Here is a 44,435-nt window from a genome sequence, read left to right on the forward strand (position 1 = left end):
GAAGACCCGCAGCTCCTCGTCCCGCTCGGCGGTGACCTTGTCGGTGAGCGCGGCCTCGATGCGGGTGTCGTAGCCCCGTACGACCCGGACCGGACCCGTGGCCTCCGCCAACGCGTCCGCCAGCCCGCGCACGTCCGCGGCCGGGATGCCGTACAGCTTCTCCGCCTCGCTCAACGAGTGCCGGCGGCCGACCCACAGCTCGCCCTGGCCGGAGAGCCAGAACTCGCCGTTCTCGCGGTCGGAGCGCGGCAGGAGGTAGAGCGTCGCCTTGTGGCCGTCACCGACCGGCTCCAGGACGAGCACACCGTCCTCGGTCTGGTTACCGGTGAGATACGCGTACTCCACCGACGCGCGGAAGGGGTACTCCGTGTCGTTCGAGCGGGTCTTCAGGTTGCCCGCGGGGATCACCAGCCGCTCGCCCCGGAAACGCGCCGACAGCGCGGCACGCCGCGCGGCGGTCTCGGCGGCCTGGGCGATCGGCTCCAGGTCGCGCAGCTCCGTGTCGGCCCAGCCGGACTTCATGTTCTCGGCCAGCTCGTCGGACACGCCCGGGTACAGGCCGTTCTTCCGCTTCTTGATCGGCTTCTCGGTCTCGTCCGGGGTCTCCGGTGTGAGCTCGTCGGCCACGGTCATCCTCCTAGATACGGCACTGGACCCCCACCATCGTACGGTCGCGAGGAAGGGGGCCCAGGGCCGGAAGACCTGTTACCGGCTGCTACTCGAAACGAGCGGCCAGTAGTACGACGTCCTCCGCGGAGTCCGTTTCGTCCCGCCCGTCCGGCAGTACGGTCCGCAGGATGTGGTCGGCGATCGCGGCCGGATCCCGGCGCAAGCTCCGGGGTACGCCGGCCGCCGCGGCGTGCAGCCGGGCGAAGGCGCGGTCGGTGGGGTCGCCGGTGCGGTGCAGCAGCCCGTCGGTGTACAGCAGCACCGTCTCCCCGGCTCCCACCTCCAGTTCCACGCTGGGCGCCTCCCAGCAGGCGAGCATCCCCAGCGGCGCGGACACGGACGTCTCCACGAACTCCGTGCGCCGCTCACCGATCAGCAGCGGCGGGGTGTGTCCCGCGCCGGCCAGCGTGATCTTGCGCAGCGCCGGCTCGCAGTAGGCGAACAGGGCGGTGGCGGACCGGGCCGGTTCGGTCAGCCGCAGGAGCAGCTCCAGGTCGGACAGGACGGCGACGGGGTCCTCGCCCTCCATCACGGCGTACGCCCGCAGGGAAGCCCGCAGCCGGCCCATCGCGGCGACGGCGCTGGGTCCTGAGCCGGTCACCGAGCCCACGGCCAGGCCGAGCGCGGCGTCCGGCAGCGGCAGCGCGTCGTACCAGTCGCCGCCCCCGCGCGGGCCGGTGCGGTGCCGGACGGCGAGCTGCATGCCGGCCACCCGCGGCAGCCGTGAGGGGAGCAGTTCCTCGGCCATCGTCGCCATGCACGCGCGCGTGCGCTCGACTTCGAGCAGCCGGGCCAGGTGCTCGGTGGCGTAGCGGACGTACAGACCGACGAGGTGGCGCTGCCGCTCTACCGGCTCGGCGGGCTCGTCGTAGAGCCATACGGCGGCACCGAGGCGGCCGGCGGCGGACGTGGACAGGGGGAGCGTGTAGCTGGCGGCGTAGCCGAGGCGCGCGGCGACCTCGCGGTGCCGGGGGTCGAGGCCGTCCTCGGCGAACAGATCGGGCTGGACGATGCCGTCCTCGGTGCCGGGCAGACCGTCGAGAATCCGGCCGAAGGGCATCGCGCCGCGCGGCACGGTCTCGATGTGGCCGAGATCGGCTCGCGCCAGGCCGAGGCCGATGGTCGTGTCCGGTCCCAGCCCGTCGCCGGGCTCCAACGCGACGAGACCGCGCCGGGCGCCCACGAGGGCGGCTCCGGCGCGCAGCACTTCCTGGAGGGCGTCCGCCAGTGCGGCTGTGCGGGCCAGACGTTCGGTGAGTTCGTGGAGAGTCGTGAGGTCGGAGACCCAGCCGGCCAGGCGGTCCTGGAGCAGTGCGCCGGGCGCGTTCGGGGCGGGGACGGCTGGGCCGGCCGCGTTTTCGGAGGCCGCGGGCGCGGGCGCGACAGTGTGTGCGGGCGACGGAACCGTTGTATCGATTCCAGCCACTTTCGGAGCGTGAGGGGCGTTCATGGTGTCCGGCTTTCCGACCGGTGCGTATTGCTCGATAGCATCGCAAACCCCCATGTCATTCTGCGCCGCTAGCAGTGTCTCCACATGTACACGCACTCGTGAGGGGATGTCCAGCATTGTCCTGCTGGGATTCCTGGTGTCCGTGGGATTTCAGTAGACCTCTTGCGTAAAAGCGAAGTTGGCTCAAAACTGCCTCGGGTAACAGCCTATTGCGGTCGACTGGCCTTGCTCCACGGAGCGTCACAGCGGTCGTGATGGGTACGTACTCGGTGAAGGCCAGGGGTGGTTGGGAATCACCCGGAACCTGGCGACGGACCCGGGCGTCTTAACCACCGACGACCGTGCCCCATCCTCCCGTGGCGGAGGCGAAGAGAAACACGCGCGACAGCAAAACGCCAGACTTCGCCACCCCACGCCACGCCCGTGCTTTTGATAGACGCAGTATGGACGAGGCTGCCGCGGAAGCTGCAACGCTCGGCCCATAGGGGTTCCCCATGCCTGGGGCTGGGGTGTGATGCGCCAATAGGTACGCACAGTGAAGTGATCGACACATGGTGTGAGTGGTCCACGGTGTTGCCAGCGGTGCAACGGAAAGGAACGAGCGCTCATGCGCGAGATCCTCGGAAGGCGACGCAGGCTCCTGTCCCAGCGCAGTGACGGGGGGCCTGACATGATCAGCGCGGCCCTGACCTTCGCGACGGAATGGCAGTGGCCCGTACTCCCGGGCGCGGCGGCAGACCCTCAGGGGCGCTCCCGCTGCGCCTGCCCGGACCCGGACTGCACGGTTCCCGGCGCACACCCCTTCGACCCCGGCCTCCTCACGGCCACCACCGACGCCCGCATGGTGCGCTGGTGGTGGACCAACCGGCCCGCCGCGCCGATCGTCCTGGCCACCGGCGGCAAGGCTCCGTGCGCGGTCTCGCTGCCCGCCCTGCCGGCCGCCCGCGCGCTGGGCGCCCTCGACCGCATGGGCATGCGCCTCGGCCCGGTCGTGGCCTCGCCCACCCGGTGGGCGCTGCTGGTGAAGCCGTACTCCCTGGAGCAGCTGGGCGAACTGCTGTACGCCCAGGACTTCGTCCCGGGCTCGCTCCGCTTCCACGGCGAGGGCGGCTATCTGGCGCTGCCGCCGTCCGAGACCGGCCAGGGGCAGACCCGCTGGGAGCGCGCGCCGCTGCCCGGCTCGGCCTCCCCGTGGGTGCCCGACGTCGAGGCCGTGGTGGACGCCGTGGTCGAGGCGCTCACTCGTACGGGTGTGAGCGCGCCCGAGTTGTAGGGGTGTCGGGCGCGCACCGGGCCGCGTGCCCCAATCCGGTCGATATCGTCCCCTTCATGAATATTCGCCTGATCGCCCTCGCGGGCGTGGTGGCATGCGCGATCGCGCTGCCACTGGCTGTTGCGTCCGCGGGGCCCGTGGGCGACCAGGACCCCGAGGCCGTACGACCGTCCCGTCAGCCGGACGCCAAAGCGCCCTCCCCCGAACCCGTCGACGCCCCTGGGCTGCTCGGCCTCGGCCTGGCCACCGCCGCCCGCTGCGGCCCCGAACTCACCTCGCCCGACGGCATCGAGGCACAGACCTGTGTGATGACCCAGGGTGAGGACACCTGGGCGCGCACCTACTACCGCAATGCGAGCGGGGACGCACTGGACTCGGTGCTGAGCCTCATGGGGCCCGGTGGCCGCACCCTGCAGATCCGCTGCGCGATCGGCGCCGACGACGAGCCGGCCACCTGTGAGACGCCGCGGGAGCGGACGCGGGGCGACGTGGGTGCCTACACGGCGGTCGCGGAGTTCGCGTCCCGGGCCGGCGAGGGGCCGCTGCTGCTGCGGTCGGGGAGCAACTCCGGGGCGCCTGCGGGCGGTTGACGCGCCACGGGTCTTCACCCTCGCGCGCTTCTTCGCACCCCCGGCGAGGCGGCCACATGAAAAGACCCGGTTGCTGGCGACGGGGGATGCACCAGCAACCGGGCTATTGGAACGGTAACAAGAGATCGGCTGTTCGCAAATTCGATCTCTCGTTTTGCTCGGCTATTCGGACACCGACTCGCCTGCCGGAACGGGGAGTTGTGGACGGAGCCGGCCGTTCCGGCAAGGCTCGCTCCGGCTGACCGACCGGTCAGCCGGAGCTGTCGGTCAGCTGAGCGTGACCTGCCGGTTGGTGAGGCCGCCGCGCGCGCGGCGCTCGTCGGCGGTGAGCGGAGCCTCCGTGGCCAGCGCGGTGGCGAGGCGCTCGGCGAACTCGGCGGCCGGCTTCTCGATGTCCTGCGCGGTGACCTCGCTCGGCAGGTCCCAGACCGGGACGGTGAGCCCGTGAGCACGGAAGGAGCCCACCAGCCGGGTGCCCTCCCCGAGGCTCGACCTCCCGGCCGCGTGCAGCCGCGCGAGAGCGTCCAGAAGCTGCTCCTCCGGATGCGGCATGACCCACCGCAAATGGTTCTTCTCCGGCGTCTCGCACCAGTACGCGGCATCCACGCCGGTCAGCTTCACGGTCGGGATGGCCGCCGCGTTGGCCCGCTCCAGGGAGGCGGCCACCTCCGGAGCGGCGTTGTCCGCGTCCGAGACCCAGAACTCGAAGCCCGAGTGCACCACTGGCTCGAACGGGCCTTCCGGGGCGAGCAGATCCTGCAGCCGCGGACCGTCGCCGGGCGCCCGGCGCCCCTGCACGGGCGTGCCCGGCTCGGCGGTGAGAGCGTGCTGGAGGGTGTCGGCGAGGTCGCGGCTGATGTCGCCGGACGCCGTGTCGTTCTGCAGGCCGAGCAGGACCGAGCCGTCGTCGCGGCGCAGGGCGGGCCAGGCCATCGGCAGGACCGTGGCGAGCGTGACCGACGGAACGTCCTCGGGCAGACCGTCCTTGAGCGTCAGCTCCACGGTCGCGGCCGGGACCAGCTCACGCAGTGCCACCCAGTCGCACTCGCCCGGCAGGCCCTCGAACGGGCGCTGCACCAGCTCGGTCACCGCGTGCGCGGCGGCCCGGCCGTGGCACGCCTTGTAGCGGCGGCCGCTGCCGCATGGGCAGGGTTCACGGGCACCGACGACCGGGATCTCGGCATCTGTGAGCTGCGGCCGCGGGGCCTTCGTCTGGGGTCGCTTCTTGGCCATCGTCGTGTCTCCCGGTTACGGCTCGTGTCGTACGGCGGGAGCCTAGCCGTTCACACCACTGCCGACGGGAACCCTGTGGACAACGTGGCCGACCCGGTGCGACGGGGGCTTCAGTCCAGGTCGTCGAAGGCGTGTCCGAAGTCCAGGTCGGCTATCGCGGACACCCGCGGAGCGGCGACACGCGTAGCGAAGTCGTCGCGTCGGCGACCGGCGTCGGGGTCGTGCACGTCGTCGTGGACCACGACCCACACCGTGACCTCGCCGCGGGCGTCGTCCCGGACGCCCCAGTCGTCGGCCAGCGCGGTGATGATGTTCAGCCCGCGGCCGCCGTGTGCGGTGACCGAGGGCGTGGCCGGAGCCGGGCGGGTGGGCCCACCGCCGTCCGTCACCTCGACCGTGAGTCTGCCGCGCCGGTCCACCCGCCACGCGGCCCGGACGTCGCCGTCCCCGGCCAGGGCGTCACCCAGCGGCCGACCGTGTTTGCACGCATTGCTCAAGAGTTCGGAAAGAATCAACACGGCATCGTCGATGACCGATTCCGCCACACCACCCGTGCGCAGCTGAGCGCGCATACGGTGTCTCGCTTTCCCCACGCCCGCAGGGCCATGGGGTACGGCCATGCTCGACGACGTGGGCACCTCCTGTGCCACCACCAACGCCACCCCCGAGACCTCCTTTGCCCCACGCCACGGTGTGGATGCCCCATTGGCCTGAACCGGAAACCGGCCAGGGAACCTTCGGTGACGCATTCGCAACGATCGAATACGCATCGAACGCGCCGGTGCACTCCCTGTGACGATGTGGCTTGATTTCGCCGGTGTGGCCGAGATCGGAGGATGCTGTATGCGGGCTGCGGGGGTCAAGCTTTGTTTCATGGTTCACCGACCGAGTCGGCGCAGCACCTCGCCCGGGCGGTTGGTGATGATGGCGTCGATGCCCAGGTCGACGCAGAGATCGACGTCCTGCGGCTCGTTCACGGTCCAGACGTGCACCTGGTGGCCGGCTCGCTTCAGGCGCTCGACGTAAGCCGGATGGTTGCGCACGATCCGGATCGAGGGGCCCGCGATCCGGACACCGGCGGGCAGCCGTCCGTCGCGCAGCCGGGGCGAGACGAACTGCATCAGATAGACCGTCGGCAGGGTCGGCGAGGCGGCTCGGACGCGGTGCAACGAGCGGGCCGAGAAGCTCATGATCCGCACCTGGGACTCCGCCGGCGTGGCGGGCGCGTCCAGCCCGAAGCGCTTCAGGAGCAGTAGCAGCCGCTCCTCGATCTGGCCCGCCCAGCGGGTGGGGTGCTTGGTCTCGACGGCCAGCTCGACCCTGCGGCCGGTGTCGGCGATGAGTTCGAGCAGTCGCTCCAGGGTCAGGACGGAGGTGTCCTCCGGGTCCTCGGGCAGATGCTCCCAGTCGGGCTCCTCGTCCCGCATCCGCAAGGAGTCCCGGTGCTTCCAGGAGCCGAAGTCCAGGGCCGCCAGCTCGGCGAGCTCCAGGGCGGAGACCGCTCCGCGGCCGTTGGAGGTGCGGTTGACGCGGCGGTCGTGGACACAGACGAGATGGCCGTCGGCGGTCAGCCGTACATCGCACTCGAGGGCGTCCGCACCGTCCTCGATCGCCTTCTTGTACGCGGCCAGGGTGTGCTCGGGAGCCTCTTCGGAGGCCCCGCGGTGGGCGACGACTTGAATCCGTTGCTGCCGTGCAGGGGTCACCGCGTCATGGTGCCACCGCGAGGGGGTAGGCGTGACGGCGATACCTCTGCGTCGGACACGCGCGCGTGGCGGGCGGGGGCGTCGAGATGCGCCCATCCTGCCCGAAAGGTCCTATATAAGGGATGGTCTCGCACCCACAGCAACCGCTTATGGTGCTCTGACGGCCCGTGGGAAAAGCTGTCAGCAGACAAAAGAAGCACATGCACAGCTGAATCGCGCCGGACCGACGACAAGCGTGAGCGCGTGTGACCGAGTGCGACCGAGAAGAACAGCCGTGGATCGAGGAGAAAAGCTGTGAGCACCGAGAACGAGGGCACTGCGGTACCCCCGGCCCCGTCCGCACCTCCCGTGCCGGTGGAATCTCCCGCAGCTTCCACGCGGCCGGCCGCGCCGACGGCTCCCATACCGTCGGTGCCCGCTGGTGCCCCGGACCATGAACCGGCCCGCAGCGCGCCCGCCTACGCGTCGGCCGGATCCCCGGGCGCCCACCCCCAGGGCGGCGGGTCCGCCCCGGACGCCTCCTGGCCGCCCCCGCCGCCCGCCACTCCGTCTTACGGGGACGCAGGCGGCTCGGGAGTCGGCTCGTACGCCGACGGGGGCTCTGGAGGGTCGGGCTCCGGCTGGGGTGCCGGCTTCCCGCCGCCCGCTCCCAAGCCCCGTAGCAGGCGCGGTGGCCTGGTCGCCGCGATCCTGACCGCCGCCCTGGTCGCGGGCGGCCTGGGTGGCGGCCTCGGCTACACCCTGGCCAGGAACAACGACAGTGGCGACTCCACGACCGTCTCCGCCTCCGACAGCGGCGGCACCGTCAAGCGCGACGCGGGCACGATCGCGGGCGTGGCGGACAAGGCCCTGCCGAGCACGGTCACCATCCAGGCCGAGTCCTCCAGCGGCGAGGGCGGCACCGGCACCGGCTTCGTCTTCGACAAAGAGGGCCACATCGTCACCAACAACCATGTGGTGGCCGAGGCGGTCGACGGCGGCAAGCTGACGGCCACCTTCCCGGACGGCAAGAAGTACGACGCCGAGGTCGTCGGCCACGCGGCGGGCTACGACGTCGCGGTCATCAAGCTCGAGAGCGCCCCGTCGAACCTGAAGCCCCTGACCCTGGGCGACTCCGACAAGGTGGCCGTCGGCGACTCCACCATCGCCATCGGCGCCCCCTTCGGCCTGTCCAACACGGTGACGACGGGCATCATCAGCGCCAAGAACCGCCCCGTGGCCTCCAGCGACGGCACCGGCAGCAACGCGTCGTACATGAGCGCCCTCCAGACCGACGCCTCGATCAACCCGGGCAACTCCGGCGGCCCGCTGCTGGACGCCCAGGGCAACGTCATCGGCATCAACTCCGCGATCCAGTCCACCAGCAACGGCGGCCTGGGCGGCACCAGCCAGTCCGGCTCAATAGGGCTGGGCTTCGCCATCCCGATCAACCAGGCCAAGTACGTCGCCCAGCAGCTGATCAAGACCGGCAAGCCGGTCTACGCCAAGATCGGCGCGTCCGTCTCCCTGGAGGACACCACGGGCGGGGCGAAGATCACCGAGCAGGGTGCCAGCGGCTCCGAAGCCGTCGAAGCCGGCGGCCCCGCGGCCAAGGCCGGCCTCAAGCCCGGCGACGTCATCACCAAGCTCGACGACCGAGTGATCGACTCCGGCCCGACCCTCATCGGCGAGATCTGGACCCACCAGCCCGGCGACAAGGTCAAGATCACCTACGAACGCGACGGCCAGACCCGCACCGTGGACCTCACCCTGGGCTCCCGCGTCGGAGACAACTGACCCGCACACCCCCGTGCCAACCGGTTACTCTTGTTCCCGCGCCGCCGATCACCGGCAGCGCGGGGTGGGTTGCCCGAGCGGCCTAAGGGAACGGTCTTGAAAACCGTCGTCGCAGCGATGTGACCGTGGGTTCAAATCCCACACCCACCGCGCGATGAGCAGCGAGAACGGCCCCTGACCAGGTCATATGGTTGGGGGCCGTTGTGCTGTGCGATGCCCGCTCGGCGCCGTGTCTTCCCGTGGTTTCCCGTGCGATCGGGCACGGGTGGGGCATGCGTGGGCTGTGGGCCGACCACCGCCTTCGTTGATCCATTGGGTGGCGGGCTCGCCGTCGATAAGACGTCGGTGGCAGCCGTTCCGGTCCTCTGGTCGAATGGATATTCGACCAGTCAGTGACCCGCTTTCGCCGCCCTTGCGTTCGTCGGCATAGCCTCGGCACTCATCGGCTACCGCCGACTCGCGAAGTGAACGACGTCAAGTAGCTTCTGTCCCCTCGCTATAGCGTGTGGCTATGTCCGCGTTCATACAACAGCTCCCCGCCTTGATGGGCGTGGTAATCGGCGCCCTCGGGTCGTACTTGGTGGTTATGCGCGGCGATCAAGCCCGCTTCCGTCGCGAGCAGGCGGCCCGATGGGAGGAACGGCGGCTGACGGCCTACGCCAACTACGCCCGGTCGCTGAAGAAGACTGTCACTCTGACCTACCGGATAGCGGCACACCTTGGCAACGATCCTCATCCGCACCCCTTGTCACCGGAGGAGGCAGCGCCCCATTTGGCCGATGCTACTGATGACCGGGATCCGGCCGGGGAAGCACTGTTGATGCTCGGCAGCCCGGACGTGGTGGAGAAAGCCCGCGAATGGGTCGTCGCGATCATGGACATGGAGAGTTTCCTGCGAGACGGGACCCATAGCCCAGAGACGTGGTCTGCCATGCTTGAGCGCCAGCGCGCCGCGCGTGAAAGCTACTACGCGGCCGTCCGGCGCGACCTGGCGCTCCCACCCGGCCATTCCGGGCGATGGCGGCTCGCGCCGACCCAGACTCCCTAATCAGGACTGTTATGACGGCCTGGAGCTGTCGCACTCGGGGATTCGAGCCTGAGGATTGCTTGGCTCGGCCCCCCTCGTCGTCATGCTTAAGCCACCACGCCTCACCCAATGACATGGCCTCTAACGGTTGATCGGAATCTCGTAGACGATCTCGCAGTGGGCGGCGGGCACCACGATGTCCGCCGTCTCCACGGGGCGTCCCTGGTCGCTGTAGTAGGTCCGCCGGATGTGCGTGACCAGAGCGGCCTTCTGGATGCCGAGAAGTGATGCTTCCTCGGTGGTCGCCTGCCGTGGCTCCGGCTGCTCGACCGCGTGGCTGACGGTGATTCCGATCTCCGCCATCCGGTTCACGACGCCCGCTCCGGCGTGCGGCCCTCCCTCGGGCAGGACGACGAGAGTGCCGGCGGTGAGGTCGTACGGTTCCCAACTCGTCGACAGCTGCACCGGCCTGCCGTCGGCGAGGAACTCGTACTCGGTACGGACGCACAGGTCGCCCTCGGCTATACCGAGCCTCGCCGCGATCTCCGCCGGCGCCGGGACCTTGGCGTCGGTCCGGCTCTCCCAGTCCCCCTGCCTGCCCACGGCCTTCATGTCCGCGCGAAACGGGGAGCTCTCGGGCCGCTCGCGCGCCGATGAACGGACAACCCGTACGCGCTGCCGGGGCTCGGCGACGTAAGTGCCGGATCCTGCCCGACCCTCCAGTACGCCCTGGGAAATCAGCAACTCCTGTGCCCGGCGCACCACGTTCTCGCCCACGCCGTACTCCTGGCCGATCTGGGCGCGGGAGGGCAGACGGTCCCCCGGCGTCCACACATGCTCCGCGATCCGCCGCCGGAGTTCGTCGGCGATGCGGAGGTAGGGCGGCTGCTCAGGCATATGGAAAATCTAGTCCACTAGCTCTAATCTAGTTAACTAGCTTCACTCAAAGTGATCGCCGGTGAGGGAGGCTGCCCTGTGCCCGCTTCGGGTCTAAGCGCGGAGGCCATCGCCGCTCGGTTGTCCACCGTCGGGCTCACCACGCGTGTGGAGGAGCACATCCGATGCACGTCGATCGAGGCGGAGGTGCCGGAATCGCTCTCCGCCGAGTCATGGCGGGAGGTCCTGGAAGTGGTGGCCGAGGCCGATCGATTCGGGTTACGCGCCACCAGCATGAACGGCCGCACTCTCTGGGCGGTCGTACGCAAAGCGGGTCCCCCGACGGGCGATGTCGGGGGCCCTGGCCTTCAGCGATAGGAGCTGAGAAAGCGTGTTCAACCGTATCCGTCGTGCCGCTTCGTTCGTAAGTAGGCGGCACCGCCCCAGGGGTCGGCATCGCCGCCCCTTAACGTCCGCCATGTCCACTCGGCCAATGGCAGCTGCATCAGGCCTCTCCGACGGGTCGACGCCGCTCATGGCGAGGCGTCGCGCTGGCGTGGAGGTTCTCGCGGGCGAGGAGACCGCGCTCGTCCGCCCGTACGTGCTGGCCAGTGAGGAGTGGGAGCGGCAGCGCTCTACGGCCCCCGCGAGCACTTGGTACGTCCCGGAAGGGGCCTTCTGATGCACCCCCGCATTGGCCATGCGAAGGCCATCCTCTGTCGGGCGAACCCTTATCTGTCCATCTCGTGCCGGATCGGTACGCACCGCACGTGCACGGAAACCTCCCTGCCCGCGGCGCCGGTGGACATCCCGGTGGTCTACGAGGCGTGCGATTGCTCCTGCCACACGGCCGTTGACCGCAACGCACCGACTGAGGTGGCACCGTGAGGCGACCGGCACCCAGCGCCGCGTTGGCCTCCACGGTCGAGATCACCTCAGCCAGCGTGCAGCGCGGAGACGTCATCGAGGTCGGCGGCCAGCACTGCCGTGTGACGGACCTCTTACAACTGCCCCACGGCGCAGAGCAGCTCGTGTTCGAGTCGGGTGAACTGCTGACCGTGCACAAGCGGACCCGGCTCCTCGCCCTGCGGATGCTGAGAAGGCGGTGATCCAGTCCGTGCCTTCTATGCCTTCTCGCCGTGACGCCATCGCCGATGACCTGAGGGACCAGATCGCGACCGGACGGATCAAGCCGGGCGAACGCCTTCCTTCTGAGGCCCATCTCGCCTCTCAATACATGGTCAGCACGCCGACACTGCGGAACGCTCTCGCAGTGCTCCAGCGGGAGGGCCTTGTCGAGAAGATCCACGGCAAGGGCAACTTCGTCCGTCGCCCCCTGCGCAGAATCACGTACCTCGGCGGAAGGGTTGGGCCCGACGCACTGATCGCTGCTGATGCGGCTCTCCGCGTCACTGTTCGGACCACGCAGATCCGGGCGCCTGGTCATCTGGCGGCTCTGTTGAAGGTGCCGGTCCGCAGCTCACTGACCGAGTTCCTCTACCTCAGCCATGAGGGGGAGTTGCCGCACAGCCTGGCTCGCATCTACGTCCCTCGCGACCTGGCGCCGGCCGCGGTGGCCGGGGACTCGCCTTCCTGCGACAGGACGTGGGCGAGATTTCCGGTGCCGCGCCATCCGCTGGCGCAAGTCCGGGAGACAGTCACCACTCGCCTCCCGACACCGGACGAAGTCCTGACCCTTCGGATCAGCTCGGCCTTGTCGGTTCTCGCGATTACACGCGTGACGGCCGACTCCACTGGGCGCGTGGTCGAAGCCGCGCTTCTGGTGTTCCCGGGAGACCGCGCTGATGCGGTCTTCACCACCCACCACGTGATCGACGAGCCGGGAGACAAGGATGACGGACAAGGGTGAGTTGCGGCTTCTCCCGTGGTCGGGGCCGGATGGCAAGCCCTGCTACCTCAGCACCGACGACCGCGATGGTTACATGTCCCGCCTGGCGGACAACATTGAGGCGGTCCAACTCGGGATGGCAGCCGAACTGCTGGAGCAGGCACAGGAAGTTCTCGGCGCCGAGGACGCGGATCTGGGAGAGCTGCGCCCTCTGACGAGGAAGCTGACCGAAGCCTTGCAGGACGTGCTCCGCGTCGCGACGAGCCGAGGGTTCCTCTTGTCAGTGAGCGATTCTCACCACTCGTGAAGGGGCCCTTCCAGTGGCGTGTACTGGTGTGCGGCGTACAGATACGTGATCAGCAACAGTCGGTAGCGGCTCCTGCGTATGCGCTCAGGATCTGAGCAGGGCCTCTCGCAACTGCGCCGCCCCGCCCGGGAACGTCGGTCGGGGCGGCTGCCGTGTGCGCCGTTCATTGATCGCTTAGCGACGGTCAGGTGGTCCTGGTGTCGTCTACCCGCTCGCCCTCCGCTTGAGACGGCTCGGTCCTGGGAACGTCCGGGTGCTGCTCCATGGCCGCGTTCTCAGCCGGTTCGTCACGCTCGCCCTCGGCCTGGGAGGGCGTGTGAGAGTACAGCCAGCGGTCGTAATCCGAGGCTCCGGTCTTCATAGCGGACCTCCCTTGCTCGCTCAACTCCCATGCTCCTCCCTCGACCGCAGCCAGGGCGAGAGCACGGTGCAGAGGAGGCGCGAGTGTGTTCGCCCACCGACAGACAGCCACGCTGAAGAGGGCCAACCAACGCCGAGCTGTGGTCGGGAAGCCGGATCACAACATCACAGGCGAGGTCCCCTCCTCCATAGACTCGTAAATCGAACACATGATTGAATTTGTGCATGCGACCGTTTCCCGCCGACCTTGCCCGGACGCAGCAGGAGTGGAGCGCCACCTACCGGCAGCTTGCGGAGCAGCCGGGCCGTACCGAGTTGCGCCGACATCTGTACCGGCTGTCGTCTCGGCTGTTCTTCCACCCCTACTGGCGGCAACGGCGGCCAAGCGCCGCGGAGTGGTGGGAACTGCGTGACCTGGGACGGTCGGACGGGGACGTGTGCTGAGTGGCTCCATCAGCGGATCTACCTGCGGCTTCAACGCGACGTGTGCTGTCGTCCGGACACTGAGGGTCCTCAGATGACGTGCTGGAATGCGGGGCCGTACATCCCGGATGATCCTGAAGCCATGTCCGGCCCGATTCGCGTGATCGTGCATCCGCCTTCGCCCACCGGTGGCCGGCGAGTGCGCGTGAACGGTGAGATCCTTGGCCTGGCCCACAATGTGGCCGACGTGGCCGAGTTCCTCCGCCGAGCCGGCCTGGAGATCGACCCCGCTGAGGTCGCGGGGGTGCCGTGGATCGACTGGTGCGGAGTGGGGCCGGAACGCTGGGGCTCGGAGACAAGGGGCTGACGCCCTCCCCAACCGAGGGGCCAACACGCTTTCCAACTGTGGTGGTGGGGTCCTGGGCTCTGGGCAGGGGCGTTCACCTGCGTTCATGGGCGGCTGGCTGCCGGTGCGGAGACGACTCCGGGTCTCGCCTGAACGGCCGTGAACGGGGCTGAATGAGACGGAAAATGAGACGGCCGTGCGTTCTCCAGTCCTTCTTGCTGCCTTGGTCGGCCCGAGAGGGGGTCGCGGGGGTTTTGCTGGCCAAATAGGTATACTTGTCTGGCTTCTTGGCGCGTCCTCACACTTCCGGCATGGTGTATCGGTGCCGTGCGCAGACCGACGACGGGACGTTATGCAAGAACCGAGTGACCGACCCAGACGTGCGATGTCATCACCATCGCGGTCGGCCGGCCGGACGCGTCCCGACACCCCGTAAACGACCTGCGAAGCGTGCCCAACCCCAGCGTCGAGCACCGCGGCAGTCGGCCGCGCCCATGGCCGCCACTCGGCTCCAACGACGCCCCCAGCCTCCAACACAAGCCACCCGAGAGCGTCAGAGAGCGGAGGAGGCCGCGCGGCTATGCCTGGACGTCGTCGAACACGGTGGCACCGCGGTCATCGCTGAGCGCGCCTCCGCCTACGTCTCGGACGAGACGTGGAAAACGCTCGTGAAGCGCCATCGCCGGAGAGGCTGTGATGACCTCGCCCAGTTGGCGCGCAGCATCCTCAAAGGCAAGGATTGGTTGCATGAGGCCGTTGGCCGCGCAGCAGGCGGCCTCTTCGGCTTGCTCGGGCGCCCCAGGATCGAGCGGGTCTTTGCGCAAGAGCTGGCCCGGAGGATCCCACTGCCGGTTGATGCGAAACTCGCGGCAGCTGCGCGGGGCTTGCAGATCGCGGGTATCTATATCTGCATCGTTGGCAACAGGGACCTAGCCGCCTGCGCCTGCCTGCGAGACGTGCTCAAGGTCGAAGGCAAGGAACGCCTACAGCGACTGATACAGGGCGCGATGGAGGACTGGCAGGGGCTTCCTCGCCGCATGCGCGATGGCGTAACCGAGTCATGAGAGTTCGGCTGCGGGGAGGTGCGTGACTCCTAGAGCTGACTCTTAGCTTGGGAAGCAAAGGGCATCTAGGGCTTGCTCCAGTCCTGACCTGCGGCGGAGCGGTGTCGACGCATGGTGGGTGGTCAGTTCGTTCCCCGCCATTCCCCGTTGTTCCCCGCACGATCTGGCACGCGTCTGGCACGGATCGCTGCGTCCCGAACTCTCGGCTGGGCGCTCAGCTTCCGGTGAGCTGGCTAGTTGCCTGCTGAAGCCGTTCACCGTCGGCTGGGGTCGCTGATCGACAGCCCCCAGGGCGGACGCGACTGCGGGAATCTCCCAGCGTTCCGTGAACTGAATGCTCGCACGATCTGGGCCTCGAGCCTAAGAACAGGCTCGATCGGCGCTGGCTTCTTGATTGCTCGCGGTGGGACCATAGATCATCTATCATCCGTTTATGGCCTTCTCTGGAATTCGGAACCTTGCCGCTGCAGCAAAGCGGTCCCCAAGTGACGCCGCCACGTATATCGTAATCGCTGTAATCGCTGCACTCATGCTGCTTGACTTGTCCAACGTCCTTTCTTTGAGTGTCGAAACCTTAGCCAAGGCGACAATCTTTATTCTGATCTTCTTTCTGGGGGTGATAGTGGCGACGAATAGGGCTGCTGTGAAACAACGGACAGCTCTAGAAGAGGTCGTTTCAGTTGTGGGCCGCCTCCAACAGGAAATCGAACTTCGAGGTGTGGGGGCTCAGGCTGTCGAGATCCCGCCATATGAGATCAATGGGCGACTTCAAGCTCTCTTGCAGTCAGCGAATTCCTGGCATTTTCGGGGCGGTTTGGGCAGTTGGCAACGTAGTACTGCTCTGCCAGCCCTAGCAAAGGTGACAAGTCGAGACGTTCCCTATGTCATGCAGGTTCTTAACCCCGCCCACGAGGATCTTTGTCGTCGTTACGCTGACTACCGGGCGCGTTCCCGTCACCGTCCAACGACTGGCGATCCAGGAAAAGTGCGTGATGAACTGCTTTCCCTTCTATATGCTGCGGCATGGTATGGGTACCGCACTCGGATCAACCCGGAAGTCTCCTTCCTGCCTCTTTTTAGCCCTCTGCGCTACGATATGAGTGATGCAGGACTTATCCTGACTGTACCCAATCCGGAAGAGAGGGCGCTGTACGCTCCTTCTAACGGCTGGCATTACACGGCAGTGCGCGATGAGTTGGAGCAGGCCACAGGGGGGCTTCCGCGCGTTATGCTTCCGTCGGAGGCGTCAATGTTCCCTTCAGATTGGACCACTGTCGGTGCGCAGCACGCGCAAGACGCCCTGAGCGCCATGAGAATCAACACAGGAGGACGCTCAAGCCAGCCTCTTCTGAGAAACTGGGCCAACGCTCAGAATCTAGATTTCTCAAGAATCGCGCAACTCGCGTTTGCAGGGAGGGCGAACTAGCGTGGAGCCAATTCGGCGTGCAGTACACATGGTGCGGTCATCGTCGGACGGTAATGCCCTGGCGCTCAATAGCCGGCAACTCCTCAACTGTATTTCTAATAAAGCCGAAAGCTTTCAGGCATTCCTGCATCCTCTTGGTTTCATCCATGCAGAACTAACCGAGCTGTTGGATGAGCAGTTTGCGGGTATGCGGGTGCGCGTTCACATTTGGACTTCGCCTTGTCCTGAGAGTGACGCCCTCGGTCTAGTTCATGATCACATGTGGGAGCTCAAGAGCTGCGTGCTGGTTGGAGAACTGACCGACTTGACTATCGAAGCAGTCGCTGAAGATCGGGGGAGTCATGACGCCATTCGTGTTAAGTACGGTTCGAAGAATGAATTCACTCACGAGGGGCGTGTTAATTTAAGAGAGGTGCAGCGTCGTAATGTGGGGCCCGGTCAGGTATATCACATTCCGTCTAGAAGGATTCACGAGACGGTGATTGACGTGGCGCCGGTCGTTACACTGCTCGTCTCCAAAGATGATCCCCCCGGCAGTCCTGGCCCGCTTATCTTTACGCCGCATCCTGCGGAACTGGCAGGAACTGCTGAACGATCCCTTGTTTCGGGCCGCGAAATTGCCGCGATCTGCCGGGATCTAGCAAATGCAGCTGGCTAGCGCTTCTTGCGTATCTTGCGCTTCTTCTCCTTGACTTCCTTCTCCTTGCGCTGGGCCACACCGTACGCCGACCACGGCCCCTGATGGACTGGGCAGCGCGAGGTGCCTGACACCACGCTCCGCTGACACCAACCGCCCGTCTTGGTGGGCGCCCCACACTTCGTAATGCCGCCTCCCCTAGCCTGATGCGCAGTCCCCAAGGCCTAGGCACAGTGGCCCGCTTCCTTTCATCCGTGAAGGCGCGAACTGTTCACGCTGGAGTGCGCGGGCGCGTGCAGCCGGCCATCAGTTTGGAAGCTGCGGCATTCTGGGACCGGTTGAGACGCTGACCTGAGGAAACGGTGCGGCTGAGGCCTCGTCGGGCTCAGTGGATTCACCGCTGTTCCCCGCTAGATCTGGCGCGCTTGTGATGCGGTCCGTCGCGCACACACCACAGCCGTAACTCTCTGATCCGTAGCTTTATGCAGACCAGTCACAGCCGGTCATAGCAGTTGCGCAACGGCCCCGGAGGGACACCCCGGGACGGGACCGGTTGCTGTGGTTGCTGTACTTCTCTGCTGTACAGCCCGGGTCCGGCGGGGACTACTCAGGACGCCGATCGCGCGCCACGCTCGTACGGCCACCCCGTGAGCCGCCTCTTACTCCCACCGGTTCGGCTTTCGCCTCGGGCGCCCCGGGGCACCTGTTGGCGGGACGACGCAACCCTATGGCCGCCACGGCTCGGGCTCCAAGGCGTTTCCGCGTTGACCGCTTCGCCCCGAAGCAACTCGGGTGGGCCGTTGACCGTGGGGCGGTGCACCTGTCACCAGCTGCAATAGTCCAGAGGTGTGTGGTTGTCCGTCGCCGTACGTGGGCGTTGTCACGCAGTTAGACACGCAGGCGCAGTCCAGCTGTCCAGGCGCGCTGCCCACGCGTCGTCGTGCTCGCGGGCTTGCACAGCCATGCTCCGATCACTGTTAGTCGCAGATCAACCCTGGGAGTCATCCTCTCGTTGGAGAATATTAATTAGGGAGTCAAGAAGCGGATCCACGTTTGTGGCGCTTTCGTGAGCAGCCTCGTAAAGGTCGGCGATCATTTCGAAAAGTTCTCCCCCCAATTCGTGAGAGGAGGCCTGAACGCTCAATTCCCCCACGCCGTCGTAAATCTCCAGGATGAACGGCTGGCGGCCATCGCTATCTTTGCTGTAGACCTGCACGGTTGCGTCTGGCATGGAGGCGGTGTAACCGTCGCGGGTTCGCGACTTACGCATTCGCGTCCAGTCCAGACGGCCTTTTCGCGTTAGAGAGATGACCAGCTCTACTACTCGCTGAAGCTTTGCATAGTTGGGCCCCATACCTATTCTCCTTGCATTCCATAGTTGGCGGCCAGTGAGCCCATTTCTCCAGCTGCTTTACTGATGGCCTTGCGTGCGGCTGCTGAATCCTGCACCAAGTCATTAGATCCGGCGACAAGCGCATTTTTTGCGTCACCGCATGCTGTGATCGACGCCTGCAGGGCTTTCATTACTTTCGGATCGTCTGCCTTTGCGGCCTGCAGGAGCCCTTTTGCTTGCCCTGCTTGCCATCTCCATGTATTAATCCAAGACACAACAAGGCGCACATCATTTTCATTCACTGCCCGATCGATCTCGTCTTCTATTCGCATCAGCTGTGGAATGAGCATAATCAGGGAGGATTTGCTGATTCTATCTCGCATTGACTCTGCGGCTAGCTGAGCTTTTTCTGCAGCTGTTGCTGCACGCCATGATTGCCAGATGGTGACGCCGAAGCCCACCAAGGCAAACGGGATGCTGGTGAATGTAGATGCCTTGTCTACGATGTCGTAAACGGACACCAGCCCTCCGGTTCGGTTGGTCGGCAGGAAGTAGTCGATCTTGCTGTGGCGTATTCTAGTGGTGCGCGACTGGTCATCTGCCTGTATTGGCTAAATCTGTTGGCGCCGATCTCCCTGGAGATGTGGCTCTCCGCATGGATTACTGGCGTCGTTGCGATGTGACCGGTCAGAGTTATCTGTGGGAACTGCCGCCTGCGTAGGGCAGCACTCTGAGGTCGGCGGAACGGCTTTGGGCGGGAGCTGCCATGGGGCGAGTGATCATGGCCCCGTAAGCTTCCGGCGCGTCGGGCAGTCTGTGGACCTGCCCGTTAAAGCACGACGTTGGGGCCATGATCTTAGAGGCTCGCCCCAAAGTGGCTGCCTAAAGCCGTGGAGCCGACCGCCCAGCCACAGAGGGTGTCTCCCACTTCATGCCCGCAGTCGCCTAGCGCGCCGCCGGGCGCGGCCAGCCGGGGCGAAGACAGGAGGCGGGCCGCGCAGGGGCGGCGCGCGCCCGCGCTGTGCGCGGGCCTTGATGAAGTAGGGAAAGTTCTATCCCGCTAGCGTGTGGCGCTTGGGTCTAATCGCGGCTGACACTCGGCAGCTCGGCAGGGCGAAACGCCAGGACTCAGGCGTTGCCAGAACCAGCTGGCCGCTGATGCCCGCACTCCAGCTTCTCGCCGTTGGCGTCGACCACCTCGTAGTCGAGCATCACTTTGTGCGGGTCGCCGTCCTCGTAGAGCCACACCGTGATGACACCCGTCGCGACGACCACCGTGAACTGTGCGTCGCCGTCGCTCATCGGCACCACGATGAAGGTCCCTCGGGGCCTCAGCCAGAAGTCCTCGCCATACGGCTCGATGGACAAGCAGACGTCTGTGTCCCCCGCGTTTTCCACCGGCAGTCTGTTCTTCACATGCTCCCGCCGATGAGCTGCTTGCCGTCGTGGCTCCGGACGTGCGGGCGGTTGCCGTCCAGGGCGTCCAGGAGACGGACCGCGTAGACCTCGGTCATGCGCTCGCTGACCTCTTCCGGCGTGAGCCAGGCAACGGCAGTCGACTCAGTCGACGTTCGCTCAGCGCCGCCGGATGGCTTGCAGCGGAAGACCAGGGCGACGATGCCTCGGGTCGTGTTCTTGTAGACCCCGGTGAGTTCGTCCACCTCGATGTGGATGCCCGTCTCCTCCAGGACCTCGCGGGCGACGCCTGCCCCGGGGGTCTCGTCGAGTTCGAGTACACCTCCGGGGAGTACCCAGGTGGCGGCAGCGGCCGATGCATGGCTCGGAGGGCAAGAAGGGATCGGCTCTCCTGAGGTGCACAAACCGCTCTGAGACGCCCGCACTTGTGACGCCCCTGGCCAGAATCACGGTCCGAGGCGTCGCTCTGTGCGGCACCCGGGCGCCGTGTGATGCCCCTCTGCTCCGTGATCGATCACGACGCCGGGCACGTATAGGGCCTGTCCAATTCGCGTCTATGCGCTGTGCATATGCGCCACTGCTCTGCGTGCTCATGGGGAAAGTGGTGCGTCTGTACTGGGGATACATGGTGGCTGCTGCCTTGGTTGTTGCTTGGAGCCAGCAGTGGGCATTGTCGGTGATCGTGGCTCTGTCAGTCGGTGTCTCGGCTTATGCCGCCTTCCAGGTGCCGGTCTGGTGTGGAGCGGTTAACCGAGACGGGCAGACCTACTGCCGGAACAACGCTTATGGCGTGTTGATGGGGTGTTCGAAGCGTCAGCACAGGTGGCAGAAGATCAAGATGATTGTTCTGCGCACCAAGGTCGGGAACGTGAGTCGCTCCGTGTTTCCAACGGCCAAAGAGAAGTTCAATGGCGCTCTCGCCGTTGGAGGGCTGTTGTCGGCTGTCGCCGCAGTGATTGTTCCCGCTGTGACCGGCGGCTGAGCGGGCACGATCGTGCGCCTGGGGCACGCAGAGGGCACGACAAGCATGGCTGCGACTGCGGCGGCCCGGTTTCGCGGCTCTGACCTGCGTGGGAGCGGAGATCCCGCCCGGCTCCCGAAAGGGCTTGAGAACCGTCGTCGCAGCGATGTGACCGTGGGTTCAAATCCCACACCCACCGCAGGTCGGCGTAGGAACGCAGGCGGAAGGGGTGCCCCTCGTAGGAGGGGCACCCCTTTTGTGTTGCCGGGAGCGGTGGGGGGTCAGCCTGCGGTCGTGGTGGGGTGCGTGTCGACGACCGTGCGGCGCATGACGGCGCCGGTGCCGATCAGGGTCTCGGCTTCGGTGCCCTTCTCCTCGTCCTTGGTCAAGTACGAACGCGAGCCGATGTAGGTGAGCTTCTGCTTGTCGAAGATCCACTCGTCGCGCACCGCGGAGGCCGGGTCCTCGCGGGTGATGCCGATGCCGTGACGCCCGGCGGTGTCGACCACGTCGGGGATGACGGTCACGCCGGGAATCCTCGCGGTCGCCTTGTAGAACGCGGCGGCATTCTCCGGCGGCATGATCGTTTCGTTCAGCAGATCGCCGATCTTGAAGAAGACGGCCTGCTCCTTCGACTCGTCCTCGCCCACCTGGGTCTGGGCGTAGAGCAGTTCGAGCAGGGCGTCGGGGTCGGTGGGCAGTGAGGCCAGCCACTTGTACGTGGGGCGGTCGATGCCCACCGGGTAGGCGCTGGGGGACTCGATGGGAATGGTCTGACCGGGCATGATGGCGTCCTTCCCGGAGTCGCGGAGCCAGCCGGTGATCTTGACCGGGTCGGGGTCCTGCGAGAACCAGGCCTCCCGCTTGTGCACGGCACCGAGCCGCACGGCTCCTCCGAAGGTGCCCTTGTTCGAGCGGACCAGGCTCTCGACGTACACGAACTGGCCGTCCTTCACCGGCGTCGCGTCGGTGGCCATGGACGCGGCGGCGATGCGGTCGAGTGTCACGGACGCGTTGTTCGGTCGGGCCTCTGCGGTCGTGGTCCCCGCTGCCGGCGCGGAACCGTTTCCGCCCCCGGAGAGTGTGACGACCAGTGCGCCGGCCAGTGCCATCGCCGCAACGGGCAACACCACGGCCGTACGCGGGAATCGGCGGCGCGGTGCCGGGGGCGACTGGGTCGAAGGGGAGCTGTCGCGGTCGATCCGCTGCATCAGAACGTCCTTGAAGTGGAGGTGTCTGCTCGGCGGGAGGTCCCATTCGGCCGGTGCCGACAGCAACTCCTCGGCCTCGCTCCGGGCGGAGCCGGCGCTCGGCGGCTTGTCAGCGTTCATGGGGTTTCCTCCTGCAGAAACATGGCCGCGAACGCGGCCTCACCCTCTACCTCTCCGCGACGGTCGGGCAGTTCCACCCCGTCGTCGGGTGGGCCGGAACTCAGCTTGGCGAGCCGCGCGCGGGCGCGGGACAGCCGCGAACGCACGGTGCCGACCGGGACGCCGAGCGCCTGGGCGGCCTGCTGATAGTCCAGCCCGGAGGCCACGCAGAGAGCGAGCACTTCCCGGTCCTGGCGGCGCAGTTGGCTCAGCGCGCGATGGACCACCGCGAGACGGCGCGCGTCGTCGATCCGGCCGGCCGTCTCGTCCGCGAAGTCCTCGACCGGCGGCGGGGCCGGGCTACGGGCCAGGAAGGCTAGCCGGCGGCGCAGCCCACGGTTGGCGTTGCGTGCCTTGTGCGTGGCGATGCCGAGCAGCCACGGCTTGAGCGATCCGCCCTCCGGGTCCACGGTTTCCCGGGTACGCCAAGCGGCGAGGAAGGTCTCCGACATCGCCTCCTCGGCCTCCGACCAGTCACCGGTCAGCCGTAGGGCATGGTTGTACACCGCGCGCGCGTGCTGGTCGTACAGCTCGGCGAAGGCCTCACGGTCCCCGGCCCGTATGCGCGTACGTACTGACTCTCCTCGTTCCGTTTCCCTCACACTCGTAACTCTCCGCGGTTCCATGGGGGTTCCAGTGGCCTGCGCCACACTGCGGTCCAGCCGGGCCAAGCCCGGTGCGCGACTGCACGCATGGCCTTCCCGCACGGCCGACACTGCCTCAGCGCAGGCGCCTCCCAGTGTCACCTTCCGCCGGGGCGCACGGTTGCGCGCCCCGGCGCACCCTCACGGTTGGTGCCCCGTCATGCGCGCCGCCGACGCGATCGTGGCGCGGGCTTCGCGTTCGGTGAGGCCGGTGTTGAGGGCTGCCTCAACGAACGGTTCGACGAGGTCGGGGCCGATGCCGTCCTCGTAGGCGCGGCAAGCCGCCCAGAACAGGCGGGTGTTGCGCTGTCCCTCGTGGGCCGCGAGGACGAACTGGACGAGGCCCTGGCCGTGCCCGCCGGTCGACGGGGGTGCGGGGTGGTGGGTGCGGGGCGGTGGGAGCAGGAGGCGTAGGAGGGCGGGCGGGCAGGCCGCGGGGGCGAGGTGCGCGGTGCCGGGGGCGGTGCTGTAGACGCCGTACTCGGTGCGGGAGCCGGGGCCGACGAGGTAGCCGCCGGCGCCGCGGATGTCGATGCCGGGCGCCAGGCGGCCCGCGGAGTTGGGGACGACGACGTCGGGCGGGCCGCTGAGCCACAGGTGGCGGCCGCCGCTGGGGGTCAGGACGACGACGGTGGCGGGGATCGTGAACAGGTGCCGCAGGGCCAGTTCGCGCAGGGCCGCCGAGGAGTCGGTGCCCGACTTGGTGTCCAGATCGATGCCGATCAGGTGGTGCGGGGGGAGGCCGCAGGCGATGCCGTAGCCGGTGGCCCAGGGGGCGGCGGCGAACAGTTCGCGGATGCGTGCCGGGTCGGTCGAGGCGTCGTACACCCCATGGCCGAAGCGGCCGCATTCGCCGTGGCAGAGGGGTGCGGTGGGGTCGTCGCGGTGGGGGGAGCGCAGGGCCGGGAGTTTCGTCCGGGACAGGGGGATGACGGCCAGTCCGCGCTCCGCGGCTGACAGGGCGTGTGCGAGGGCCAGCATCGTGGCCTGCCGATCGGTGGTGGCCATGCCTCCATGTTCGTACAGGTGTTCGAAAAAGGGAAGGGAGGTAGGGCGCGACTCGCCGGGAACCGCATGTTGGCCGGATATACGCCGGAGCGCTTCACCCCTTGTGGCGCTTGGGGTGGAGGTGTCCGGCCCGCCCCGGCCTGTGGCTGAAGGCAACCAAAGGGGTTTATCGACTTGTCATCACGCTTCAGGGCGAATAGGGGCATCCGGGGTGGTTCGCCGGGGATTCGGTGGGCAACTCTGATCTTGCGACGTCGTGCACAACGCTGAGGCGGATGGCCAACTGCCTTGGTACAAGCCGTACTTCATGTACCGCGCGCACTTTCGGCCCGACAGCCGATGCGCACCTTGTTCTGGAGGAACAACATGGCAAGCATCCGTACCGCCCGCGTCATCGCCGCCGTTTCCGCCCTTCCGCTCGCCGCAGCCCTCTTCGCCGGCGTCGCGACGGCGGACAACGGCGCCCTCGCGGACGACGGATCGAACGCGACCGCCACCAAGGCCTCCGCCGGCATCATCGGCAGCGGCGTCGGCGACGACAACAACGGCAACTCGTCCACCACGCAGCAGCAGGCGGTGGGCGACGGCGCCTCTAACCAGAGCAACACCGCCCAGGTCGACGGCTCCGCCTTCACGGCCATCAACCAGGGCAACGAGAACGTCGCCGTCGGCTTCGCGCCCCTCTGGTGAGGCCGGGAGGGCCGGCCCTCGGGCGCCGGTCCTGAACTCCCTTGTGGGGTGTGCTCTGTGGGGTGATCACACGTCCGCGCGGCGGTGCTTCGGCACCGCCGCGCAGGCGTTTTCCGCACGAGACAGGCGCTGTTCCGGGTGCGGGCGACGACCTTGACAGAGCACGGTATCTGACGGACAGTCAGAAACCCTCAGCCCGTACGACGCCCCGGAGGGCCGTCATCGTGCACCTCGCCCCCACCGAGCGCCAGCGGCGGCTGCGCGCCGAGCTGCGTACGTACTTCCGGGCCCTCATGCCGGACGGGCCGCCCCCGGCTGAGGAGCACGCGCGCGTGCGCGCACTGCGACGTCGTATCGGCGCGGACGGCTGGCTGGGGCTCGGGTGGCCCGTCGAGTACGGCGGTCAGGGCCGGGGCGCGGACGAGCAGTTCGTCTTCTTCGACGAGGCGTACCGCGCGGGCGCGCCCGTCTCGATGGTCACCCTCAACACGGTCGGGCCGACCCTGATGAAGTACGGCAGCGAGGAGCAGAAGGCCGCCTTCCTGCCGGGCATCCTGCGCGGGGAACTCGTCTTCGCCATCGGCTACAGCGAGCCGTCGGCCGGGACCGACCTGGCGTCGCTGCGGACCCGGGCGGTACGGGACGGCGCGGGCGACTGGCTCGTCGAGGGGCAGAAGATCTTCACCTCCGGCGCCCAGCACGCCGACTGGATCTGGCTGGCCTGCCGCACCGACCCAGAGGCACCCAAACACCGTGGCATCTCGATCCTCCTCGTCCCCACCGACGCCCCCGGCTTCTCCTGGACGCCGATCGAGACGGTCGGCGGGCAGACCACGACGGCCACGTACTACGACGCCGTCCGCGTCCCGGCCGGCAACCTCGTCGGCGCGGAGAACGAGGGCTGGACGCTCATCACCAACCAGCTCAACCACGAGCGGGTCGCCCTCGCCGCGCTCGGCATGCAGGCCGAGGACTTCTACACGGCCGCGCTGAACGCCGTACGTACCCCCGATCCGGTGACGGGGAGGCGCCGGGTTGACGAGCCGTGGGTGCGCTCGCGGCTGGCCGAGGCACATGCCCGGCTGGCGGCATCGCGCCTGCTCAGCTGGCGTCTGGTGGGGGATGTGGGGGCAGGTCGCCTCGCGCCCGGCGACGCGAGCGGGGTGAAGGTCGCGGGAACCGAATCGGCGGTGGCGGTGTACCGAATATGTCAGCACGCGATCGGGACGGACGGGCTGGCAGGGCTGGTTCGTTCGGGGTCGCCGGGGGCGTTCGGGGACGGCGAGCTGGAGCGGCTGAACAGGGCGGCGCAGATCAACACGTTCGGGGGCGGGGTGAGCGAGGTGCAGCGGGAGATCGTCGCGACGATGCGGCTCGGGATGACGAGGGGGCGGCGGTGAGCGGACAAGGGACGGGGGTGAGCGGACAGCGGACGGGGGTGAGCGAGGTGCAGGACGAGCTGGGGGCGCGGCTGAAGGCGTTCGAGGGGCGGGCGACCGCCGTCGCGCGCGCGGGCAAGGATCCGGTCAACGAACCGATGATCCGGCACTGGTGCGAGGCGCTGGGCGACACCAACCCGGCGTATTCAGGACCGGACGCCATCGCCCCGCCCACCATGCTCCAGGCATGGACCATGGGTGGCCTCTCCGGGCATACGGGACGCTCCCAGGCGTACGACGACCTGCTCACCCTCCTCGACGAGGCGGGCTGCACCTCGGTCGTCGCCACCGACTGCGAGCAGGAGTATCTGCGCCCCCTGCGACCCGGCGACGAGATCTCCTACGACGCGGTGATCGAGTCGGTGTCGGACCGCAAGACGACCAAGCTGGGCACGGGGTATTTCGTCACGACCCGCATGGACGTCCGGGTGGGACGGGACCTGGTCGGCACCCACCGCTTCCGCATCCTCAAATACGCCCCCGCGCGGAAGACGCCGAAAGCCCCCCGCCCCCGGCCGGTGATCAACCGCGACAACGCCGGCTTCTGGGAAGGAGTGGACCGCCATCAGCTCCTCATCCAGCGCTGCACCGGCTGCGCGACCCTGCGTTTTCCCTGGCTGCCGGGGTGCAACGCATGCGGCGGCCTGGACTGGGACACGGTGGAGGCGAGCGGCGAGGGCACGGTCTATTCGTACGTCGTGATGCACCACCCGCCGTTCCCGGCCCTCGATCCTCCCTATGCCGTCGGCCTGATCGAGCTGGCGGAAGGCGTGCGGATGATCAGCAACGTGGTGGGGGTGCCCTACGACAAGGTCCGCATCGGCCTGCCGGTACGGCTCGAATTCCAGCGGTACGAGGACCCGGGCGGCGCCTTGGTGCTGCCGGTCTTCCGGGTTCCCGAGGGCGAGGCCTGACATGGACTTCACGCCCACACAGGAGCAGGCCGCCGCGCAGGAACTGGCCGCGCGGATCTTCGGCGACCTCGCCACGCACGAACGGCTGACGGCCGCCGGCACAGGCAGCGACCCGGAGTTGTGGAAGGCCCTGTGCGCGGCCGGACTCATCGGCGCCGTCCAGGAGGTGGGCCTGCTGGGCCTCGTCCTCCTCCTGGAGGAGCAGGGCCGCACGACGGCCCAGGTGCCTTTTGCGGCCACATGTGTGTACGGACTGCTGGCAGTGTCGGCCCACGGCTCGGCGGAGCAGCGCGAGCGGTTGCTGCCGGGGATCATCGACGGCTCGGTGGTGGTCAGCGGGGCATTTCCGGCACAGGGAGGGGTACGGGCGTCTGCGGGCGGCGAGTTGACCGGCACGGTCCCCGTCGTGCCCTGGTTGCGGGACGCCACGCATGTCCTGGTGGCCGACGCGGACCGGAATCTGTGGCTGGTGCCGACCGTCGGCCACGTGGAGTGGCAGCCGGTCGAACTCACGGCGCCCTGGGCGGCGGGGCGACTCGTGCTGGAGGGAACCGACGCCGAGCTGCTCGGCGGGCCGGGTGCCGAGCGGCTCAGCGGCACCGAGGACTTCAGCGGCCACGATGCCGTAGGGCTCGGCGGGCTCGATGCCGATCGGCTCAGCGGTACCGAGCATCTCAGCGGCCCCGGTGCCGAACGGCTCAGCGGCACCGAGCACCTCAGCGGCCCCGGTGCTGAACGGCTCAGCGGCGCTGGCGCCGGACAGATCGGCGGCGTAGGCGACGAACACCCCGCCGGACCCGACGCCTACGCCGACGTCCTTGCCACCGCCCGCACCGCCTTCGCCGGTCTTCAGGCCGGGGTCTGTGCCGGTTCCCTCGCGCGGGCCGTGGCGCACACGAACAGCCGGGAGCAGTTCGGGCGACCGCTCGCCACCAAGCAGGCCGTCCAACTCCGGGCAGCGGACGCGTATATGGACACGGAGGCGATCAGGGTGACGGCGTACGAGGCGGCCTGGCGGCGCGACACCGGGCTCCCCTACGCCTCACACGCGCTGGCCGCCGCCTGGTGGGCGTCCGAGGCGGGCAGCCGGGTCGTCCACGCGGGCCAGCATCTGCACGGCGGCGCGGGAGCCGACCTGGACCATCCGGTGCACCGGCACTTCCTGTGGGGCCGGCAGCTGGACGCCTATCTGGGATGCGGCGACGAACTACTGCAGGAACTGGGCGAGTTGATCAAGGAAGGGGAGGAGGGCGAGGCATGGGATCGGTGAGGACCGGCGACCAACTGCCGATGACCGGCGACCAGCTGCCGAGGGTTGGCGACCGACTGCCGCCGCTGGAGATCGAGATCACCCGCACGCTCATCGTGGCCGGAGCGATCGCCTCCCGGGACTACCAGGACGTGCACCACGACGCGGAACTGGCCCGCCAGAAGGGCTCCCCCGACATCTTCATGAACATCCTGACCACCAACGGCCTGGTGGGCCGCTACATCACGGACCACTTCGGCCCGACGGCCGTCCTGCGCAAGGTGGCCATCAGGCTGGGCGCACCCAACTACCCAGGAGACACGATGGTGTTGACGGGGACGGTGGACGAGCTCGACGGCGACACCGCGACGGTTCGGGTCGTGGGGGACAACGGCATCGGCAGACATGTGACCGGCACGGTGACGGTCACCGTACCGACGGGGGGTGCGCGATGAGCACCCGAACCCCGGACACCCTCGGCAGGCGCGCCGCGATCGTCGGGATCGGCGCCACCGAGTTCTCCAAGGACTCGGGCCGCAGTGAGCTCCGGCTGGCCGTGGAGGCGGTGCGGGCGGCCCTGGACGACGCGGGGCTGACACCGGAGGACGTGGACGGGATGGTCACGTTCACGATGGACACCAGCCCGGAGATCACGGTCGCCCAGGCCTGCGGGATGGGCGAGCTGTCCTTCTTCTCCCGGGTGCACTACGGCGGCGGGGCGGCCTGCGCGACCGTCCAGCAGGCGGCGCTCGCCATCGCCGCGGGCGTGGCCGAGGTGGTGGTCTGCTACCGCGCGTTCAACGAGCGGTCGGGCCGGAGATTCGGCTCGGGAGTGCAGCACCGGGAGCCGTCGGCGGAGGGCGCGGCCCTGGGCTGGTCCCTGCCGTTCGGGCTGCTCACCCCGGCCTCCTGGGTGGCGATGGTGGCTCAGCGGTATCTGCACACCTATGGGCTGACCCCGGAGGTGTTCGGGCATGTGGCCGTCGTGGACCGCAAGTATGCGGCCACCAATCCGGCGGCGTACTTCCACGGCAGACCGATCTCCCTCGCCGACCACGCGGCCTCGCGCTGGATCGCCGAACCGCTCAGGCTGCTGGACTGCTGCCAGGAGACGGACGGCGGTCAGGCCATCGTCGTCACCTCCGTGGAGCGGGCCCGCGACCTGCCGAACCCCCCGGCGGTCGTCGCAGCCGCCGCCCAGGGGGCGGGGCGCGCCCAGGAGCAGATGACCAGCTTCTACCGCGACGACCTGACCGGCCTGCCGGAGATGGGCGTGGTGGCCCGCCGGCTGTGGCGCAGCGCCGGGCTCACCCCGGCCGACATCGATGTGGGGATCCTGTACGACCACTTCACACCGTTCGTGCTGATGCAGCTGGAGGAGTTCGGGTTCTGCGGAAAGGGGGAGGCCGCTGAGTTCATGGCGGAGGAGCGGCTGCCGGTCAATACGCACGGGGGACAGTTGGGGGAGGCGTATCTGCACGGGATGAACGGGATCGCGGAGGGGGTACGGCAACTGCGCGGCACATCCGTCAACCAGATACCGGGGGCCGGCCGGGTCCTGGTGACCGCGGGGACAGGTGTGCCGACGTCGGGGCTGGTCCTGGAGGGAGGGTGAGGCAGGCGCCGTGGGGAACCCCGGCCCCGGCTGCCGCACGGGGGGCCGGGACCGGGGACCGGCGTCGGCGGGACCGCCGCCATGCCGGGTCCCGTGCCGGCCGCACAGGTACAGGAACCGGCACCGTGGTCGTAGCCCCCAGGGGTAAACCCGCAGTAGGTGTCCTCCTCCGGTCCACCTTCAGGAGGTGCAGTCGGCACCACCCCTACAACCTGAGGGGGAGTGCGCTTCGGGACCTGCGGCCGATCCGCTGGAGAGGGGGTCGCTCATAGCGTGGAGCCATGACCACAACCGTCTGCACCAGCGCTTCCCAAGCCGCGACGCGGTCGCTGACGTACCCGTCGTTCTCGTCGTACGTCAAGGCCCGCCAGCCGGTGCTGCTGCGTACCGCCCGGTCGCTCACCGCGAACCCGAGCGACGCGGAGGATCTGCTGCAGACGGCGCTCACCAAGACGTATGTCGCCTGGGAGCGGATCGAGGACCACCGCGCGCTCGACGGCTATGTGCGCCGGGCGCTGCTGAACACCCGAACATCGCAGTGGCGCAAGCGCAAGGTGGACGAGTTCGCCTGCGACGAGCTGCCGGAGCCCGAGCCGGTCCCCGGCGGGGACGACCCGGCCGAGCAGCAGGCGCTGCACGACGCGATGTGGCGGGCGATCTCCAAACTGCCCGCACGGCAGCGCGCGATGGTCGTCCTGAGGTACTACGAGGACCTCAGCGAAGCACAGACGGCCGAGGTGCTCGGCGTCTCGGTGGGCACGGTCAAGTCGGCGGTGTCCCGCGCCCTCGGCAAGCTGCGCGAGGACGCGGAACTGTTGCTGGTCCGCTAAGCGCTCCGCTGGAAGCCCGGTGCGTCGACTGCGGGTCCGTCGTGGCTGGTCGCTCCCCCACTCTCGGCTTCGCTCGAGCGGGGGGACCCCCATCGCGGCGGAGCCGCACATCGATACAGCCCCGCGCCCCTCACGGGGCGCGATACAGCCCCACCTCGGTGGACGCAACGTGACGTGATCGACGTGATCGATCGTCCGCGCCTAGTGACATACCGCGCGGTATGTGAGCAGAATCAGCGCAACCCTTACCACCGCGTAGGCAATGTCGCCCCCGGGAGGACGCCGTGCTGAGCACCATGCAGGACGTACCGCTGCTGATCTCGAGGATCCTGACCCACGGGTCGACGATCCACGGCACATCACAGGTGATCACCTGGACCGGCGAGGAGCCCCAGCGGCGTTCCTTCGCCGAGATCGGAGCCCGCGCGGCTCAGCTGGCGCACGGCCTGCGCGACGACCTCGGGGTCGCGGACGACGAGCGCGTGGCGACGCTGATGTGGAACAACGCCGAGCACGTCGAGGCGTACTTCGCGATCCCCTCCATGGGCGCGGTCCTGCACACGCTGAACCTGCGCCTCCCGGCCGAGCAGCTCGCCTGGATCGTGAACCACGCCGCGGACCGGGTGGTGATCGTCAACGGTTCGCTACTGCCGCTGCTCGCCCCGCTGCTGCCACACCTCAAGACGATCGAGCACGTGGTGGTGTCCGGCCCCGGCGACCTGTCCCTGCTCGCGGACGTCGCCCCGCGGGTGCACGCGTACGAGGAGCTGATCGCCGGGAAGCCGACGACGTACGAGTGGCCGGAGTTGGACGAGCGCCAGGCCGCGGCCATGTGCTACACGTCCGGGACGACGGGCGACCCGAAGGGCGTGGTGTACAGCCACCGTTCGATCTACCTGCACTCCATGCAGGTCAACATGGCCCAGTCGATGGGCCTGACCGACCAGGACATCTCGCTGGCGGTGGTCCCCCAGTTCCACGTCAACGCCTGGGGCCTGCCGCACGCGACCTTCATGACCGGCGTGAACGTGCTGATGCCGGACCGCTTCCTGCAGCCCGCCCCGCTCGCCGAGATGATCGAGCGCGAGAAGCCCACGCACGCGGCCGCCGTCCCGACCATCTGGCAGGGCCTGCTCGCCGAGCTGACCGCCCACCCACGTGACGTCTCCTCCCTCACCCAGGTCACCATCGGCGGCTCGGCCTGTCCGCCCTCGCTCATGGAGGCGTTCGACAAGCTCGGCATGCGGGTCTGCCACGCCTGGGGCATGACGGAGACCTCCCCGCTCGGCACCATCGCCCGCCCGCCGGCCCACGCGGTCGGCACCGAGGAGGAGTTCGCCTACCGCCTCACCCAGGGCCGTTTCCCCGCGAGCGTCGAGGCCCGCCTCACCGGCCCCGGCGGCGAGCGTCTCCCCTGGGACGGCGAGTCCGCGGGCGAGCTGGAGGTCCGCGGCCCGTGGATCGCGGGCGCCTACTACAACGGCCCCGGGGCCGAACCCCTGCGCCCCGCCGACAAGTTCAGCGAGGACGGCTGGCTGAAGACCGGTGACGTCGGCACGATCTCCGCCGACGGCTTCCTCACCCTCACCGACCGCGCCAAGGACGTCATCAAGTCCGGCGGCGAGTGGATCTCCTCGGTCGAGCTGGAGAACGCGCTGATGTCCCACCCTGACGTCGCCGAGGCCGCCGTAGTCGCCGTCCCCGACGACAAGTGGGGCGAACGCCCGCTCGCCACGGTCGTACTGAAGGAGGGCGCCACCGCCGACTTCGAGACCCTGCGCACCTTCCTCGCCGGCGAGGGCAAGATCGCCAAGTGGCAGCTCCCGGAGCGCTGGACCATCATCGAGGCCGTCCCGAAGACGAGCGTCGGCAAGTTCGACAAGAAGGTCCTGCGCAGGCAGTACGCCGACGGCAAGCTGGACGTCACCAAGCTCTGAGGGGCGGAGGCCTACGCCGGGCAGGGCACCCACCTTCCCTGCCCGGCGGACGCCCGCCTCACCGCCGTATCGAAGTAGTCATCCACCCCAACACCAGCCACACCCCCGCCACCGCGCACACCCCGCCCCAGCCCCAGTGGCTGAAGGCGCTCCCGGCGAGCGCGGACGCGATCGCGCCGCCCGCGAAACCTGCGACGACATACGCGGTGTTGGCGGTGGCCGGGGTGGAGGTGGTGGTCAGGGCGAGCGTCTGGTTGGCGACGTGGGAGGCGACCAGGGCCGCGTGGATCACGATGGCGGCGATGAACAGGGCCCACATCACCTGCCCGCCGAGCCAGAAGAGCGGCACGGACACGGCGGCGAGGAGAAACGCGGACCGTACGACCCTGGCGGCACCGAAGCGGTCGACGAGGCCGCCAGCCAGCGGCGCGACCGCGCTGGCCGTGAGACCGAAGAGGCCGAAGAGCCCGGCGGTGGCGGTGGTCAGGTCGTACGACTCCCCGGTCAGCAGCAGGGCGAGCGAGGTCCACAGCGCGCTCCAGGCGCCGAACATCCCGGCCTGCCGCAGGCATGCGCGCCACAGGTCGGGGGAGCCGCGCACGACTCCCGGCAGCGAGACGAGCCCGGCGAACAGCGGACCCGTGCGCCGGCGCCGCCCCTCATCCGGCAGGACGAGCGCGGTGGCCAGACCGAGTACGGCCGTCAGGACCGCGGCCCCGATGAACACCACCCGCCAGCCGAAGGCCTGTCCCACCAGCCCACCGAGAACCCTCGCGGCCACGATCCCGGTGAACAGCCCCGCGATGACGGCGGCGACATGGCGGGCACGCCGTGCGGCAGGAGCGCGGGCCGCGACCAGCGGAACGAGTAGCTGGGGTATGACCGTCGCGGCGGAGGCGATGAACACGGCGGCCGCGAGGGCGTCCGTGCCGGAGGCCGCGGCACCCGCGAGCAGCGCCAGCGTGGTGGCCAGGGAGAGCAGGCCGACCAGACGGCGCCGGTTGACGCTGTCGCCGAGCGGGGCGAAGAAGAGCAGGCCGGCGGCGTAGCCGAACTGCGCGACCGAGGCGATCCAAGCCACGGCCGAGGGCGTGGTGCCGAAGTCGCGGGCGATGAGGGGGAGCAGTGGGGCGGCGATGTAGATATTGGCGGCCGTGACGGCGGTGCAGACGGCGATGAGGACGAGGAAGAGGGTGGGGGCCTTGGATTCCCGGTCTTGGGAGGCCTGCTGGCCCTGATCGCCCTGTTGGCCCTGCTGGCTCCGGTCCTTCCGGTGGCCCGGCGAGGCGACGGCCGTGTTCTGGCTGGGGACGGCTGACGGCATGAGCGGAGGGACTCCTTCGAGTGGGCTCTAGTTCGAGTGAGCTCTAGCAACCAACTAGTTGGTTGCTTTCATCCAACAGCATGCGCCACCCCCGAATTCCCGTCAACCAAACAGTTGGTTACTCCCCCGCTACCCTGTCCCCATGGCAGCAAGAGACCCCGAAGCCACCAGGGCCCGGATCTTCGACGCGGCGGTCGCCGAGTTCGCCCGGTACGGCATCGCGGGCGCCCGCATGGACCGCATCGCCACCGCGGCCAGGGCCAACAAGCAGTTGATCTACGCCTACTTCGGCAACAAGGCGGAGCTGTTCGCGCGCGTCCTCGAGAAGAAGATGCTGGACCTCGCCGAATCCGTCCCGGTCGACCCGGACGACCTCGAGGGCTGGATCGACCGCCTGATGGACTACCACGCCGCCCACCCCGAGCTGCTGCGCCTGCTCTTCTGGGAGGGCCTGGAGTACGGCACCGCGGAGCTGCCCGACGAGTCCGAACGCCAGGACCACTACACCCGCAAGGTCGCCGCCCTCCAGGACGGCCAGGACCGGGGCGTCGTCACCGACGCCATCCCGGCCCGCGACCTGCTGTTCCTCCTGACAGCCTTGGCCAACTGGGCCGTGGTCGTCCCCCAGATGAGGCGCATCCTGGCCGGCGGCGAGGACACCGACCGCGACCGCCTGCGCACGTCGATCAAGGAAGCGGCGCGGAGACTGACGGCTCCCTAGGACCTGTGGGACCAGAAGGACCTGTGGGACCTGTAAGCCCTAGTTCGTCCCGATCCGCGCGAGCAGGTCCACGATCCGGCTCTGGACCTCCGTACTGGTGGACCGCTCGGCGAGGAACAGCACGGTCTCGCCCGACGCCAGCCGCGGCAGATCCGCCTGGTCGACGGCGGCGGTGTAGACGACGAGCGGGGTGCGGTTGAGCTGCCCGTTCGCGCGCAGCCAGTCGACGATCCCGGACTGCCGCCGATGCACCTGCATCAGATCCATCACGACGAGATTCGGCCGGAACTGCCCCGCCAGCGTCACCGCGTCGGCATCGCTCGCCGCCCGCGCCACCTGCATCCCGCGCCGCTCCAGCGTCGCGGTCAGCGCGAGCGCGATCTCCGCATGCTCCTCGATCAGCAGCACACGCGGCGGATGCTGCTCACTGTCGCGAGGCGTGAGCGCCTTCAGGAGTACGGCGGGATCGGCGCCGTACGCCGCCTCCCGCGTCGCCTGCCCGAGCCCGGCCGTGACCATCACCGGCACCTGCGCGGCCCCCGCCGCCTGCCGCAACGACTGAAGTGCCGTCCGTGTGATCGGCCCGGTCAGCGGATCGACGAACAGCGCGGCGGGGAAGGCCGCGATCTGCGCGTCGACCTCCTCGCGCGAGTTCACGATGACCGGCCGGTACCCGCGATCACTCAGCGCCTGCTGCGTGGTCACGTCCGGCGCGGGCCACACCAGCAGCCGGCGCGGATTGTCCAGCGGCTCCGGCGGCAACTCGTCGTCCATCGGCTGCGGTCGCGGCGGTTCCTTCACCTCGACGGCCCCACCGGGACCGTCCAGCGGCTCGGGCCCCTCGGCGGCGTTCTCGTCCGGTGCGCCTATGGCGTACGACCGACCGGCGGCCTCGGTGGACTGCGCCAGCCGGGAACCGCGCGCCGACGTCTGCTCGCCCGAAGGATGCGACCGGGCCGCCTGGTCGGGCCGGTCGGGCGGCGTCCCCAGCTTCCGTCGCCGACCGCCGCTCGTCTGCGGCGGGGCCGGCGCGGATGCTGCCTGCTGCACCTGCGCCGCCTGCCTGCTGAACGGCACCCCCTGCCCCAACGTCCGCACACTGATCGCCCGCCCCTGCGTGGAGTTGGGGTCCACGGGAGCGGCGGCGGCCGCCTCGGCGGGCAGCGGCTGAGCGGCCCGCTGCGGCACGGCGGCGTTCTCGGGGGGCAGGGGCGCGTTCGGCGGTACGGGGGTGGCGGCGCCGTTGGGAGGCACGGCGGCGCCGGTCGGGTTCGGCGGCATCGGCGCGGGGGCTGCCCCGTTCGCCGGTACGGGGGCGCCCGCGCCGGAGCTGCTGTCGGCGCCGGGCCACGGCTGGGCGGGCGTGCCCTGAGGCCCACCGGCCTGCACGCCGCCGGGCGCGGCCTCGGCGGGGAGCGGCTGACCGGGGGCGGTGTGCGGGCCAGGGGCTGACGGCTGGACGCCGGTGGTCTGCGGAGCGGGGAGGCCGGGCTGTGGTGCAGGGAGGCCGGGCTGCGGTGCGGGGGAGTTCTGCGCGGGGGCGCCTGGGGCGCCTTGGGCAGGAGGGGCAGCCGAGGCAGCAGCCTGGGCCGCAGGTGCGGGACCTGCCTGCGCGGGGACCGGCTGCTGCGTCGCCGGGCCCGCCTGCACGGGCTGACCGGGGGCCGCCGTCGGTACGGCCTGAGGCTGAGCCGCGGCACCCTGCGGGGCCACGTTCACGGAGGGCTGGCCCCCGGCGGGCTGACCGGGTGCGGCTGCCTGTCCTGGCTGGGGTGCGCCGGGGACACCGGCTTGCGTCGACGGGGCCAGCGGACTCACGCCGGGTTGACCGGGGACTGGCTGCCCTGCGGAGGCTGCGCCTTCGATCGCGTGTGGTGTCGGAACCGGTTGCCCTTGGGGCGCGTGTCCGGAAACCGGTTGCCCTTGGGGCATGAGTTGCGGAACCGGTTGCCCGGCTGGCACCTGCACGGCCTGCCCCGCCTGCACAGGCACACCCTGCCCGGCACCCTGCTGCACCGGAGCCCCCGTCGGCTCCGCAGCCGCTGCAGTCGCTGCAGCCGCAGGCTGGGCGACCGCCCTCCGCCGACGTCCCGTGGGCGCGTTCGTGGGATGCGGCTGCGGCGGGGTGTGGTCGTCGGACTGGTCGTGCGGTACGGAGTCGTGCCGGCCGTCGTCGACCACGGCGTCCCCGGCCGCACCGGGAGCGGGAACCTGTACGGGCGCCTGCCCTTCGGCGCTTACGGGCGCCCGGTCGGCATCGGCGGGCGGCAGGGCGAACACCGCGCGCGGGGCCGCTTCTTGAGCGGCGGCACGTTCGCTTGCGGCGGCCAGGGCACGCCGGCGGCGCCCGGTCGGCTGCGCGTTCTCCGCGGCGGTCCCGTTGGGAGAAGCGGGCAGCGCGGCCGGCAAGGCCTGCTGGGCCCGCTGCCCCGCGGGCAAGGCACCACCACCGTCGGACGTGGGCACGCCCTGCGGCGGCACCGTACCGCCCAGACCGGACCCGGAGGCCGCGGCCCCGGCGGCATGCTCGGCAGCCGTGACGACGGCACCCTCGGACACCCCGGCAGAGAGTTCGAGGCCCGCACCGGGCGCCGTACCCGCAACCGCGCCCTCGGCAGGCCGCCCCCGCCGCCGCCCGGTACCGCCGGCCCCGTCGCCCGAAGCCTGAGCCGGAACAACAGCCGTACCCGCAGCCGCACCCGCCCCCTCGACCGCACGCCTCCGGCGCCGCCCGGTGGGCGCCGAACCCTCGGAGCCACCGGACTCACCGCCGCCGCCCGGCACATCGCTCTCCAGGAAGGCGTCCACGGAGGACCGCCGGGCCCGCCGCCGCCCGCCGACGGAGGTCTGCTCGGCCTCCTGCGGCTCAGCAGCCGCGGCGTCCGAAGCCGGCACCGCACCCGCCCCGCCGCCGATCGGCACCTCGAGGACGAACGCGCTCCCGCTCATCCCCGGCACCTCATGCGTCTGCAGCACACCGCCGTGCGCCCGCACGATCCCGCGGACGATCGGCTCGTGCACCGGGTCTCCCCCGGCGTACGGCCCGCGCACCTCGATCCGTACGACCTCACCGCGCTGAGCCGCCGCCACCACAACGGTGTTGTCCATATAACCGCCCGTGGACACGGGCGAGTTGCCGGTCGCGTCGACCCCGGCGACATCCGCGACGAGGTGCGCGAGCGCGGTGGCCAGGCGGGCCGCATCGACCTCGGCCTCGATGGGCGGCGCGTGGACGGCGAACTGCACGCGCCCCGGCCCGATCAGCTCGACGGCCCCGTCGACACCCGCGGCGACGACGGCGTCGAGCATCACCTTCGTACGGACGATCTGCTCACTGCCCGCGTCGATCAGCTGATACGCGAGGACGTTGTCGATGAGCTGGGTGATCCGCGAGTACCCAGCGGACAGATGGTGGAGCACCTGGTTGGCCTCGGGCCACAGCTGCCCGGCGTCATCGGCGGCCAGCGCCGACAGCTCCCGCCGCAACTCGTCGAGCGGCCCGCGCAGGGACCGCCCGAGCAGCGTCAGCAGCTGCTCATGCCGCCCGGCGAGCGCCTCGAACCGGTCCTTCTCGCGCTCGGCGAGCGCGGCGTACCGGTCCTCGCCGGCCGCCAGCTCCTCCTCGTGCTGCTCGCGCAGCTCCTCGAGCTCGGTGACGTGCTGCTGGCGCAGCGCGGTGAGATCGGAGGCGTGCTCGTCGCCGAGCCGCTCCAGCTCCTCCGCGTGACTCTTGTCAGCGGTGGCCTTCTCCTCGGCGAGGCTGTCGTACGGCCGCCGGTCGGTGAAGGTCAGCACGGCACCGACGAGCTGGTCGCCGTCGCGCACCGGCGCGGTCGTCAGGTCGACCGGGACCTTCTCACCCTTCTTCGACCACAACACCTGCCCGCGCACCCGGTGCTTGCGCCCGGAGCGCAGGGTGTCGGCGAGCGGGGACTCCGCGTACGGGAACGGCGTGCCGTCGGCGCGCGAGTGCAGCATGAGGTCGTGCAGCTCGCGTCCGCCGAGATCACTGGCCCGATAACCCAGTATCTGAGCGGCCGCCGGATTGACGAGCACGATCCGCCCGTCGGTGTCCGTCCCCACCACACCCTCGGACGCGGCCCGCAGAATCATCTCGGTCTGCCGCTGGGACCGAGCCAGCTCGGCCTCGGTGTCGACAGTCCCCGACAGATCCCGTACGACGAGCATCAGCAACTCGTCGGAGGTGTAGCCGTAGCCGTCGTAGGCCTGCTGCCCGTTCTCCAGGTTCGCGCTGGTGACCTCGACCGGGAACTCGGTGCCGTCCGTCCGGCGGGCGATCATCCGCGTCGGCTTGGTCCGCCCGCGCGGGTCCATGTGATCGGGCCGCCGCATGGACCCAGGAATGAGCTTGGAGTCAAACTCCGGCAGCAGGTCGAGCAGCCCCCGCCCGACGAGAGCGGTCCCCGGCGTTTCGAACGCCTCGAGCGCGATGGTATTGGCATTTACGACGGTCCCATTGGCGTTGACCAGCACCAACGCGTCGGGAAGCGCGTCCAGTATGGCTGCGAGGCGAGCAGCGCCTCGGGATGGCCTGCTGCTCACGAGACGCTTCCTCCCTGTTACCGCACCTTGCCCACCGCTCCGGCCATCTTGCCAACCCGCCCGCGGTGTGTCACGCGAGGGAGTCTAAGGGCTGCGGTTGCGCTCGCGACGCCGGATGAGAGGGAGGTCGCACGACGAAGTGACGACGACGTGACGCGGCAGACGACCCAGAACGCGTCACCCTGCGTTTTCGCCCCACCCTCACGTCGCGAGACCTTCGCGGGACCTTTACGGCACTTCTGATTCCGTAATGAGGTGCCTATGAGGCAGGCCTTGAGGCGCTCACGAGTTGACGTCACGCCGATGTCTATGGGGCGGCGTGGAGGCGCCGCCGACTCAAGACGACGTCGGGACGCGACCTCAAGACGCGACCTCAGGACGACCGAGCGAGATCGGGCAAGAGCGGCACGAGCCGGTCCCACCGGGCGATCTGGCACCCGTCACGGCGGCTGTACGTCGCGTCGACGGGCCGCCCGCCCCACGTCCCGGTGACATGGGCGGTCGCGTCGCCGCCGTACTGCATCGTGCAGATGGTGCCGTCGGGCACGGGAGCGAAGGTCTCCCGCCCCCACCGCGTACTCCGATCCACGGCCGCACACGCGCCGCTCGCGTCGGGGTGGCTGCCACCGACGGGACGGCAGTACAGCTCATACGTCCCGTCCGCATCACCGCCCGCGTGCCGCACGGTGACGGTCAGGTGATCGCCGCTCCGGTCCTCGTCGCGGACGGGCGGAGGAGCGGCCTCGACATGGCCGGCGGCGGACGACGGCGCCGTCGGCAGACCGGCCGCGGCGACGGAAGCGACGGCGGTAAGGAGAATCCGGGTGGCCCGGTTGACCTGCAACATGACCTGACCAACGCCGTACGGCCCCCACGGTTGCGCTCCGCCCCGCCGCACCTCAAGCCCTTTGCCCTGCGGCCTGCCTGCCTAGTACCGTGGGGGGCGATTGGTGACACCACGCTCGACTGTGTCATCATCTGCACGCACCACTCGCGCTCGCGCGAGCGGCTGTGCGGGAGGCGTCGCCTAGTCCGGTCTATGGCGCCGCACTGCTAATGCGGTTTGGGCCTTAAAGCCCATCGAGGGTTCAAATCCCTCCGCCTCCGCGCAAGATCACCGAAGCCCCGGTCCCCCCGACCGGGGCTTCGCCCGTCCCGGCCCCCTGAACCCCGTTTCCGCAGGTCACAAGGGCTACAGCAAACGGATTTCACATGGCGGCGGCAGTCATGTAATGTTCTTCCTGTCGCCGCGAGCGGCCCAGCAGGGCCCAAAACGGCGACAAAAACAAGAGAACACAAGCACTCGTAGCTTAACGGATAGAGCATCTGACTACGGATCAGAAGGTTGCAGGTTCGAATCCTGCCGAGTGCACACAGGTCAAAGGCCCCGCCGGTTCGCCCGGCGGGGCCTTTGACATCAGCGGGTGACATCAGCGCGGCTGGAAAGCCGCCCTCAGTCACGCGACTCGTCTCCTCCTGTTCCTCGTCGGGGTCATGGAGATTCAGCGCGTCGTCCCCGTCGGCGTGGTGAAGATCGGCCCGTCAGGAGGGCCTGTTCGCCAGGGTTCCGACCGGAGACGAGGTGCAGCTTCTCCAACTCCCGCCCGGCGAACCCGTGGTCGAACTCCACCGGACCACGTACAGGGCGGACGGCACGGTGGTTGAGTTCGCAGTGGGCATCCATGCGGCCTCATGCTTTGTGTGGGAGTACGACTTCAAGGTGCCCGACTCCGCCAACGACGGCAGCAAGGGCAAGGAGAGTCCAGCGTGATCTCGGTACGGGACTGGGAGGACACCCAACTCTTGTGGGACTACCAGCAGATGCACCACGAGCCGCGCCCCTGCTCGGTCGGTATCGGTCTCGGCAGTCACGATCTGGGCGTCGCAGACACCACGGTCGACCTGTACCGGCGCGGCATGATGCCGCTGATCGTCTTCACGGGAGCGACCAGCCGGACCACCCAGGACCGTATGCCGCGCGGGGAAGCCGAGCACTACCGAGACCGCGCCGTTGAGCTGGGCGTACCGGCGGACGCCATCGTCGTCGAGCCGCGGGCCCGCAACACCGGCCAGAACATCACGCTCTCTCGCGGGTTCCTCGAAGAGCGCGGCATCAGCGTGTCGTCCGTGCTTCTCGTCAGTAAGCCGTACGAGGAACGGCGGGCCTATGCCACCGCTCGGAAGATGTGGCCGGAAGTCGAATTCGTGAGCGCGTCCACTTCCATGACGCTCACCGAATACGTCGACTCGATCCAGGACGCACGCCTTGTCATCGACATGCTTGTCGGGTCACTGCAACGGCTGCTGATCTACCCCGCACAGGGCTTCATGGTCGTACAGGAAGTGCCCGACGAGGTGATCCGCGCGTACGAGCGGCTCGCGTCCGGTGGTTTCACGAGCCGACTCGTTCCCGAGACTGCCGGGAGCACCCTCGGTGCCTCGTGACCCCGAGGACCGAAAATCGCGTCGGCCGCCCGACAGCAGTTCCCCTCAACGACTCCTCATCGCCCCAGCCAGGACAGCGAGGTCAGATTGCTGAGGAGACGTCTGGCCGACCGAGCCTATGGGTGCGTGTCCGTGATCGCGATGACCTTGTCGAGGTGGTCCAGGGTGGCCTGCAAGTCGTCGATCTTGGCCTGGATGCGCTCGCGCTCGGCTCGCAGCATGGCTCGTTGCGCGGCGTCGGTGTGCCCGGCTTCCCAGCACGGCATGAGTTCGCTGATCCCTCGGCTGGTGAGGCCGGCGGCGTACATCTGCTGGAAGAAGCGGACCCGGGCGATGGCGTCCTGCCGGTACAGGCGCTGGCCGGACGGGCTGCGCTCCGCGATGAGCAGCCCTTGCTGCTCGTAGTAGCGCACGGCGCGCACGGAGACGCCGGCACCTCGTGCCACCTCGCCGATGCGGATCAACCGCTCGGCTGCGGTCTCTGTGGCAGTCACCGTGATTCCTCTCATCCCAGCCCTGACGATCAGCACTTGCCTCTGACGCCAGCGTCAGGTTTTAGCGTACCGGCCATGGATATCAACAACTCCGTCGCCCTTGTCACGGGGGCCAACCGCGGCCTGGGCCGCGCCTTCGCCCAGCGCCTGCTCGAACGGGGCGCCCGTAAGGTCTACGCGACGGCCCGCCGACCGGAGACCGTGGACCTGCCCGGGGTCGAGGTGCTGCTCCTCGACATCGCCGATCCCGCATCCGTGAGGGCGGCCGCCGAGGCCGCCCCGGACGTCTCGCTCCTCATCAACAACGCGGGAATCAGTACGGGGGCCGACCTGGTGACCGGTTCGCTGGACGCGGTGCGGCACGAGCTGGAGACCAACATGTTCGGCCACCTGGGAATGATCCGGGAGTTCGCGCCGACGCTCGCCGGGAACGGCGGGGGCGCGATCGTCAACGTCCTCTCCGCCATGTCGTGGTTCGGGGTCAAGGGCGCCAATGCCTACCACCTGACCAAGGCCGCCGCCTGGGCCATGACCAACGGCGTCCGCCTGGAGCTCGCCGAGCAGGGCACGCTCGTCACAGCGGTACACCTCGGCCTGGCCGACACCGACATGGCGGCGGGCATGCCCGTGGACAAGATCGCTCCGTCGGACCTGGCCGATGCGGCACTCGACGGTGTCGAGGCGGGCTCCGCCGAGGTCCTCGCCGACCAGTGGAGTCGGGACGTCAAGTCCCGTCTGCCGCTGACGCCGGAAGAGTTCAACGCCGCAATGGACCGCGCCCTGGCGGCGCTGATGGCGGCCTGAGGGATCTCTCAGGCCACACAGAGGCAGTCACGACGGTTCCGGGATCAGGCTGCTGTGCAGTAAGGCAGTGGGGCGGTACGTCGGCTCGTGTTTGGTACGGCGTGCTGGGCCGGACTCGGGTTCTTCCGGGCGGGGTTGAAGACGAACAGGCGCAGCACCAGGAAGCGGCCGATTCCGGCGAGGCCGGCTGCGGTCAGGTAGACGGTCTGTTCCCGGAGCAGCGTCGGCGAGGGCTGGACCGTGTGGAGGGTGAGTATCGCGGTGGAGGTCACCGCGTACGCGGCCGTGGCTGAGCCTGCCGACTGCAGGTGGCGGCGCAGGCCGGCGCGGTGTCCGGTGCCGAAGGTGAACAGGGCGTGGAGTTCGGTGCAGAGGAGTGTTGAGGCGACCGTGATGAGCGCGTTGGCCAGTGTCCAGGGCATGAGTGTTGCCGTCAGCGGCACCGCCGCGCTGGAAAGGACGCCGACGCCGCCTCCGCACACCACGAAACGGACGAAGGATGCGAACGGGCCGGGGGCGCCCGCGGTGCGGATTGCGCCGTCCTTCCCGCCGGTCGGCCCCAGCTTCGCGGCGCTCGGCTCGTACGCCATCTCCTGGTTCGGCGAACGCAGCGACTTCATGGGGAAGTTCCTTCCGGGCAGGGACCGTTGAGACTCGGTGATCAGCTGGGTCAACGATCCCGTCACCGGCTCCGCGAAACGAGGACGCGGCCACCCGTATTGAGGGTGCAGCCAGCCCTACCAACGGGGTCCGGTCCGCCGTACGACGCCTGCCCTCGTCAGGTCATTCCGCGCGAGCCGTGAAACCGTGCGATGCCGCCGGTCATGACCGCGGGCGTTGGGGCGGTTGTGAGCTGTGGAGTTCGCGCAGCTCCTCGATGTACTCCAGCGCCAGACCCGTCGTGCGGGTGAACCAGTCGTTCAGTACGGCGATTTCGGCGGCGGAGTAGTCGGCGAAGAGGGTGTGGAGGCGGGCGTAGTAGGGGCCGTAGAGGGCCTCGACGCGGGTGACGGCGGCGGGGACCGCGGCCAGGCGGACGCGGCGGCGGTCGGTGGGGTCGGGGCGGCGGGTGATGAAGCCGGCACGTTCCAGGCGGTTGATGATGCCGGTGGCGGCGCCGGTGGTGACGTGGGCGTGTTCTGCGAGGTCGCCCGCGGTGAGGAGGTCGTCGCCGGCCTTGAGGACGCAGGCGAAGCAGAGGAGGTCGGTGACGTTCAGGCCCAGCCGCTGGGCCATTTCCTGCTGCCCCAGCAGGTGGGTGGCGATCAGGGAGTCCATCGCTGACAGGGCCTGGGCCGGGGTGGCGGTCGGGCGCGGCTTGGCTGACATCGCGGTTCCCTGTTTCCTTAGTACGTGAGAGGTTTAGGTGCTAAATTTCTTACGGGGTGAGGGATATTTCATGGGGATCCATCCTCGCCCACACAGCGGACGTCCGCTGCCCAAGAAGGAGGCAGGTACGTGAGCGCACAGTATGACGAGGGCCATACGGTCGCGGGGTGGACCGGATTCGGCGTCGCGTCCGTCGGGGCGGTTGTGGCGGGGGTGGGGGGGGGGGGGGGGGGGGGCGGCGGGGGGGGGGGGGGGGGGGGGGGGGGGGGGGGGGTGGGGGGCGGCCGCTTTGGTGGGGGTGGGGCGGGGGGTTGGGGGGCGCCCGGGGGGGGGGGGC

General features: G+C 69.0%; 45 protein-coding genes, 3 tRNA genes and 1 pseudogene (1 of these 49 only partly in view). 30 read left to right on the forward strand and 19 right to left on the reverse strand.

Annotated elements, in window-relative coordinates; genetic code table 11:
* Together KCH48_RS13635 and KCH48_RS13640 are read right to left on the reverse strand one after the other, a co-directional pair.
* Nucleotides 1-633: the beginning of an aminopeptidase P family protein gene (locus tag KCH48_RS13635; protein ID WP_210573682.1), read on the reverse strand. It extends 831 nt beyond the left edge of the window; the window shows 633 of its 1,464 coding nt (coding positions 1-633); it begins with the start codon at nucleotides 631-633; its stop codon lies beyond the left edge, outside the window.
* An 82-nt stretch (nucleotides 634-715) separates the two neighbouring features.
* Nucleotides 716-2,236 carry a PP2C family protein-serine/threonine phosphatase gene (locus tag KCH48_RS13640; protein ID WP_210573685.1) on the reverse strand — a complete coding sequence of 507 codons (1,521 nt, stop codon included), beginning with the start codon at nucleotides 2,234-2,236 and terminating at the stop codon, nucleotides 716-718.
* Nucleotides 2,237-2,726: 490 nt separating this feature from the next.
* Here KCH48_RS13640 and KCH48_RS13645 point away from each other — a divergent pair, with 490 nt between their 5' ends.
* The gene (locus tag KCH48_RS13645; protein WP_210573687.1) at nucleotides 2,727-3,392 is read left to right on the forward strand and encodes a bifunctional DNA primase/polymerase; all 666 of its coding nucleotides are present in this window, start codon (nucleotides 2,727-2,729) and stop codon (nucleotides 3,390-3,392) included.
* 56 nt (nucleotides 3,393-3,448) lie between these two features.
* Nucleotides 3,449-3,982 (forward strand): hypothetical protein, encoded by a 534-nt coding sequence (locus KCH48_RS13650; RefSeq protein ID WP_210573689.1) that lies wholly within the window; start codon nucleotides 3,449-3,451, stop codon nucleotides 3,980-3,982.
* Between the two features lie 267 nt (nucleotides 3,983-4,249).
* On the opposite strand, the gene KCH48_RS13655 is transcribed toward KCH48_RS13650, so the two are convergent.
* The 3 genes from KCH48_RS13655 to KCH48_RS13665 all read right to left on the reverse strand — a co-directional run bounded on the left by KCH48_RS13655 (nucleotide 4,250) and on the right by KCH48_RS13665 (nucleotide 6,921).
* A complete protein-coding gene (locus KCH48_RS13655; protein WP_210573696.1) occupies nucleotides 4,250-5,215 on the reverse strand; it encodes a DUF5926 family protein in 966 nt (321 codons plus the stop codon).
* A gap of 110 nt (nucleotides 5,216-5,325) precedes the next feature.
* Entirely contained in the window at nucleotides 5,326-5,964 is a 639-nt protein-coding gene (locus KCH48_RS13660; RefSeq protein WP_210573703.1) for an ATP-binding protein, read from the reverse strand.
* Between the two features lie 129 nt (nucleotides 5,965-6,093).
* Nucleotides 6,094-6,921, reverse strand: a complete 828-nt coding sequence (locus tag KCH48_RS13665) for a glycerophosphodiester phosphodiesterase (RefSeq protein WP_210573704.1) — start codon at nucleotides 6,919-6,921, stop codon at nucleotides 6,094-6,096.
* Nucleotides 6,922-7,215: 294 nt separating this feature from the next.
* Here KCH48_RS13665 and KCH48_RS13670 point away from each other — a divergent pair, with 294 nt between their 5' ends.
* From KCH48_RS13670 to KCH48_RS13680, 3 genes are all read left to right on the forward strand, one after another.
* A complete protein-coding gene (locus KCH48_RS13670) occupies nucleotides 7,216-8,697 on the forward strand; it encodes a S1C family serine protease (RefSeq protein ID WP_210573707.1) in 1,482 nt (493 codons plus the stop codon).
* Between the two features lie 63 nt (nucleotides 8,698-8,760).
* Nucleotides 8,761-8,847 (forward strand) — tRNA-Ser (locus tag KCH48_RS13675).
* Nucleotides 8,848-9,208: 361 nt separating this feature from the next.
* Nucleotides 9,209-9,745, forward strand: coding sequence for a hypothetical protein (locus KCH48_RS13680; RefSeq protein WP_210573709.1), 537 nt, complete (start codon nucleotides 9,209-9,211; stop codon nucleotides 9,743-9,745).
* 120 nt (nucleotides 9,746-9,865) lie between these two features.
* On the opposite strand, the gene KCH48_RS13685 is transcribed toward KCH48_RS13680, so the two are convergent.
* On the reverse strand, nucleotides 9,866-10,621 hold the full coding sequence (locus KCH48_RS13685) for a GntR family transcriptional regulator (protein WP_210573711.1): 756 nt from the start codon (nucleotides 10,619-10,621) through the stop codon (nucleotides 9,866-9,868).
* Nucleotides 10,622-10,699: 78 nt separating this feature from the next.
* Here KCH48_RS13685 and KCH48_RS42210 point away from each other — a divergent pair, with 78 nt between their 5' ends.
* From KCH48_RS42210 to KCH48_RS13730, 10 genes are all read left to right on the forward strand, one after another.
* A complete protein-coding gene (locus tag KCH48_RS42210; RefSeq protein ID WP_307840877.1) occupies nucleotides 10,700-10,978 on the forward strand; it encodes a hypothetical protein in 279 nt (92 codons plus the stop codon).
* A gap of 115 nt (nucleotides 10,979-11,093) precedes the next feature.
* Nucleotides 11,094-11,282, forward strand: a complete 189-nt coding sequence (locus KCH48_RS42215) for a hypothetical protein (protein ID WP_246885217.1) — start codon at nucleotides 11,094-11,096, stop codon at nucleotides 11,280-11,282.
* 202 nt (nucleotides 11,283-11,484) lie between these two features.
* On the forward strand, nucleotides 11,485-11,709 hold the full coding sequence (locus tag KCH48_RS13695; RefSeq protein WP_210573715.1) for a hypothetical protein: 225 nt from the start codon (nucleotides 11,485-11,487) through the stop codon (nucleotides 11,707-11,709).
* A 17-nt stretch (nucleotides 11,710-11,726) separates the two neighbouring features.
* The gene (locus tag KCH48_RS13700) at nucleotides 11,727-12,470 is read left to right on the forward strand and encodes a GntR family transcriptional regulator (RefSeq protein ID WP_210573837.1); all 744 of its coding nucleotides are present in this window, start codon (nucleotides 11,727-11,729) and stop codon (nucleotides 12,468-12,470) included.
* Nucleotides 12,454-12,756, forward strand: a complete 303-nt coding sequence (locus KCH48_RS13705; protein WP_210573717.1) for a hypothetical protein — start codon at nucleotides 12,454-12,456, stop codon at nucleotides 12,754-12,756. The genes KCH48_RS13700 and KCH48_RS13705 overlap by 17 nt, the downstream gene beginning before the upstream one ends.
* 585 nt (nucleotides 12,757-13,341) lie before the next feature.
* Complete coding sequence (locus KCH48_RS13710) at nucleotides 13,342-13,560, forward strand: hypothetical protein (protein WP_210573719.1); 219 nt, start codon at nucleotides 13,342-13,344, stop codon at nucleotides 13,558-13,560.
* A gap of 121 nt (nucleotides 13,561-13,681) precedes the next feature.
* Nucleotides 13,682-13,906 carry a hypothetical protein gene (locus KCH48_RS13715; RefSeq protein WP_210573721.1) on the forward strand — a complete coding sequence of 75 codons (225 nt, stop codon included), beginning with the start codon at nucleotides 13,682-13,684 and terminating at the stop codon, nucleotides 13,904-13,906.
* Between the two features lie 689 nt (nucleotides 13,907-14,595).
* Nucleotides 14,596-14,949 (forward strand): hypothetical protein, encoded by a 354-nt coding sequence (locus KCH48_RS13720; protein WP_210573723.1) that lies wholly within the window; start codon nucleotides 14,596-14,598, stop codon nucleotides 14,947-14,949.
* Between the two features lie 433 nt (nucleotides 14,950-15,382).
* Nucleotides 15,383-16,375 carry a hypothetical protein gene (locus KCH48_RS13725; protein ID WP_210573725.1) on the forward strand — a complete coding sequence of 331 codons (993 nt, stop codon included), beginning with the start codon at nucleotides 15,383-15,385 and terminating at the stop codon, nucleotides 16,373-16,375.
* Nucleotide 16,376: 1 nt separating this feature from the next.
* Complete coding sequence (locus KCH48_RS13730) at nucleotides 16,377-17,033, forward strand: hypothetical protein (protein ID WP_210573727.1); 657 nt, start codon at nucleotides 16,377-16,379, stop codon at nucleotides 17,031-17,033.
* 967 nt (nucleotides 17,034-18,000) lie between these two features.
* On the opposite strand, the gene KCH48_RS13735 is transcribed toward KCH48_RS13730, so the two are convergent.
* From KCH48_RS13735 to KCH48_RS13750, 4 genes are all read right to left on the reverse strand, one after another.
* On the reverse strand, nucleotides 18,001-18,366 hold the full coding sequence (locus KCH48_RS13735; protein WP_210573729.1) for a hypothetical protein: 366 nt from the start codon (nucleotides 18,364-18,366) through the stop codon (nucleotides 18,001-18,003).
* Between the two features lie 2 nt (nucleotides 18,367-18,368).
* Nucleotides 18,369-18,866 carry a hypothetical protein gene (locus tag KCH48_RS13740; RefSeq protein WP_210573731.1) on the reverse strand — a complete coding sequence of 166 codons (498 nt, stop codon included), beginning with the start codon at nucleotides 18,864-18,866 and terminating at the stop codon, nucleotides 18,369-18,371.
* A 607-nt stretch (nucleotides 18,867-19,473) separates the two neighbouring features.
* The gene (locus KCH48_RS13745; protein WP_246885218.1) at nucleotides 19,474-19,713 is read right to left on the reverse strand and encodes a hypothetical protein; all 240 of its coding nucleotides are present in this window, start codon (nucleotides 19,711-19,713) and stop codon (nucleotides 19,474-19,476) included.
* Between the two features lie 44 nt (nucleotides 19,714-19,757).
* Nucleotides 19,758-20,144 carry an NUDIX domain-containing protein gene (locus KCH48_RS13750; RefSeq protein ID WP_307840880.1) on the reverse strand — a complete coding sequence of 129 codons (387 nt, stop codon included), beginning with the start codon at nucleotides 20,142-20,144 and terminating at the stop codon, nucleotides 19,758-19,760.
* A 209-nt stretch (nucleotides 20,145-20,353) separates the two neighbouring features.
* On the opposite strand from KCH48_RS13750, the gene KCH48_RS13755 reads away from it, so the two are divergent.
* The gene (locus tag KCH48_RS13755) at nucleotides 20,354-20,743 is read left to right on the forward strand and encodes a hypothetical protein (RefSeq protein ID WP_210573733.1); all 390 of its coding nucleotides are present in this window, start codon (nucleotides 20,354-20,356) and stop codon (nucleotides 20,741-20,743) included.
* A 260-nt stretch (nucleotides 20,744-21,003) separates the two neighbouring features.
* Here the strand turns inward: KCH48_RS13755 and KCH48_RS13760 are convergent, their stop codons facing one another.
* From KCH48_RS13760 to KCH48_RS13770, 3 genes are all read right to left on the reverse strand, one after another.
* Nucleotides 21,004-22,053: a CU044_5270 family protein gene (locus KCH48_RS13760; RefSeq protein WP_210573735.1), complete on the reverse strand. Its 1,050-nt coding sequence runs from the start codon at nucleotides 22,051-22,053 to the stop codon at nucleotides 21,004-21,006.
* On the reverse strand, nucleotides 22,050-22,718 hold the full coding sequence (locus KCH48_RS13765) for an RNA polymerase sigma factor (RefSeq protein ID WP_210573737.1): 669 nt from the start codon (nucleotides 22,716-22,718) through the stop codon (nucleotides 22,050-22,052). The genes KCH48_RS13760 and KCH48_RS13765 overlap by 4 nt, the downstream gene beginning before the upstream one ends.
* Nucleotides 22,719-22,877: 159 nt before the next feature.
* Nucleotides 22,878-23,744, reverse strand: a complete 867-nt coding sequence (locus tag KCH48_RS13770; protein ID WP_210573738.1) for a bifunctional DNA primase/polymerase — start codon at nucleotides 23,742-23,744, stop codon at nucleotides 22,878-22,880.
* 366 nt (nucleotides 23,745-24,110) lie between these two features.
* Here KCH48_RS13770 and KCH48_RS13775 point away from each other — a divergent pair, with 366 nt between their 5' ends.
* From KCH48_RS13775 to KCH48_RS13810, 8 genes are all read left to right on the forward strand, one after another.
* Nucleotides 24,111-24,434 carry a hypothetical protein gene (locus tag KCH48_RS13775; protein ID WP_210573740.1) on the forward strand — a complete coding sequence of 108 codons (324 nt, stop codon included), beginning with the start codon at nucleotides 24,111-24,113 and terminating at the stop codon, nucleotides 24,432-24,434.
* Between the two features lie 224 nt (nucleotides 24,435-24,658).
* The gene (locus KCH48_RS13780) at nucleotides 24,659-25,834 is read left to right on the forward strand and encodes an acyl-CoA dehydrogenase family protein (RefSeq protein WP_210573742.1); all 1,176 of its coding nucleotides are present in this window, start codon (nucleotides 24,659-24,661) and stop codon (nucleotides 25,832-25,834) included.
* 17 nt (nucleotides 25,835-25,851) lie between these two features.
* Entirely contained in the window at nucleotides 25,852-26,787 is a 936-nt protein-coding gene (locus KCH48_RS13785; RefSeq protein ID WP_307840878.1) for a bifunctional MaoC family dehydratase N-terminal/OB-fold nucleic acid binding domain-containing protein, read from the forward strand.
* Between the two features lies 1 nt (nucleotide 26,788).
* Entirely contained in the window at nucleotides 26,789-28,057 is a 1,269-nt protein-coding gene (locus tag KCH48_RS13790) for an acyl-CoA dehydrogenase family protein (RefSeq protein WP_210573745.1), read from the forward strand.
* Nucleotides 28,045-28,491, forward strand: coding sequence for a MaoC/PaaZ C-terminal domain-containing protein (locus KCH48_RS13795; protein WP_246885219.1), 447 nt, complete (start codon nucleotides 28,045-28,047; stop codon nucleotides 28,489-28,491). The genes KCH48_RS13790 and KCH48_RS13795 overlap by 13 nt, the downstream gene beginning before the upstream one ends.
* Nucleotides 28,488-29,651 (forward strand): lipid-transfer protein, encoded by a 1,164-nt coding sequence (locus KCH48_RS13800; RefSeq protein ID WP_210573746.1) that lies wholly within the window; start codon nucleotides 28,488-28,490, stop codon nucleotides 29,649-29,651. The genes KCH48_RS13795 and KCH48_RS13800 overlap by 4 nt, the downstream gene beginning before the upstream one ends.
* Nucleotides 29,652-29,932: 281 nt before the next feature.
* Nucleotides 29,933-30,481, forward strand: coding sequence for a SigE family RNA polymerase sigma factor (locus KCH48_RS13805; protein WP_210573748.1), 549 nt, complete (start codon nucleotides 29,933-29,935; stop codon nucleotides 30,479-30,481).
* A gap of 284 nt (nucleotides 30,482-30,765) precedes the next feature.
* Nucleotides 30,766-32,418 (forward strand): long-chain fatty acid--CoA ligase, encoded by a 1,653-nt coding sequence (locus KCH48_RS13810; RefSeq protein ID WP_210573755.1) that lies wholly within the window; start codon nucleotides 30,766-30,768, stop codon nucleotides 32,416-32,418.
* Between the two features lie 58 nt (nucleotides 32,419-32,476).
* On the opposite strand, the gene KCH48_RS13815 is transcribed toward KCH48_RS13810, so the two are convergent.
* Nucleotides 32,477-33,742, reverse strand: a complete 1,266-nt coding sequence (locus tag KCH48_RS13815) for an MFS transporter (RefSeq protein ID WP_210573757.1) — start codon at nucleotides 33,740-33,742, stop codon at nucleotides 32,477-32,479.
* 142 nt (nucleotides 33,743-33,884) lie between these two features.
* Between KCH48_RS13815 and KCH48_RS13820 the strand changes: the two genes are divergently transcribed.
* Nucleotides 33,885-34,463, forward strand: a complete 579-nt coding sequence (locus tag KCH48_RS13820) for a TetR family transcriptional regulator (RefSeq protein WP_210573759.1) — start codon at nucleotides 33,885-33,887, stop codon at nucleotides 34,461-34,463.
* 39 nt (nucleotides 34,464-34,502) lie between these two features.
* Here the strand turns inward: KCH48_RS13820 and KCH48_RS13825 are convergent, their stop codons facing one another.
* Both KCH48_RS13825 and KCH48_RS13830 read right to left on the reverse strand, forming a co-directional pair.
* Nucleotides 34,503-39,026, reverse strand: coding sequence for a PAS domain-containing protein (locus tag KCH48_RS13825; protein WP_210573761.1), 4,524 nt, complete (start codon nucleotides 39,024-39,026; stop codon nucleotides 34,503-34,505).
* 373 nt (nucleotides 39,027-39,399) lie between these two features.
* Nucleotides 39,400-39,873 (reverse strand): SSI family serine proteinase inhibitor, encoded by a 474-nt coding sequence (locus tag KCH48_RS13830; protein WP_210573763.1) that lies wholly within the window; start codon nucleotides 39,871-39,873, stop codon nucleotides 39,400-39,402.
* A 169-nt stretch (nucleotides 39,874-40,042) separates the two neighbouring features.
* On the opposite strand from KCH48_RS13830, the gene KCH48_RS13835 reads away from it, so the two are divergent.
* From KCH48_RS13835 to KCH48_RS13850, 4 genes and pseudogenes are all read left to right on the forward strand, one after another.
* Nucleotides 40,043-40,133, forward strand: a tRNA-Ser gene (locus KCH48_RS13835).
* A gap of 192 nt (nucleotides 40,134-40,325) precedes the next feature.
* Nucleotides 40,326-40,398, forward strand: a tRNA-Arg gene (locus KCH48_RS13840).
* Nucleotides 40,399-40,569: 171 nt separating this feature from the next.
* Nucleotides 40,570-40,797 (forward strand): annotated as a pseudogene (locus tag KCH48_RS13845) (UTRA domain-containing protein); the annotation flags it as partial.
* Complete coding sequence (locus tag KCH48_RS13850; RefSeq protein WP_210573764.1) at nucleotides 40,794-41,471, forward strand: YdcF family protein; 678 nt, start codon at nucleotides 40,794-40,796, stop codon at nucleotides 41,469-41,471. The pseudogene KCH48_RS13845 and the gene KCH48_RS13850, both read left to right, overlap by 4 nt.
* A gap of 116 nt (nucleotides 41,472-41,587) precedes the next feature.
* On the opposite strand, the gene KCH48_RS13855 is transcribed toward KCH48_RS13850, so the two are convergent.
* Complete coding sequence (locus tag KCH48_RS13855; RefSeq protein WP_210573766.1) at nucleotides 41,588-41,965, reverse strand: MerR family transcriptional regulator; 378 nt, start codon at nucleotides 41,963-41,965, stop codon at nucleotides 41,588-41,590.
* 75 nt (nucleotides 41,966-42,040) lie between these two features.
* On the opposite strand from KCH48_RS13855, the gene KCH48_RS13860 reads away from it, so the two are divergent.
* On the forward strand, nucleotides 42,041-42,769 hold the full coding sequence (locus KCH48_RS13860) for an SDR family oxidoreductase (RefSeq protein ID WP_210573767.1): 729 nt from the start codon (nucleotides 42,041-42,043) through the stop codon (nucleotides 42,767-42,769).
* Nucleotides 42,770-42,813: 44 nt separating this feature from the next.
* On the opposite strand, the gene KCH48_RS13865 is transcribed toward KCH48_RS13860, so the two are convergent.
* Together KCH48_RS13865 and KCH48_RS13870 are read right to left on the reverse strand one after the other, a co-directional pair.
* Complete coding sequence (locus KCH48_RS13865; RefSeq protein ID WP_246885220.1) at nucleotides 42,814-43,389, reverse strand: GtrA family protein; 576 nt, start codon at nucleotides 43,387-43,389, stop codon at nucleotides 42,814-42,816.
* Nucleotides 43,390-43,591: 202 nt separating this feature from the next.
* Nucleotides 43,592-44,098 (reverse strand): MarR family winged helix-turn-helix transcriptional regulator, encoded by a 507-nt coding sequence (locus tag KCH48_RS13870; RefSeq protein WP_210573769.1) that lies wholly within the window; start codon nucleotides 44,096-44,098, stop codon nucleotides 43,592-43,594.
* Nucleotides 44,099-44,435 lie beyond the last annotated feature (337 nt).

Source organism: Streptomyces sp. GESEQ-4 (assembly GCF_017948455.1).
Classification (GTDB): Bacteria; Actinomycetota; Actinomycetes; order Streptomycetales; family Streptomycetaceae; genus Streptomyces.

Coding starts and splice junctions, on each gene's coding strand:
- KCH48_RS13680 (WP_210573709.1), top strand. CDS start 9,209: ATGTCCGCGTTCATACAACAGCTCCCCGCCTTGATGGGCGTGGTAATC.
- KCH48_RS13660 (WP_210573703.1), bottom strand. CDS start 5,964: ATGCGTCACCGAAGGTTCCCTGGCCGGTTTCCGGTTCAGGCCAATGGG.
- KCH48_RS13655 (WP_210573696.1), bottom strand. CDS start 5,215: ATGGCCAAGAAGCGACCCCAGACGAAGGCCCCGCGGCCGCAGCTCACA.
- KCH48_RS13650 (WP_210573689.1), top strand. CDS start 3,449: ATGAATATTCGCCTGATCGCCCTCGCGGGCGTGGTGGCATGCGCGATC.
- KCH48_RS13705 (WP_210573717.1), top strand. CDS start 12,454: ATGACGGACAAGGGTGAGTTGCGGCTTCTCCCGTGGTCGGGGCCGGAT.
- KCH48_RS13870 (WP_210573769.1), bottom strand. CDS start 44,098: ATGTCAGCCAAGCCGCGCCCGACCGCCACCCCGGCCCAGGCCCTGTCA.
- KCH48_RS13775 (WP_210573740.1), top strand. CDS start 24,111: ATGGCAAGCATCCGTACCGCCCGCGTCATCGCCGCCGTTTCCGCCCTT.
- KCH48_RS13790 (WP_210573745.1), top strand. CDS start 26,789: ATGGACTTCACGCCCACACAGGAGCAGGCCGCCGCGCAGGAACTGGCC.
- KCH48_RS13710 (WP_210573719.1), top strand. CDS start 13,342: ATGCGACCGTTTCCCGCCGACCTTGCCCGGACGCAGCAGGAGTGGAGC.
- KCH48_RS42215 (WP_246885217.1), top strand. CDS start 11,094: ATGGCAGCTGCATCAGGCCTCTCCGACGGGTCGACGCCGCTCATGGCG.
- KCH48_RS13865 (WP_246885220.1), bottom strand. CDS start 43,389: ATGAAGTCGCTGCGTTCGCCGAACCAGGAGATGGCGTACGAGCCGAGC.
- KCH48_RS13770 (WP_210573738.1), bottom strand. CDS start 23,744: ATGGCCACCACCGATCGGCAGGCCACGATGCTGGCCCTCGCACACGCC.
- KCH48_RS13760 (WP_210573735.1), bottom strand. CDS start 22,053: ATGAACGCTGACAAGCCGCCGAGCGCCGGCTCCGCCCGGAGCGAGGCC.
- KCH48_RS13820 (WP_210573759.1), top strand. CDS start 33,885: ATGGCAGCAAGAGACCCCGAAGCCACCAGGGCCCGGATCTTCGACGCG.
- KCH48_RS13725 (WP_210573725.1), top strand. CDS start 15,383: ATGGCCTTCTCTGGAATTCGGAACCTTGCCGCTGCAGCAAAGCGGTCC.
- KCH48_RS13815 (WP_210573757.1), bottom strand. CDS start 33,742: ATGCCGTCAGCCGTCCCCAGCCAGAACACGGCCGTCGCCTCGCCGGGC.
- KCH48_RS13700 (WP_210573837.1), top strand. CDS start 11,727: ATGCCTTCTCGCCGTGACGCCATCGCCGATGACCTGAGGGACCAGATC.
- KCH48_RS13795 (WP_246885219.1), top strand. CDS start 28,045: ATGGGATCGGTGAGGACCGGCGACCAACTGCCGATGACCGGCGACCAG.
- KCH48_RS13800 (WP_210573746.1), top strand. CDS start 28,488: ATGAGCACCCGAACCCCGGACACCCTCGGCAGGCGCGCCGCGATCGTC.
- KCH48_RS13860 (WP_210573767.1), top strand. CDS start 42,041: ATGGATATCAACAACTCCGTCGCCCTTGTCACGGGGGCCAACCGCGGC.
- KCH48_RS13735 (WP_210573729.1), bottom strand. CDS start 18,366: ATGGGGCCCAACTATGCAAAGCTTCAGCGAGTAGTAGAGCTGGTCATC.
- KCH48_RS13755 (WP_210573733.1), top strand. CDS start 20,354: ATGGGGAAAGTGGTGCGTCTGTACTGGGGATACATGGTGGCTGCTGCC.
- KCH48_RS13645 (WP_210573687.1), top strand. CDS start 2,727: ATGCGCGAGATCCTCGGAAGGCGACGCAGGCTCCTGTCCCAGCGCAGT.
- KCH48_RS13640 (WP_210573685.1), bottom strand. CDS start 2,236: ATGCTGGACATCCCCTCACGAGTGCGTGTACATGTGGAGACACTGCTA.
- KCH48_RS13715 (WP_210573721.1), top strand. CDS start 13,682: ATGTCCGGCCCGATTCGCGTGATCGTGCATCCGCCTTCGCCCACCGGT.
- KCH48_RS13765 (WP_210573737.1), bottom strand. CDS start 22,718: ATGGAACCGCGGAGAGTTACGAGTGTGAGGGAAACGGAACGAGGAGAG.
- KCH48_RS13805 (WP_210573748.1), top strand. CDS start 29,933: ATGACCACAACCGTCTGCACCAGCGCTTCCCAAGCCGCGACGCGGTCG.
- KCH48_RS13830 (WP_210573763.1), bottom strand. CDS start 39,873: ATGTTGCAGGTCAACCGGGCCACCCGGATTCTCCTTACCGCCGTCGCT.
- KCH48_RS13685 (WP_210573711.1), bottom strand. CDS start 10,621: ATGCCTGAGCAGCCGCCCTACCTCCGCATCGCCGACGAACTCCGGCGG.